Genomic DNA, 55,712 nt, shown 5'->3' with positions numbered 1-55,712 from the left:
GGCCGCGGCGCCGTCGTTGAGACCCGACGCGTTGCCGGCCGTCACCGTGCCATCCTTCCTGAAGGCGGGGCGCAGCTTGGCCAACCCCTCAAGGGTGGTGGCGGGTTTCGGATGCTCGTCCGTCCCGACGACGGTGTCGCCCTTGCGCCCCCGGACGGTGACCGGCACGATCTCCTCGGCGAACCGGCCCGACGCCATCGCCTGCGCGGCCTTCTGCTGGGAGGCCAGCGCGAAGGCGTCCTGCGCCTCGCGGGAGATGCCGTGACGCGCCGCGACATTCTCGGCGGTCAGGCCCATGTGGTAATCGTTGAAGGCGTCCCACAGGCCGTCCTTGATCATCGTGTCGACCATTTCGGCCGCCCCCATCTTGACGCCCGAACGCAGATGCAGGGCATGGGCGGAAAGGCTCATGCTTTCCTGACCGCCGGCAACGACGATGTCGGCGTCGCCCAGCGCGATGGCCTGGGCGCCGAAGGCGACGGCCCGCAAGCCCGACCCGCAGACCTGATTGATGGTGATCGCCGTGCTTTCCTGCGGCAATCCGGCGGCCAGCGCCGTCTGACGGGCGGGATTCTGTCCCAGCCCGGCGGTGAGCACATGGCCCAGCACCACGTCCGAGACTTCGTCCGGATCGACCTTGGCGCGCGAAAGTGCGGCACCCACCGCGATGGCCCCCAGTTCAGAGGCGGCAACGGTGGCCAAGGTTCCGGCGAAGGATCCGATCGGCGTCCGGGCCGCTCCGATGATAACCACGTCCATGAGAAGTCCTCCCAATTTAAAGCACCATTTCCGGCACATGCTCCGGCACGATCAGACGGGCGGAGGTCGCGGCGATGACCTGTGCTATGGAAACGCCCGGCGCCACCTCGCGCAGCACCAGCCCTTCGGCGGTGGGCTCGATCACCGCAAGCTCGGTGACCACCAGATCGACGCGACGCAGCGCGGTGAGCGGCAGGGTGCAGCAGGGTACGATCTTGGCGGCCCCCTTGGCGGTGTGGGTCATGGCGACGATCACCCGCCGGGCGCCGGTCACCAGATCCATGGCGCCGCCCATGCCCGGCACCATCTTGCCCGGCACCATCCAGTTGGCGAGATGCCCCGCCTCGTCGACCTCAAGGCCACCCAGCACGGTGACATCGAGATGACCGCCACGGATGAGACCAAAGGAAAAGGCGCTGTCGAAGGCCGACGCTCCGGGAAGGGCGCCGATCGGGCTGCCCCCGGCATCGGTCAGATCCGCATTGACCAGACCATCGGCGGGGACCGGACACATGCCGATGATGCCGTTCTCCGACTGGAAGGAGACCGTCACCCCGGCGGGCAGGTAGCCGGCGACCATGGTCGGCAGGCCGATACCGAGATTGGCCAGCATGCCGTCCTTGAGTTCCAGGGCGACACGGCGGGCGATCAGGCTTTTGTCATCCATGGCGCTTCTCCTTGCCGACAAGATGATCGACCAGCACATGGGGGGTGACGACCATGTCCGGGGTCAGGGTACCGACCGGCACGATTTCCTGGGGTTCCACGATCACCGTGGCCGCCGCCATCGCCATCAGCGGATTGAAATTGCGGGCGGTCAACGCATAGTCGAGATTGCCGTCGTAATCGGCGTGCTTGGCGGCGATCAAGGCGAAGTCCGCCTTCAGGGCCCGCTCGACCAGATAGGTGACGCCCTCCAGTTCCAGCTTGGTCTTTCCCTCTTCGGCGGGCGTGCCGAGACCCGTCGGCGTCAGTACGCCGCCCAGGCCATAACCGCCGGAGCGCACGCGTTCGGCCAGAGACCCTTGCGGCACCAGTTCGACTGCGATGGCGCCGGCGATCATCTGACGCTGCGTTTCGGGGTTGGTGCCGATGTGGCTGGCGATCACCTTGGCGACCAGACCGGCGTCGATCAGCTTGCCGATACCGACGCCGGGACGGGCGGTATCGTTGGCGATGACGGTCAGATTGCGCCGTCCGGCGAGAACCAGGGCGTCGATCAGTCGCTCCGGGGTGCCCACCCCCATGAAGCCGCCGATCATGAGCACGGCGCCGTCCGGCACCAAGGCGGCCGCGGCCGCGGGTGTGATGATGCTTTTCATGATGGTTCCTAGAAAAAATCCCACGGGGCCGGCGGAAGGACGGTCACCTTCCGCCGGAGCGATGCGCGTGCCTTTAAGACTTCCGTCGGGAAAGCGCGTCGTCGGGGATTTCCATGTCGAGAATGGCCGAGGCCAGGCATTTTCCGTGCGCGTCGAGAGCCAGGGACCGGGTGACGCCCCCTCCCAGTGCCTGCTGCATCACGAAGTTCATGGCGCCCAGGCTGGGGATGGTGTAGCGGACCACCTCGCCCTTGACGATGCCCGAGAAGTGCTGCTTCACCCGTTCCGGCGTGATCCACGCCTCCAGAACCGGGAAATTCTTCTCGTCGAAAGCGATGACGGAGATATTGGAAATATCGCCCTTGTCGCCGGTGCGCGAATGCGCGATGTCACGAAGCTTCATCTCACACCTCGAAAAATTCGACGGTCGGAGCGACCTCTTGGCGAGGCAGCAACGCCGACATCATGGCAACCACCGGCCGCGCCGACTTGGTGGCGCCGCCGCCGCCCGCCGGGCCGTTGGTATAAAGGGTCTCGACCTCGTTGCCGATGCGCACGGCCTCGGCCAAGCTGTCGGTGCGGCCGACCACGCGGATGCGGACCTCATGCGGATCGGGGGCGCCTTCGGCGATGCCGGCTCCATGGATGGAATCGACGCCGATCAGGTCGAAACGCTGTTCAGTCGTCTTCACGCCGGTCAGCTTCAGGCGCTCCTCGACGATGGCCAGCGCCAAGCGACCGCGCTTCACCGCGCCGGTTCCGGCATAGGACATCTGCCCTTCGCCGATGAAGCCGTCCTTGTATCCCACCGAAACCTTCAATGTGTCGGGCCGCTTGCGGCCGCCGACTCCGCTGACCCTGACCCGGTCGAAGGCTTCCTCGGTGACGGTGATGTTCGAGAAATCGGCGATCACGTCGGGCGTGTAATAGGCCTTGGGATCGTGAATTTCGTAGAGAAGCTGTTCCTTGCAGGTGGCCGTGGTCACCCGTCCGCCCGAACCGGCGACCTTGGTGATCAGCGTCGAGCCGTCCTCGCCCACTTCGGCGATGGGGAAGCCCAGACGGGCCAGGTTGGCGACATCCTTGACGTCGGGATCGGCGAAATAACCGCCGGTGACCTGTCCGGCGCACTCCAGCAGATGGCCGACGGCGGTTCCCTTGCCGAGCTTTTCCCAATCGTCCATCGCCCAGCCGAACTCGTGGATCAGGGGGGCCAGGAACAATGCCGGATCGGCGACGCGGCCGGTGATCACCACGTCGGCGCCGCCCTTCAGCGCCTCGACGATCGGCGCCACCCCCAGATAGGCGTTGGCCGAGACCAGCTTATCCTTCATTTCCGAGACCGAACGGCCGGTTTCGGTGATGGGATGATCGCCGCGCAGAAGCGCCTCCAGGACGTCATCGCCATAGACCGCGGCGATCCGCAGCTTTTCCAGCCCCAGGGAGCGGGCGACCTCGGCGATCTTGGCGGCACCGGCGGCCGGATTGGCCGCGCCCATGTTGGTGATGATCCGGATGCCCTTGGCTTTGGCCTGGGCCAGAACGGCCCGCATCCGGGCTTCCAGCAGGGCGTCGAAACCGGCACCGGGATTGACCAGCTTCGCCTGCTGGCCGATGGCGATGGTGCGTTCGGCCAGGCATTCGAAGCAGAGATAGGAAATATCCCCTTTCTCGACGAGTTCGACGGCTGGTTCGATGCGGTCGCCGGAATAACCGGCGCCCGATCCGATTCGAATGGTTTTCATGACACTCTTCTTTCGTACCATGGGGGGGTGTTCAGAGCGGGATGATGCCGAAGGCGACCGAGGCGATCGTCATGACGACCGAGGCTCCGAACAGATATTTGAATGCGTATTTCTGGTGGTCGCGCAGTTCGATCTGCGACAAGCCGACGACCAGGAAGGTGGCGGGAGTGAGCGGGCTGACCGGGAAGCCGGTGGTCATCTGGCCGAGAACGGCGGCCTGACCCATGGCAAGCGCGGGCACGTCGAAATTCTTGGCGACCTCGGTGATCACCGGCAGGACGCCAAAATAGAAGCTGTCCGGATCGAACAGCATGCTGAGCGGCATGGAGACGAGACCCAGGGCCACTGGCAGATGCTGGCCCATGCTGGGGGGCACGAAGGCGACGGCGGCGGTGGCCAGGGCCTTCAGCATGCCGGTGCCGGACATGATGCCGGTGAAGCAGCCGGCGGCCAGCAGAATCGAAGCCATCATCAGGGCCGCCTTGGCATGGGCGTCGATGCGCTTCTTCTGATCGTTGACCTGCGGATAATTGATCATCAGCGCCAGCACGGTGCCCAGCATGAACATGACGACCGGGTCGACCCAACCGGCGATCATGATGGTCATGATGACGACGGTCAGCAAAAGATTGGGAACGAACATCTTCGGACGCCGCAGTTCCTGTTCGGCGGCGGAAAGCTCACGCTTCAGGGCCGGCGCGTCGGCGATCTCGGCCAATCCGAGACGGCGCTCCTCGCGCTTGCCCAGCCAGAAGGCGATACCGAAGGAGAAGGCCCAGCCGACAACCTGAACGGGTATCAGCGGATTGAAGATGTCGGTGGTTGAAACATGCAGCGCCGCCGCGGCGCGAATGACCGGACCGGTCCAGGGCAGGAAGTTGACGCCGGCGGCCAGCGAGGCGCACAGCGCCAGGATGCGCTTGTCCATGCCCAGCCGCTCATAAAGCGGCAACATCGCCGGAATGGTCACCAGGAAGGTCACCGCGCCCGACCCGTCAAGATGGACGAGGCCGGCCAGCAGCATGGTTCCGCAGGTGATGCGGGCGGGGCGCAGACCGACGCGCTTCAGGATGGCGTTGATGATCGGATCGAGCATGCCGGCATCGGTCATGATGCCGAAATAGAGAATGGCGAAGACGAACATGCCGGCGGTCGGAGCGATGGCGGCGATGCCCTTGATGACGAACTTGCCGGTCTCCAGGCCGAAGCCGCCGAGCAAGGCGCCGGCGATGGGAATGAGGATCAGCGCCACCAGGGGCGAGATCCAGTTTCGCAGGATGGCGACCAGCATGACGCCGATCACCAGGAGACCCAATATAGCCAACATGAAAGAAATCCTCCCACACGGTTGCGTTGTGCTTTTTTGTTCTTTCGTGAAAGCCTCGCCGTTTTCGATTAATGCGTCAAAAATATATAATTGATAAGTTCATTCACATTTCACATAAATCAAGCTATCGTCCTGCCCGTCATCGGGTTCCGGAAGGCTTCGCATGCGCATCAATGTTACCCCGCAACAGCTCTCGGCCTTTCTCAAGGTGGCCGAAACCGGAAGTTTCAGCGAGGCCGCGTTGCGTCTGTCGGTTTCGCAGCCGGCATTGAGCCGCACCATCCGCATGGTCGAGGAGACATTGGGCGCGCGCCTGTTCGACCGCGACACCCGCAACGTCGCCCTGACGCCGGCCGGCCATGAATTGAAGCCGATCGCCCTGCGAATCGTGCGCGAGTTCGACAACAGTTTCAGCGAGCTTTCCCGTTTCATCACCGGACGGCGCGGCCGCGTCACCATCGCCACCTTGCCCTCGATGGCCGCCGTCCTGCTGCCCGGCGCCATCGTGCGTTTCCGCGAAACCCGGCCCGATGTCGATTTCCAGATTATCGACGCCCACTCCATGTCGGTGGAGGACGACATCGCCGAGGGATTGGCCGAAATAGGCCTGACGGCGCGCCCCAATCCCGACCGCGACCTGGTCTATCACCCCTTGCTCAGCGACGAATTCGGACTGGTCTGCCGGCGTGACGATCCCCTGGCGGCGGGAGAGAGCGTGGGGTGGGACGTTTTCGCCGACCGGCGCTTCATCGCCATGTCCAGCGGGTCGAGCGTGCGCGCCATCACCGACGCCGCCTTCCTGCAGCAGGGAATGGCGGTGGCGCCCTTGTTCGAATGCGGCTTTCTGGCCACCGCGCGGGCCCTGGTCGACGCCCGCCTCGGCATCACCGCCCTGCCCGGCCTGACCGTGCCCTTGATGGCGGAATCGGGATTGGTCTGGCGTCCGCTGGTGCCGGCCTTCCGCCGGTCCTTAGGCGTGGTCCGCCGGGCAGGCGCCTCGCTCTCGCCGGCCACGCTCGATTTCATCGCCCTGCTGCGCCAGGAAGTCCGCCGCCGCGAGCAGGACCGCGCAAACGCCGGCGCCATCCAGAGCGAGGGCGAGGCGGTGGAGGCCTGAGAGACGGGTGGAAAGGAATCCCTCCACCGGCAGTGACGTCCATAGGCGTTCGGATAAGAAAAAAATCTCCCCTCTCCCGCAAAGCGGGCGAGGGCTTATCCGAACGCCTATAGGTGTCCCTGCCAGAGCTACTTTCCCGACCGGGAAGCCGTGGTCAGCGCCGCCGTTCCAGAACGACGAAACCGTATGCCGGATCGCCCGGATGCTCCTCGCGGCTCACTTCCCGCCAGGACGCCGGATCGGGCATCGGGAAGAAGACGTCGCCCTCGTAATCCCGGTGCACCTCGGTCAAATAAAGACGATCGGCCTGGTCCAGCGCGGCGTTGAACAGCTCGGCCCCGCCGATCACCATGATCTCGCCGCCGGCCGCCAACGCCCCGGCCATGTCCAAAGCCTGCTCGAGGGAATGGGCGATGTGGACGCCCTCGGCCGTCCAGGCCGGATCGCGGGTCACCACGATATTCGGCCGGCCGGGCAGCGGCCGGCCGATCGACTGATGGGTCTTGCGCCCCATCACCAGCGGCTTGCCCATGGTCACCCGCTTGAAATAGCGAAGATCCTCGGGGTTATGCCAGGGAAGCTGGTTGTCCCGGCCGATCACGCCATTGGCCGCCGCGGCGACGATCAGCGACAGCATCAGACGGCCACCGGCGCGGCGATATGGGGATCGGGATCATAGCCTTCCAGGGTGAAGTCCTCGTAGCGGAAGGCGAACAGATCCTTGACTTCGGGATTGAGGCGCATGACCGGCAAGGGCTTAGGCGTGCGCGACAATTGCAGATCGGCCTGCTCCAGATGATTGGCATAAAGATGGGCGTCGCCGAAGGTGTGGACGAATTCGCCGGGCTGCAATCCGCTCACCTGGGCAATCATCATGGTAAGCAGGGCGTAGGAGGCGATGTTGAAGGGCACCCCTAAGAAGATGTCGGCCGAGCGTTGATAGAGCTGGCAGGACAGCCGCCCCTCGGCCACATAGAACTGGAACAGGCAATGGCAGGGCGGCAGAGCCATGCGATCGACGTCCGCCGGGTTCCACGCCGAGACGATCAGCCGCCGGGAATCGGGATTCTTGCGGATCTGCGCGAGCAGATTGCCGATCTGGTCGATGGCGCCGCCGTCGGGCGTCGGCCAGGACCGCCACTGATATCCGTAGACGGGACCCAGATTTCCCTCGGCGTCGGCCCATTCGTCCCAGATGAACACCTTGTTGGCATGCAGATAGGCGACGTTGGTGTCGCCCTTCAGGAACCACAGCAGTTCGTGAATGATCGAACGCAGATGCAGCTTCTTGGTGGTCACCACCGGGAAACCGTCCGACAGATCGAACCGCATCTGCCAGCCGAACACGCTATGGGTTCCGGTGCCGGTGCGATCCTGCTTGAAGACGCCCTTTTCCCGCACATGGCGCATCAGATCGAGATATTGCCTCACCGTCCCCTCCTCAAAGCCGGCGCAGGATGAGGGAGGTATTGATCCCTCCGAAGGCGAAATTATTCGACATCAGATGGTCCACCTCCAGGCGTCGCGGCTCTTGCATGACATAATCCAGTTCGCCGCAGCGTTCGTCCAGATGAACGAGGTTGGCGGTCGGACAAAACCAGCCGTCGCGCATCATCTCGATGGACAGCCACGCCTCGATGGCGCCGCAAGCCCCGAGGCTGTGCCCGAAATATCCCTTCAACGAATGAATGGGCGCGGTGGCGCCCATGACCAGGTTCGTCGCCTTGGTCTCGGCGATATCGCCCCATTCGGTGGCGGTGCCGTGCCCGGAGACGAAACCCACGGCCGAGGCCGGCAGACCGGCGTCGTCCAGGGCCAGCCGCAAGGCTCCGGCCATGGTTTCGGCCTGCGGCTGAGTGACGTGGTTGCCGTCCGAATTGCAGCCGAAGCCGACGACTTCCGCGTAGATATGGGCGCCACGGGCGCGGGCGTGCTCGTATTCCTCGAGAATCAGGGAGCCCGCCCCCTCGCCGATGACCAATCCGTCGCGATCCCGGTCATAGGGACGCGGCGTCGTGGCCGGCGTGTCGTTTTTCGTGCTGGTGGCGTAGAGGGTATCGAACACGGCCGAATCGGTGATGTCCAATTCCTCGGCGCCGCCGGCGATCATCACGTCGGCCTTGCCGTAGCGAATCGATTCGAAGGCGTAGCCGATGGCCTGGCTGCCCGAGGTGCAGGCGCTCGACGTCGGAATGATGCGGCCGGTGATGCCGAAAAACAGACCGATATTGACCACCGCCGTGTGGCTCATCATCTGGATGTAACTGGTGGCGTTCAAATGGCGTGAGGCGCCGTCCTTTTTCAGTTCGTAGAATCCCAGCACCGCATCCGGAGTTCCGAAGGACGAGCCATAGGCGACCCCGGTCCGACCGCCGGTCAATACCGGATCCCCCAGCAGGCCGGCATGCCGCAGGGCCCGCTCGGTGGCATAGACGGCCATCTGCGACACCCGTCCCATGGTCCGGGTTTTCTTGCGCGGATAGCGTTCCGCCACCGAAAAACCGGGAACGGGTGCGGCGAGACGGGTATTTATCTCGGTAAACCGCGCCCATTCCTCCATGAAACGGATGCCGGTGCGCCCCTGTTCGAAAGCGCTCCGGATGACCGGCCAGTCCTCGCCCAGGGCGGTCAGTCCGGCCATGCCGGTGACGACGACGCGGCGCATCAGATCATCCCTCCATTCACCGAGATCACCTGCCGCGTGATGTATCCCGCCTCGTCGGAACACAGGAAGGCCACCGCCGCGGCCACCTCCTCGGGTTGGCCGACCCGGCGCAGCGGCACCATCCTGGCGATTTCATCGAGCGGCAGATCCTTGATCATTTGAGTTTCGATGATGCCGGGCGCCACGCAATTGACGGTGATGGCGCGCTTGGCCAGTTCGATGGCCAGGGCCTTGGTGGCACCGATGATGCCGGCCTTCGAGGCGCTGTAATTCACCTGTCCGCGATTTCCGGCCAATCCCGAAACGGAGGACAGGCTGACGATGCGACCGCCGCGCCGCGCCGACACCATCGGCATGACGACGGGGTGCAAGACATTATAAAAACCGTCGAGATTGGTCCCCAACACGCGATCCCAATCCTCGCCCTCCATGGCGGGAAAAGCCGCGTCGCGGGTGATGCCGGCGTTCAATACCGCACCGTAGAAAGCGCCATGTCGCGCGATCTCGTCTTCGAGAACCGCGCGGCAGGCGGCACGATCGGCGATATCGAAGGACAAGATGCGGGCGGTGCCGCCGGCCTCGCGGATTGCGGCGGCCACGGCTTCGGCCCCCGCTTGATCGGAACCGTAGTGAACCGCGACATGAAAACCATCGCGGGCCAGTCTCAAGGCGACGGCGCGACCGATACCCTTGCTGGCGCCGGTGACCAGGATCGTTCTGTCCAAAACCCGCTACTCCATGGATTGGTCGGATGTCGATGGCGCTTCGCCATCGGGTTGATAGAGGGTCAACCGCGCGGTGGCGACGGGAGCATCGGCAACCGCGATCCGGCAGTCGAAAACCGCCATCCCCTCTTCGCGAAACGCCAGATCGACGGAAATCACCGGCCGTTCCCCCAAGGCGAACCAGGAGCGCATCGACTGGTAACGTCGGGTGCCAAGCAGAAAGCCCAAGCGGATCGGACGGTCGGCGGCCCTGGCCTCCAGGCCGGCGAAAATGCCGCAGGTCTGGGCCATCCATTCGATGCCGACATGGGCGGGCACGCCCAGATCGGGCTCGAAAAACGCTGTCCCGGCATGAATGGTCAGGGATGCCTTCGCCATGGCCTCGCCATAGTCCAGCACCTCGTCCAGCAACACCATCGGCGGACGGTGCGGTAGGAGATCGCCGGGCGAAGGAAAGGCGCCGCCCATCAGGCCCGCCCCAGAACCAGGGAAACGTTGCTGCCGCCGAACCCGAAGGAATTGCTGAGCATGGCCGAGCGCCCCCGTTCAACCAGCGGAGTGCCCGGAGCGATCAGATTGAGCCGGGGCAAGGCGTCGTCGAAGCAGCCGTCCCACAGATGGGGCGGCAGCAATCCGGCATTGGTTTCCGGATTGAGGGTAAGCCATAGGAACGCGGCCTCGACGCCGCCGGTCGCCCCCAGCATATGTCCGGTCATGCCCTTGGTCGAACTGCAGGGCGTCGACGCCGGGAACAGCGCCGCCATGGCGCGGCTCTCCATGGCGTCGTTGAGCGGTGTCGCCGTGCCGTGCAGATTGACATAGGCGATGTCGGCGGGAGTCAGGCCGGCGTCGGACAGCGCCATCGCCATGGCCGCCCGCGCGCCTTCGCCTTCGGGATCGGGCGCGGTGACGTGATGGGCATCCGAACTTTCGCCCACCCCCAGCAACTCCACCGGACCGGGCTCGGCGGAAAGCAGAAAAGCGGCGGCCCCCTCCCCGATGGTGATGCCGTCGCGATGGGCGCTGAAGGGATTGCAACGGCTTTTTGACAGCGCCTCCAACGAATGGAAGCCGTTCAAGGTCATCCGGCAGAGCGAATCCGCCCCGCCCACCACGGCGGCGTCGACCAGCCCGGACCGGATCAACCGGCGGGCGGAGGCGAAAACCTTGCCGCTCGACGAGCAGGCGGTGGCCACCGTATAGGCAGGCCCCTCCAGTCCCAGGGCGCGCGCGGCGAAAACGGCCAGGGTACCGGGTTCCTGCTGCCGGTAATGGTAGCTTCCGGGCCATACGCCGCCACTCCGGTAGGCGGACAGAGCAATCTCGCCCTCGGCGATGCCCGAGGTGCTGCTGCCCAACACCACCGCTATCCTGTGGACGCCGTAACGGGCGGCGCAGGCCTCCACCGCCGGACGGATCTCGGCCAGCGCCGCCCACATCATCCGGTTGTTGCGGCAGTCATAGGCCGCCGCGACCGGAGGCGGTGGCGGAAACTCTCCGTCGATCGCGCCAACCTGGACGCTCCGCTCCGGAATCGAGACCGCGTCTTCGCGAAAGGCATGGGACGCCCCGGAGAACAAGGCCCGGGCAACGGCGGACCGACCCCGGCCCAAGGGACAGACGACGCCGCAATCGTTCAGGTAAAGCCTCATGGCCACACCCTCACCGCCGGAACATCGAATCCGGCCGACGCATCGGAAGCCGTCGCGGCGCCGCCGCAAACGGCCCTCGCCGACGGGAAGACAACAGAAACCACCGCGCGGACGACCAAATACCCAACCTTTCGATCCAAGATGCCGGCGGACAATACACCAAAAAGCCCTACCGGAAAGTAACCAGATAACCCTTGCGCGTACCGCGTCACCGGCGGTCAGCCGAGGGCTGGTTGAAGGTGCGCCCAATGTTCCGCGCGCGGTCGCCCCAAAGGACGATTATTGAAAAACATACGATTTCTTTATGGGCGACCCCGTTAAAGATTGGCATACCTTTTCCGTGGATAATCCACAGGCTTTTATTTCTTCTGGTAGGGGATGAGCCCCCCTTGTCTCGCAGGGAGTATTGAGAATGATTTTAAAGATGGCGAGGAACATCATCGTTGCCGGCGGCTTGGCCTTGGTCGTGGTGGGCTGCTCCCGCCAGCAACCGGTCTACAACGTCGTCAGCCATCCCATTCCCGCGGCCGTCACGCAGATCTCCCTGCCCGACATGCAGAGGGCGATCGTTCTGGCCGGAACGGATCGGGGCTGGACCCTTGTCCCCGTGGAGCCCGGACATCTGAAAGGACATATCGATCACAATGGGCACAGCGCCGACATCGAAGTCCTGTTCACCACCGGCAATTATTCCATCAGCTATGTAACCAGCGCCAATCTTCTGGCGACGAGCGATGGGCTGATTCACACCACCTATAACAAATGGATTCACCAGTTCGAGTCCGACATCGACCGCCAGATCATCAGGCTGGCCCTTTCTTAAGGGCTTGCCGCGAAACAATCGCTCCAGCCCTTAAGATTCAGATGACGCCGCGCTCAGGGGCGCGTCTCGACCGTCTGAATATCCAGCGAGTATCCCCAGGCGAGATTGCTGTAATGCAACCGCCCTGTCCAAGGAGAGTCTCCCGAGACCGGTTGATAATCGGCTCGCATGACTTCCCGTCCTCCGGCCAGGATCGACCGGCTGCGGGGGCCGCTCTCCAGGGTTGCCCCCGCTCTTACCAACATCGCGCGAACGACGTCTTCGGGCCAGTAAAGCAAAACGATATCCACCAGGATATTTTCCGGCCGCATGGAGTTCGGCACCCAGGGAGCGGCAGAATATTCGACGCCGCCGGGTGTCCAGGTGATGCGCAACAGTTCACGGCCCATCGGATCCAGTCCGACCATGAGGAAACGCTCGGGCGTGGCACTCAGGCGCCCTTCGAAGGGGTAGGACTGCTCGCCATAATGGGCAATGAGCATCTGGCTTGCCTCGACGCGCCGGCCCAGATCGTTGAGCCGAGGCAAGGTCAGCGACAGATCGGGCGCGACCTTGACCGGCGCCACGGGCGCCGGCTCGCTGGCGCAAGCAGCCAGGATTGACATGAGCGCGGCGCCAATGATCGCTCGAATACTCAACTCAACACCCCTTCATTTTGGAATAACGTGACCGGACAATACACGAATTCGAGCGATGAAAAAGTATTCGAGAGACTCCTCCGGCAGAAAATCTCGGACCCCGGAAACTACGGTTTGAGATTTCCCGCTTTCATGCGAAAAGACATCTTCTCTATTACCGGTTTTAAAATTTCCAGACCACAAGCGAAACCATGAAACGTGAATTATTGAGATCGTTCATCGCGGCGATCGTCATTTCGCTGACACTGAACGCCTGTGGCACCTTGTCGACCTGGGAGGCGGAGCCGCCGAAAGAGCGGATCGAACCCGATCTCTCAAACCTTCCGCAGGAAGTGGAGTCCCTCGCCGGCCCTTTGACCCGTCAGGGCCAGACACCCGGCTTGATCGTCGGTCTTCTGCTACCCGATGGGTCCTGCCGGTTTTTCGGTTATGGCAGTACCACATCCGGCGGAGGCGAAACACCCGGCCCGGACACCCTGTTCGCCGTCGGATCCCTCAGCAAGGGTTTTCTGGGCGGAATCACGGCGACGCTGGTGCAGGAGAAGCGGCTGTCCTGGTCCGACACCCTGCCGGCGCTCCTGCCGCCGGGAACGCCGCTCAGTTCCGATGCCGCCCGGATTTCCCTGGAGCAGCTCGCCACCCACACCTCGGGCCTGCCGCGTCAGCCCGCCACCCTCAGGACGCTGGCCTACTTCGTCGAATATCTGTTCACCGGCGACAATTTCTACCGCCATCTCGACCGCGACACCGTCCTGGACTATCTCTCGGACTTTTCCGCGCCGTCCGATCCGAACCCGCAATATTCGAATATCGGCTACGGCATCCTGGGCGACGTCGTCGAACGGAGAACGGGCCAGACGCTCGACGAACTGCTGGCCCAACGCATCACGGGGCCGCTGGGCCTGCCCCATACCGGCTACGACCCCGAAAAACTGCCGGGATATGCCTCGCGGGCCATCGGGCATGCCGGAGATCAGCCGAAGTTCATCCGGCGAGGCGAGCCCGTCCCCGATTGGCGGATGACCGGCATCATGCGCGGATCGGCGGCGATTTATTCCACCGCCCGCGATCTTCTGAACTTCGCCGGAGCCCATGTCAGAAAGGATGGCTCTCCCTTGAGCAGCGCGCTGGCTGGAAATTTGCGGATCCGCTTCGCTCGGCCGCGCGAAGCGGCGGCCATCGCCTGGATTGCGGACGACGTGGGCGATACCCGCATCCTCTACCAGGTCGGCCTGATCGCCGGTTACACCAGCTATCTCGCCGTCAACGAGACCAACGGCACCGCCGTGGTCGTTCTGCAAAACGCCTTCAACTGGGATTACAGCCTCGGCCACAAACTGATGCTGCTTTTGGCAACGCCCCCAAAAATCCAGTCTGAATAAATAAAAAATCAGGCCCAAAAATCAAAAAAATTGTACCACTGACTTGGCGCCTTGAGACAATACCTCTCAAGGATATGAGCATATGACTGGCACATATCCCCCAGAATCTGCTCTCTCGATTTTCGCTGTATTTCCAACCTTCTTTCCGCAAACGTCTCGAAATACATGGAAAAGCCCGCACCCTCGCGCAGACAAAACATCAGATGGACCGGGCAATCCATCAAGGCCCCCAGAATAAACGGCCCCTGGGAGAAGGCTGCGGGATGCCCCAGAAAGGAGACCCGGCTGATCCGCGTCCGGCTGAGAACGGGAATCCGGTCTCCCGCGATGGCGATCCATTCGCCCCGTTCCACCCGCTCCTTGAGGTCGATCGCCGTTTCGGGACCGATTTCGGTGACCTGGATCGTCCGTGCCTCCACGTCCGGATGAATGGCCCGCAGGATCCGGTTGTAGTGAACGGCATGACGGGTATGGAGAAGGACGTTGAGCGGCCGCCCGAACAGCTTGGCCTGATGGGCCCGGCACATGTCGGCATTGCCGAGATGAGACACGATGAGCAGGCCGCCCCGGCCCTCGGCGGCAACTTGCCGGATGGCCTCCGCGCCCACCATACGGATGGCTCCGGTTCGCTGGGGCGCGGACCAGGCGATGACCGTGTCGAGCGCCTTTTCGGCGAATGACATGAAATGGATGAGGCCATCCCGCCATCCGGGAGGCTTTTCCCCTCGAAACGCGCGAACGCGGCCCAGAAAGTCGAGCGAGTGCCGCCGCCGCCGGCCGTCGGTGAGATAGAAGTAGGGAACGATCAGCCACAACAGGAACACGCATCCGCGCCGCCCAGCGATCCTGTAAAGCAGAAGGATCAGACGCATCCCGAGCCACGTCCCCCGCTCGGCCAATCGCGCCCAGTGACCGTCGGCCGGGCCGCCCGGTTCGTCCGCCCACGCCATCGGAGCCAGGATAAAAGCCAACAGAATGCCGAGGCTCATGGTCGAACCGAAGGCGTGCACGGCGGCGACGCCGCTCAAAGCCAGCATACCGAAGGACATCAAGGCCGTACAGGCGGCCAGGGCGACGGCCAGAAGCGTGACCTGGCGGCGCTCACCCCGGCTCTCGGCGCAGAAGACCGCATAATCCACCCCGACCGACAGCACCAGAACCAGGGCCATGGCGTCGAAAAAAGTGAAGGCGGCGCCCCCCAAAGCCCTGAGCGCCGGCGTCAGAATCACCGCCAGAAGTGGTGGCACCAGCAGACGCAACCCTCCCACGCCATGGCGCCCCATGACGAGGGGCACCATCAAAACCGCCGAGAGACCGGTCAGAAGCAACGCCCGGTACCGATATTTGCCGAGAAGGAGGGTGAAGCTTTCCGTCGGATCGACGAACCGCACATCCTCGAGACCGCCGGCCGCGCGCGCCACGCGCTCGACGTCCGCCACCCCTTCCAGGGTCACCACATGGGTCACCACGCCATTGACCCGTCCCATGTCCAGCATCGCCAGGGAGGCCAGGGGGCCGTCGCCGGAAAGGACCTGCGACGGCGTCAGCGCCGGCCCGGCCTCGTCCTGATCCGCCGTGGGCATCGGCGGCAATTCCAGCTGAAGCTGGCGAAGATGTCCCTCCAGCAACGGCTCCTCGAGGAGGCGGCGCAGCAGACGGCGATTGTCCCGCTGCCGCGCGGCGGAGGGAACATAGCGGGCCAGCGCCTGGAAATTGCGCAAGGCGCCGTCGGCCACCAGCGGACGCAACGCATCGGCCAGGGCCTCCTCCCTCTCGAGGGCGCCCTCCTCGTCGGCGGCTTCGATCACGAAGAAACGGCTGCCCGCGGTGTCGCCGATCAGACGCAGAATATGCTCCTGCTGGACGCGCAGGTCCGGCGACAGGGCCTGCATATGCCGCACGTCGTCATCGACATGGAATCGCGGCACGCCGGCCAGAGCGGCCACCCCGAGAAGAATCGCCGCGGCCCGGCGGGGACGTCGATAGCGCCGATCCTCCCACAGGGAGGCCAGTCCGGCGCCGAATGCCAGCAACCGGCGCCCATGCCGGGGAACGGCGCTGCGATCGAGAAGCGGCAGCCACAGGATCACCGTCGCCCATGCCGCCACGAGGCCCACCGCCGAGAAGATGGCGATCTGGTGCAGTCCGGGGAACGGGGCGAAAAACAAGGTCAGATAGCCGATCACGGTGGTCGCCGCGCCCAGGGTGACGCCGGCCCGCACCCGGCGCAGCCGTAGTGCCGGCGACGCCGGAGCGCCGAAAATCTCCGTGCAATATTGCAAGCTGTAGTCGACCGCCACGCCGATCAGGCTGACCCCGAACAGCAGGGCCCCCACATGCAATTCGCCGAACAGCCACAGGCTGGCCGACAAAGCCGTCATCACCCCGGTTCCGATGACCAGAAGACTGAGCCAGAGCGCCGACAAGGCGCGGAAGACCAGCAACACCAGCAAAATGGTGCCCAGGGTGGACAGGAGACCGATCTCGGAGGTCTCGGACATCGCCTGCTCGGCACCGGCCCGGGCATAGAACACCGCCCCCAGACGCAACAGTTCGACGCCCGGACGAGCCGCCCGCAGGGAACCCTCATCGAGAAGGGCGGCAAGGCGCCGCTGGACATCAAGGGCGTAAGGTCCGCCGTTCAGCTGTCCGGCCACCATCACCCAGGTCATGCCGTCCTGCTGGAGCGACATCATGCCGTCGTCGACGGCAAGGCGCGACATCGGTATGGGCAGGCTGGAGAAAAAAGCCGGCATCAGCAGGAAGGGATCCTGCCGCAGCAATCGCGCGTCGGCCATCCCGACGAAACCATAGATCTGCGACAGCGCCCGATTGGCGATATCGCCGGCCCGCCCGTCCAGCAGACGGCGCCGGTCGTCCTCGCTCAACAATCCGCGGCGATAGGGAAAGTAAAGGCGCCCCAGGGACTGCAGGCGGTTCTTGTCCAGTCCGCCGGTCGCCACGCTCACCAGCCCCTCGGCGGCAAGACGCCCGGCGATGTCGGCCGCCGCCGCCCGCGCCTTCTCCCGATCGTCGGCGCCGAACAGCAGGACAACATGTTTCGCCAGGCCGTTGGTCACCACGTCGTTGGCCCGCTGCAAGGCGGGATCCCGCTCCTCGCGCGGCAGAAGCGCCGTCAGATCGGTCTGAAAATGCAGACCCTCGGCGGCTCTCCAGACCAGGTGGGCACCGGCCAGCAGCACCACGGCCAGCCAGGCGAGAGCGAACAGCCGGCTCATCGCGAAGAGTCGAGCAGGCTCGCCTCGGCGCCCGTCAGCGAATCGCGCGACAGACTCTGGTCAAGGAAACTCAGGCGATCGAAGTCTTCGCTGTCGGCCTTGGCGAGAACCACCTCGTCCAGGAAACGCCCGCCCTTGGCGACGATGGACCGGAAGGGCATGGAGACTTGGTCGGGCGCCCGGCGCGGGACCAGCTCCATCCGCCAGTTTCCGTCGTCACCGGAACGGGTCGTGGCGAAATCGCTCTCCATCGCCCGCCAATCGCCGCCGAGAACACCGCCCAGCATATCATAGAGACGCGACAGGAACGGCAAGCGGGCCGACGGAAGCCGCATGGTCTCCGTGCCGCCGGCCGTCTGAACCAGACCCGCCGCGGTGATGACGGTGGTCACGGCGAAGGGCGTCTCGGCCTGCCAGATCAATCCGCGCCCCGGCACCAGGACGAAACGCCCCTCGGTCCGCAAAGGCGCGCCGAATCCGCTGAGATGACGTTCCTGCACGAAACGCCCCCGCAAGACCTGCCCGGGTTCCATGGTCTGGCTGGGGCCGGCGGACCATGCCGGGGACAAGGGTGCCAGGACGATCAGCAGAAGGACGAGCAAGCGGCGCATCAGAGGGCCGCCTTCACTTTTTCGGTAAACGCCGGCGGACTTTCCAGCAACATCTCGCCGGTATCGGCGCGGACCGCCACCTGGATGGTCTGCCCCTTGGTCGCGATCTGGCCGGTGGCATCGTGGATGCGGTAATCGATCTTCAGGCGGTTTTCGTACTCCACCAGGGTCGCGGTGACCACCACCTCGTCGTTGAAGCGGATCGGCCGGACATATTTGATCCGCATGTCGACGACCGGCCAGACATAGCCGCTGGCCTCCATTTCCGGGTAATTGTAGCCGATACGGTCGAGAAGGGCGCAGCGGGCCTGTTCCAGGAAACGGGCGTAATTGCCATGCCAGACGACCTGCATGGGATCGAGATCGTAAAACTGGGCCTTAATCACCACTTCGGCGGAAATCATGATACCTCTTCGGGAAATTGCGGACGGTGGGCCAGGATGGAGGGCAGGCGGATCAGCATGGTCAGCACCAGCCGGCTGTGCATCACGCTGATCCGCCAATTATCGCGCAGCAGATCGAAATTCGAAATATTGCCGGGCGGATAGGTCACCCGCACCGGCAGGCCCAGAACCGGCGTTCCCTCCCAGAACAGCCGAACCATGATTTCGGTGTCGAAGTCCATGCGGCGGCCCACCTTATGGCGCCCGAGCAAGGCATGCACGGCCGCCAGCGGATAGACGCGGAAACCGCACATGCTGTCGGAAATCCGCAAGGAAAGCGTCTCGACCCAGACCCAGACATGGGTAACCCAGCGCCCGATCCTGCGTCCCGGGGGAATCGACGCGTCGTACCGCGGCAGGCCGGTCACCAGGGCCTGGGGATGCCGTCCGGCCAGGGCCAGCAGGCCGGGCACGGCGTCCAGATCATGCTGACCGTCGGCATCGATCTGAAGCGCATGGGTGAATCCCGCCTCCCAGGCCAGCCGAAAGGCCTCGACCACCGCCACGCCCTTGCCCCGGTTGACCGCCAGGCGATGAACGCGCACCCCGTCTTCCGGCGCGTGCAGGCGGGCGATGGCGCTCCGCGCCGGCTCCGCGCTGCCGTCATCGACGATGAAAACCGGCAGGCCGGCGGACCGAAGACCCCCGATCACGCCGGCGAGGGCGGTCCAATGATTGTGGCTGGGAACGACGGCGCAAATTTTCATCGTCTCATCCCAAACGCACCCGGCCCGTCGAGGCGACCACCTCGCCGACACGGTATTCCAGGTCCAGGCGGCGACCGGCATCCAGGCGAAGCGACAAGATCACATCCGCCTCGGGCAGGATCGCATGACGGAACTTTATCTGAAAGTCCCGGCCCACCGCCGGCTCCAAACCGAAATACCGTTCGGCCAGGCGAAGCGCCCAATCGAGCTGAAGCACGCCGGGCAGGATGGGGTGGCCGGGGAAATGCCCGTCGAACGCGGCCGCCCCGGCGGACAGCCGAAAGGCGAGAACGACCGAGCTCTCATCGGGGCGCTGACACGAGACGATGTCCGGAATGGTCATCCCCGATCTCCGAACAGGGCCTGGATATCGGCCCGGCGCCGCTTGCCCATATCCGCATCCGGCAAAGCGGGGACGAAACGCCACATCCGGGGCATGCCGGCGGGCTCCTGAGTATCGGACAAGTCGCGGCGCAGCAGCCGGCCGAAACGGAACGATCCCAGCTGAGCCAGGCGTTCGGCGCCGGCCGGGCTGGGAACGACCGCGGCGGCCAGACGCGCCGGATCCCCCGGCAGCAGGGCGACGGCGGCGGCGGCGACCCAGGGCAGACGCAGCAGCGCCTGTTCGACATCCTTGAGATCGATCCGCTTGCCTTCGATCTTGACGATCCGATCCATCCGTCCCTGAAAACGAAAGCCGCCGGGAACGGGGGCGACCTGATCGCCGGTCGCCACCCAACCGCTCCCCATGTGAGGGGCCCTCAGCGAAAGCCGGCCATCGGCCTCGGTCCGCATTTCGACACCGGGCAACAAAGACCAGTCCTCGTCCCCCCTTTCCTGCCGGCGCGTCGCGATCACGCCGGTTTCCGTGCTGCCGAAGATTTCCGTCGGCAGAGGTCCGAGAATGGCGGCGGACTGCCGCGCCGCGACGGCCGACAGTGGCGCGCCGGCCGACATGACGCAGGCCGGCCTGCGAGCCGGCGGCACCGGCGCGAGACCGCCCGTGCGACCGAGATGCGCGGGACTGGACACCACCACCGCGCCGGCGGGAAGGACCGCCAGCAGCGTCTCCCACAATTCGTGAGTTTCGGCAGTGAACGGACGTCCCACGGCCAATGGCAACAAAATCCGGAAGGTCAGGCCGTAGAGATGCTGATGGCTGACCGTGGACAGGACCGGGCCGTCGCCGGCCGGCCACAGAGACTCGAGGACGTGGAGTTCCTGCTCCATCATGCCCAGGGATTTGACGACGCATTTCGCTTCGCCCGTGGAACCGGACGTGAAGAAGTGCAGGAGGGGTTCCCCGGTGGGGAGGGAATCGAGGTCGGCACCGGCCCCGCCGGCCCGCTCCAGCAGATCGTCGCCGATCAGACGATCGAAGCGATCCGACAACGCGGCCAGCAGGCCCGGTTGCCCGTTGGGCGGCAAGATGACTTTGGCGCCGGCATGCAAAAGCCCGAACAGCCCCACCGCGAAAACGTAGCTGTCCCGGCAGAACAGAGCGGCCCGGGGACAGCCGGAAAAGGCATGCGCCACCCTCGCCACATCCGCGCGGAACTCGGCGAAATCGACGGGATTTCCGCCGCGCAAGGCGACCGGCCGGGAGCCGGTACCGGGGCCGGTGAAGAGGGCTGCCAGCGGACCGACGATCATGTCCCGGCCCGTCCCCTGACCATCCGCCGGACCAGCAGCTCGCCCAGGAACAGCGAGCCCATGGCGAGATAGGATAAAAGGCCGTTCCAAAGCGTCCAGAGGGCCAACGACCCACAAAGAGCGGTCGCCGCCGAGATCCCCGCATTGGCAACCAGGAAAACGATCCAGACCACCGTCAATTTACGGGTGTAGGCCACACCCTCGGGCGGCAGATCGGGCTCTGTCATCCGGGCGAAGCGCTCGATCACCGTGGGGGGATGGCGCATCGAGACGGCGAAGACGCCGGCCACGCTCAGGCTGACCAGGACCGGATAGGCCCGCGCCGCCAATCCCGGGGCCACCATGGACAAAAGGATCAGGCCGGCGGCGGCGGTGAGCAGAGCCGCCGTCCAGGTCCTGGAACGGACGACACGGCGCAGGCCGACCAGCCGCAAGGCGATCAACCCCAGGCCGAGACACACCAGGAACAGGGGGGGTATCCGGGAAAAGCTCGAATAGACAATCAGGGGATAGGCCAGCCCGCCCAGAACCGCAAGAACCAACCAGGGATTTCTAGGGCCTGTCGTCATTTACCGCTCTTCCGGTATTTTGGTTTGGCGATTCAATCAAAAGACGTCATGCCCGGCCTTGAGCCGGGCATCCACGCCCCCGAACAAGTCTCCGCCGTTCGCTCCCACCACGTGGATAGCCGTGTCGAGCACGGCCATGACGGTTTTTGGGGCCATCAGCACGATATCCCGGCAACTGACGACACGCCCTAGGCCGGAAGGTCATGCGTCTTCAGCAGTCTTTCCAGGCAGTCGACCACGTCGCCGACGGTCCGGACCGCCTTGAACTCCTCGGGCTTCACCCGCCGGCCGGTATATTCCTGCAACTTCACCACCAGATCGACGGCGTCGATGCTGTCCAGATCCAATTCCTCGAACAGCTTGGCGTCCGGCGTGATCTTCCCCGGTTCGATTTCAAAGAGTTCAACCAGATATTCGGTCAATTTCTGGTAAAGCTCGTCGCGGGAAGCCATCACTGCGCTCCCTGCTGCAGACCGATGAAGCGGGACAGGCTGCGCACATTGGCGAAATAGGCCCTCACCTCGTCGCTGACCGTTTCCAGCTTGATCCCGAAACGCTGGCGGATCGCCACGCCGAGTTCCAGGGCATCGATGGAATCGAGCCCCAGCCCCTCGCCGAACAACGGTTCCTCGCTGTTGATGTCCTCGGGCGTGATGTCTTCGAGTTTCAGGGACTCGATGATCATCTTCTTCACTTCATATTCGATGTCAGACATATCCAAGCTTTTCTGCGAAGTAAGTTTCAACGAACCGAACCAGATGCCGCGCCGCCAGACTGCGGCATTGGTGGTCGAGATAGGTGCTCGCGTCCAATACCTCGTCAACGACGAGGCGGAACGAGGGTTTGTGAGGGGGAATGCGCCACCACGGCTCGCCCTTGATCAAGGTGGGCGGATCGCAGGTGATGACGACGAGTTGGATGGACGCCCCCGTCAGCGTGGCCAGATTGGCGAAACCGCGGCGCATCTGCGGAGGGACTCCCGGCAGGCTGCGGGTGCCTTCCGGAAAGATGATCAGGCTGTTTCCCTGATCCAGGGCCGTCTTGCAGGCGGCCACCAGGGTTTCGGGATCCAGGTCGTTGCGGATATAGCCGGCGCGGCGCACCAGCGGCCCCAGGAGTTTATGGTCCCACAGTTGATGCTTGACGATGCACTGGGCTTTCGGAATGAAGGCCATCAAGATGACCACGTCGAGCAACGAAGGGTGGTTGGCCACCACCAGTCGCCCGCCGGGTGCCGCCAACTTGTCGAGCCCCTCGGTCTGCAGAGTCAAAAGACCCAGATGCCGCAGCATCCAGATGTAATGCCGGAACAGGCGGTGGACGATCATTTGCGCGCGCCGGCGCTTCCGTCCCGGCAGCAGGGAAAGAAGCGGCAACACCGTCACCGCCAGCAAACCGCCCCCAAAAAAGATGAAAGCGAACGCGCTGCCGGTGGCGAACAGCCGCCATGAGTAGTCGAGCCTGCGCATCATCGGGTCCAACGCCACAGATGGCGTTCCCCCGGACTTGCCGCCGATGGCGCCCTATCCAACAGAAAACGCAGGAAGTCCTCGGCCGGCGTCCTGGAAACCGGCATATCGGCCGGACGCGCCGAGAGGGTGAGCCCGATGGAGGAACCACCGCCGGCAGCCAGCGTCAGAGCCACGGCGAGAGGGGCGCCATCCTCGTCGAAATCGGAAAACGGCGACGGCAGCTGTTCGTCGTAATAGACGAACAGCACCGGCTCGTCCGGCTTTTCAGCCAGACAGGCGGCGGCCTCCAGCAGACCGCAGCCGAAACTGTCGCGGCCGGCGGCGATCGCCGTATGTCCATGGTGGTTGGACCGTGCGATGGAAAGCAATCCGGCCAGGGCATGATGAACCGAAAGAGTGAAGTCGGCGGGCAAGACCGGCTCTCCCGCCGCCAGACTGTCCATAATCGAGAGCGTGCGAGGAAACTCGCCATGGCGAGAGGCGAATACCAGTCTCGCCGAGGCGGATTGCGGCATGCTCCAGGCGGCGCGCAACGCCTGCTGTCCCAGAGCGCCGACACGGCGGCGCAAAAGCATGGGCACGGGCGCCGAACCGTCGGCCGGACCCGGGCCCGTGTCCGAGCCTGTTCCAGCCCAGAGACGCCACGCCTCCGCCGTCGGCCGTTCCGGCGACCAAGCTTGCCAATTCACGACATGGAAAAAAATTGGTGCCATGGAATCGTTGCCGCCATTCCGCGACGCCCCAGCTTCGCCGCGGAGCGAAGACGCAGGCGCCTTCACCATGTTCCCCACACTAGACCTCAATCAGACCCTCTATCGGCGCCGCACCCCGGCCCCCCCATCCGATATAACGCAGAAGTTATCATAAACATGGGGACGAAAGGGAGATGATTGTTTTCATCACCGGCTCAATCCGCGAGAGGAAAAAGTCCACCGAAACAGGTGGTTCCAGCCCAAAATATATTTTCAATTATTTTAAAAATTTACAGGGCCCCGAATATCGAACCGTCTCGGTGATCAGGTGTCGTCAGCCGCATCCCGTGAGGCCGGAGGATCGGCCGCACAGAACATGTTACAATAATATGACATAAGAGGCACTTTTTTTGAGAAAAATGAATCATGGTTATTTGAAATATCACTATCCATTCATCTCCTTCGGATATATTTCATCCGAATTAACCAAAATTACAGAGAGGTGGGCGGTGCAACTCTTCCACCGCGACGGCATCGTGGTCGGCACGGCGGCCCCATCCTTGACCCTTTCCCCGCAACGCCTGAGCATCGGACTTCTGTATCTGACGGCCTATCTGGCCGTCGACTGGCTCGCCGGCTTTCATCCTCACGAGATGCTGGGCATTCCGCCATGGAATCCGCGGCCGGCCATCGCCTTGGCGTTACTGTTGCTGGGCGGATTCTCCTGGATGCCCTGGCTGGTGGCCGGCGCCCTGGCCACGGTCCTTCTGCCGAAAACCGGAACCGCCGGCGCGGTTCCCGGCTGCCTGACGGCCCTGACCGAAGCCTGCATTTACAGCGGAGCGGCATGGTTGCTGAAACGCCGGCTGCGCGTCGACCCGGATCTCGGCGGCTTCGACGATGTCTTTCGTTTCATCGGCGTCATCGCCGCCGCCGCCGCCCTGATGGCCATGACCTATGTCTTTGCCCTATGGATGTCGGCCCAGGTTCCGGCCGGGCAACTGCCGGCGGCAGTATTTCACTATTGGGTGGCGGACATGGTGGGCGGCCTGGTCATGGGTCCCTTCCTGCTGGTGAATCGCCAAACCCTGCATCACCCGGAGCGGCTGAAGGCGTTACTGTCATGGGAGTGCCTGGCGCTGGCGGCGTTTGTCGGCGGCATTCTCTACATCATTTTTCCGCGGACCGTCGGCTCGCGCTTCTATCCCATGTTCATCCCCCTGGTCTGGATCGCCGCGCGTTACGGCCTGAGCGGAGCCGCCAGCGTCCTGTTGCCCATCCAGGCGGCGTTCGCCGGCTGCATCGCCATTCTGGACCTCGCTCCGAACCAGATCGTCAAACTGCAAATCCTGATGCTGTCCCTCGCCGCCACCGGATTGCTGCTGGGAGCCGTCATTTCCGAACGGGAACGGGCCAGGCGCTCGGTCATCCAGGGCCAGGCGCGCCTGAAGGCGATCATCGACATGGCTCCCGACGGCATGGCGCTGGTCGACGAGGAGGGCCGCATCGAAATGATCAACCGGCAGTTCGAAGCCCTTTCGGCGACGCCGGCCACCGCCATTCTCGGCAGACCGCTCGAATCGGTGCTGTCGCTGCCCGCCCTGGCCGGCGACGGCGAACGGACGCTGCACCGTACCGACGGGACGCAGGTCCCCGTGGAGACCTCGACCTCGACCATCGAAATCGGCGAGCGCCTCACACAAGTCGTGGCCGTGCGCGATATCAGCGCCCGCCGCCGCGCCGCCGTCCGCCTGGGCCAGCGCCGGGCCGAACTGGAATCGGCGTCCCGCAGCAACCTGACCGAGGAATTGGCGGCCGCCCTCGCCCACGAGCTGAATCAGCCGCTGGCCGCCGTCATCACCTATACCGGTGCCTGCCAGCGGACCCTGGCTGGCACAGACATTCCGCCGCGTGCCCGCGAACAATTGTCCAAGGCCGCCGCCCAGGCCGAACGGGCCGGCCATGTGCTGCGGCGGCTGCGCGAATTCTTCCGCAACGCGACGGTCGAGGCCGAGACGGTCGCCGTGACCGACCTGATCGGGGAGGTCCTGCTGCTGCTGGCCGACGAGGCGGCGCGGCGCGAAGCCGAATTCGACCTGTCGGTGCCCCCGGAATTGACGGCGCGCATCGACCGGCTGCAGGTCGAGCAGGTCCTGATCAATCTGCTGCGCAACAGCATGGATGCGATGGACGCTCTCGACGATGAAGACCGCCGGGTGCGGATCACGGCGCAACCGGCCGGCGACGGCATGATCGCGATTTCGGTGGCTGACAACGGTCCGGGGATATCGCAGGAGGTGACGGAAGACCTCTTCCGCCCCTTCGCGACGACGCGGCGCAACGGCATGGGACTGGGACTTTCCATCAGCCGTTCGCTGATCCAGGCCAACGGAGGACGGCTCTGGCTCGCCACGCCGCAGGACACGCGGGGAGCGACGCTCACGTTCACCGTTCCGGCGGCGGGAGCGTGACTATGGACGGAACGCCGCCGACCGTCTTCATCGTCGACGATGACGAAGCCGTCCGCGACGGTCTTGGCGAACTGTTGCGGGCCGAGGGGATCGCCGCGCGCCCCTTCGACTCGGCCGAGGACTTTCTGGCGGCAAAGGTCGAACGCGACGCCGGCTGCCTGATCGTCGATATCCATATGCCGGGCCTCACCGGCCTTGCCCTTCAACGCGACCTGAGCGAACGCGGCGTCCGGCTTCCGGTCATCGTCATCACCGGGCAGGGCGACGTCCCGAAGGCGGTGGAGGCCCTCAAAGCCGGCGCCGTCGATTTCATCGAAAAGCCGTTCAGCGCCGAGACCTTGCTGAAGGCGGTCCACGAAGCGCTGAACCGCGAGGATCATCTGCGGCGCACTCGGAACAGGCTGAGCGAAACCCGATCCTGCCTGGAACTATTGACCGCGCGCGAGCGGGAAGTGATGGAGTTGATGGTCGCCGGCCATCCCAACAAGATCATCGGCATCCACCTGAACATCAGCACGCGCACCGTGGAAAACCATCGCGCCAAGGTGATGGAGAAGATGCGCTGCGATAATCTGTCGGCGCTCATCCATCTGATCTTGCGAATGACGCAGTCCGCGGACGAGGATGCGTGGCGTCCGGGGTGAATCCCGCTCGCCGGCCCAAGCAACACCGAACATTGTTCGGGATCAGGACGCCAGGAGCAGATCCCGGTCCGCCGCCAGGCAATATCCGACACCGCGCACGGTCCGCAGCATCTTGCCGTCGAAAGGTCCATCGATACGCCGGCGCAGCCGGGACGCCAAGGCGTCCACCGCATTGTCGCCGACGCCAAGATCGCCGGCCCACAAGGACTCGATGATCGCGCTGCGCGGCAGCGGGCATCCCGCGTCGCGGGCCAGCAGCACCAAAAGCTGGAATTCCCGCTGGGAGAGCAAAATGTCGTGCCCACGGCGACGGACGCGGCGGCGGCAAAGATCGACGGTCAACTCGCCGATCTGATAGCTGTCCTGGAACCGCCCCAGACGCAACCGCAGAAACGCCATCACGCGACTCATCACCAGGGCGGCCGGAGCATCCCTCTCAATGACGTCGTCGGCCCCCAGGGACAGGCCCCGCCCCCGCTCGGCGGCGGAAAAATCGCCGAGCACCAGAACCAGTTCGGCCTCGACGGCCCGGCGCAACTCGGCGATCCGCGCCCGGGTCGACCGGTCGACGCCGTCGCATTCGATGATCGCGATCTCATAGCCCTGTCCGGCCGGGGAGACGCCATGATCCACCTGCCAGCCGCGCTCCTGGAAAATCCGCTCGACGCGAAGCAGATGTGGCGTCCGATCGCCCCAAAGATATGCCCGCATGCTCCAGCGCCCTCCGCAACCCGCCATCCACCGAGATCAGGACACCAGCATAGAAAACCCTCCACGAGGAGGATATCCGGGCGACTACCTAGACCTGTAAACGACGGCCGTCGCCTCCGGTTCCGTCGCAGAGCAAAAGCCCTTCCCCCCTCGCGGATTCACACATCTTTGCTTTTTCGGCGGAGAAAAATCAGTCGTTTGCCAGCCAAAAACGAAGCAATCCGACGAGTGGCACCGGCGTCCCCGCCCATATGCGCTAGCATAAGCCCTCGCCCGCTTTGCGGGAGAGGGGACGAGCGAAGCGAGTTGGGTGAGGGGAGTTACGCGCGGGAGCGCGGAAAAAGTGTGCAGAAACAAGCAAGTCTTTATGTCGCGCCGACGCTAAGCCCCCCTCACCCGCGGACAAGCGGGAGAGAGGGGGGCGCATCCCGCATCTTGCTGGATCCGTGGCGCCATTATCGGGAACACAGATGAACAAGATGAACACGGATGGGCACAGATAAAGAAAAAGCTCATCTGTGCTTATCTGTGTTCATCCCGTTCATCTGTGTTTCTCTGGAAAGGCGTTGGGAGACAGTGTTCTCCATCTGGTTTTCGCTTCGGATCTTGCCCGCCCTCCCGCTGACGCGGGAGAGGGCTTAAGCTAGCGCATATGGGCACGGAGGCCGGTGCCACTGTTCTATTCACAGCAGGCAAAGCACTGATAAAAAAATACAAAATTTACGATATGTGAATGCCGCAGCCCCTTGCGGGCGAGGGAAAAAACTATGAAGCCCGGCCTTTTTCCCCTCTTCCGCCTCGCAAGTCGGACGGCCGATGGCGCGACGCGACCACACCGTCGGATGAGAAAAGATATCCCATCCCCGGAACCGTCCGCAGAAAGGCGCCGGCACCGACGGCGGCCAGCACGCTCCGCACGCCATGCATGGTCACCGCCAATCTTTGCGGCGAGGAAGAGCGTCCGGGCCAGAACCGCCGCAGCAGGTCATGGGCGTCGCAGGGATGACCGGCCTGGCGGGCCAGGTAGAGAAGAATGTCGAATTCGATCGGCCGCAGGGGCAGTTCCATCCCTTCGTAACGCGCCCGTCTGGCCAGGGGATCGAATTCGAAACCGGCGGGCCGGACCCGTCCGGCCAAAGCCAGCAAATGACGCATCCACAGCGAGAGAACGGCGGGGGCGGCATCCGCCGGCAGGCAAAGGCTGACCCCCGCCTCCAACAGCGCGATCTCCTCCTCCCTCGATGCCGGCGTCAGACAGATGACCGGCCGGTCGCCGGGCATGGCCGGCGCCAACAGGGTGGAAATGGATGCCGGCCGGTCCGCCAGCAACACGGCCGCGTCGAAGCGGCCTTCCCTGATCGCCGCCCCCAGGAACCGGCCAAGACTCAAACGAACGACGAAACCATCGCGACGAAAGTGTTCCGGATAATCACCGATAATTTTTTCACCGGAAAAACCAAGAAGGAGCGTCGCAGTCACGTTATTGAAACAGTCATTAATGAGAAAACTTCATAAGCAAGGTGACCACACCGTTATGTCACGGCCATCATCAAACAACCATTCTTGGAAAAGATTGTCATAAAAACTTAAAACCCACACTTCATGGCAACAAGTATTTCAAAACACATGTTTTTCCCAAATCGATTAAATTTTCGTCAGGTTGCCGTCAAGACGTCCCCCAAGCCCACGGGTACACCGGCCCCATTCATCGGTTATGGCCAGAAGTTGGGGGGTTAAGGTTATGACGAAGCCGAAAGTTCTGCGGGTGGTCCAGGCGGCCCTGTTGGGGGCCTGCGCGGCATCCACCGGCATCACCGCCGAAGCCGCCGAAAACCTCGATCTCGGCACGGTGCAGGCGACGTCGGACGCCGCGCGCGGTGTCGGTTCCAGCAGTGACGCCGAAATCGAAACGGCGCCCTATCAGGCTCCCAGCAGGACGCCTCTCGAAGTGGGCCAGCCCACTTCGCTGGTCAGCCAGCACTTCATCGAAAACAGCGTGCCTTCCAGCGGCAACTACGACGACGCGATCAAATTCACGCCCAGCCTTTCCAATGTCGAACCGAACGGGCCCGGTCTGCAGGAAAGCAAGATCATCACCATCCGCGGTTTCCAGGACGGCCAATACAACATCATCTTCGACGGCATTCCCTGGCTTGGCTCGCCCACCGACTTCCACCATCAGTCGGCGGTCTATTTCACCCAGCATGATATCGGCTCGGTCGAAGTCGATCGCGGCCCGGGATCGGCCTCGACCATCGGCGTCGCCACCTTCGGCGGCACCGTCTCGCTGAAATCGCGCGACCCGGAAGAACTGCCGACGATCAACACCTACAGCAGCTTCGGCAGCTTCAACACGGCCATCTGGGGCACCGAGGTGGACTCGGGCAGCGTCAAGGCCGCCAACGGCGCGGCCATCATCGCCGATTTCTCCCATGAGACGTCGGACGGCTACCTGACCAACGCCAGCAGCCGGCGGGCCAACGGCTATATGAAGGTGGTCAGCCCGCTCAACACCAACACGGCCTTGACCGTCGTCGGCATGTACAACGACACCTTCCAGCATATCCCGACCGGCTCGACGGCGGCCCAGATCGCCCAGTACGGCGCCGATCACGGCCTGTCGACCAACGCCCGCGACCAGGGCTACTACGCCACCAACTACGGCACCTACAACACCGATTTCGAATATATCGGACTGGTGTCCGACCTGGGCGACGGCTGGGGGATCGACAACAAACTCTATACCAACTCCTTCTACAAGGTCGGCTACCAGGGCAAGGATGTGAACGGAGCGGCGGCCGGGACCCAGGGATCGAGCTATCTGTGCTCGAAATCCCTGGGCGCCGCCGTCTGCGGCTACACGCCCACCAAGTCCTATTACCTGAACGGCGTTCTGACCACCTTGAACAACGACGTTCCCGGCAAGGTCTCCGAGCAGAAATACCGGTCCTATGGCGATATCTTCCGCTTGTCCAAGGACGTCGGCGCCTCGCAGCTGAAAACCGGCATCTGGTTCGACCGCGCCACCAACAACTATTCCAGCTACAACGTCGACTGGAGCAAGGGCGGAACCACCTACACCACGAGCGCGACGGGCTCGGCCTATTCCTATCTGATGCAGGACTGGCTCAACACCGCCGAGCCCTACGTCGAGATGGACTGGAAGCCGATTCCCGGCCTGACCATCACCCCGGGCGTGAAATACGCCGTGGTCCGCCGCACGGTCGACGCCACCATCGACAAGAACACCGGCCTGCCGGCCAACGAGGGGCACACCTGGATGTCGGTGCTGCCGGCCATTCAGGCCAATTATGTCCTGCAGCCCGGCTGGACGACCTATGCCCAGGTCGCCAAGGGCTTCGAGGCGCCGCCGCTCGACGCCCTTTACACCAATGGCAAGGCGGCGTCCGTCGATTCCACCAAGACGTGGAACTTCCAGGTGGGAACGGCCTGGCAGACCGACCGGCTGGCGCTGTCCGGCGATGTCTACTACATCGATTTCACCAACTACTTCTTCGAAACCACCGACGCCACCACCAAGAACACCGTCTTCACCGAGGCCGGCGGAGCCATCTATCAAGGCGTCGAGGTCGAAGGCACCTATTATCTCGGCCACAGCGTCAGCGCCTACGCCAACGGCTCGCTCAACAGCGCCAAATACACCCGGACCGGCACCTACGTCGCCCAGGCCCCCAAGGAGACCGCCGCCCTGGGCCTGATCTACAACGACAAGAGGGGCTTCTACGGTTCGCTGATCGGCAAGTTCGTCGGCCCGCAGTTCGGGCAGAACGCCACGACCACCGACCTCGCCGACCAATATGCCATCGGTTCCTACATGTATGCCGACCTCGCCGTCGGCTACACGCTGAAGGCCGAACAAGGGGTGCCCGCCTTCCTGCGGGAAATCGGCCTCAGCCTGAAAGTCACCAATCTGTTCGACAACCACAGCATCGTCGGGTTGGCGGGAACCACCTCCGATTCCTCGGCCAACACGGTGCCCCTGTGGTGGACCAATCCGGGCCGGGGCTTCTTCGGTTCCGTCTCGGTCAAATTCTGACGAGGGGGCGGCGGGAAAACGCCGCCCCCTCCCCCCTCCCCGACATCAGCGCATGGAGAATCCGCTCATGACGACCGCCTATCTGCTTCATCTCGCCACCGAATCGGGCGGCATTCTCTACATCATGGCTTTTCTGCTGACCGTGGCGCTCGGCGTGATCATCGAGCGGAGCTGGTTCCTCGGCCGTCTGATCCGCAAGGGAGACATGCTGCTTGGCGAGCTGTCGCGGTTGCGCCATCTGGATCCCTCCGCCATCCGCGAGCTCAAGGACCGCGCCGTCGACGATCCACATGGAGAGATTCTGGCGGTTCCCCTCGATTTTCCTGAAATATCCGATCCGCACCGCCTGTCCGAACTGCTGGAGGAGGCCATCCTGGCCCAGGCTCCGCATATCGACCGGCGCATGTGGATGCTCGACACCATCGTCACCCTGGCTCCGCTGCTGGGCCTCCTGGGCACCATCATCGGCATGTTCAACTCCTTCGAAGTGCTGGGCAAACCGGGCAGCGCCCCCACCGAGATCACCAGCGGCATCGCCGAAGCCCTGGTGGCGACGGCCTGCGGCCTGTTCATCGCCATCGTCGGCCTGGTCTTCTTCAACGGACTGAACAATGCCGTCCGCCTGGTGATCCATCAACTCGACCGGATCAAGGTGACCCTGGTCAACCGGATGGACGCGCCCAGGCACGCCGTCCAGGCCCATGCGTCCGTCGCGTCCGCCCCGCTCCACGGCCTGACCACAGCCGCCGCGAAAGGTTGATCATGCGGTATTTCGAAAGACGCAAGGCCCGGATCGAGATCATCCCGATGATCGACATCATGTTCTTCCTGCTGGTCTTCTTCGTCATGGTGACGCTGCGCATGATCCCGGCCAACGGCATCGCCTCGCAATTGCCGCAAAGCGCCACGGCGCAGGAACTGCCCCATCCCAAGCTGGTCATCACCCTGCTGTCCGATGACGCGATGGAAATCGACCAGCGGCGCCTGTCGCCGGCCGATCTGACCGAGACGCTGCGTCGGCAACCCGAACCGGAAAAGACCACGGTCACCATCGCCGGTGCCAGGACGGTCACCTTGCAGGGATTGCTGGCGGTGATGGACGCCTGCCGTCTGGCCGGCATCACCCAGGTCGGCATCGCCGCGCAAGAGGCGCATTGACATGACGGCACGCGCCGAGCGCCGGCCGTCGCGGCGGATGCCCCTGCCCCTGGCTTTCGCCATCGCCGTGGCGATCGAGGTCATGATCTTCAGCATCGTCACCGGACGGCCGCAAAAGCCGGCCGCGCTGACACCCCAGCCGACGGTCGTCATGCAGGTCAATCACGTCGATCTTCCCGAACCGGCGCCGGTCCCCGTGCCGGTGCCAAGGGATCCGCCGCCGACGCCTGCCCCCGCCCCGCCGAAGGCCGTGGCGCCGAAGCCCGCCCCGCCCAAACCGGCACGGGCGATAGCGGTCCCGCGAGCCGAGCCGGCCGCGGCGGCCGAGACCGTCTCCGCCCCTCCGCAGCCGATCGAAAGCGTGACGCCGGCCCCCGCCGCCCGGGAACCCGCCGCCCAGGCCGCCGCGACGGCGACCCCGGCCCAGCAGCAGGAGGCGGTCCGGTTTGAAACCTTGCTGCGGGCGGCCGTCCAGGCGGCGGCCAAATTTCCGGCGGCGGCCAAGGCCATGGGCCGGCAGGGCCGGGTCCGCGTCGGGTTCGATTTCGAGGACGGCCGCGTCAGCGCCATCCATATCGTCGAATCCGGAAGCTTCCCGCCTTTCGACACGGCGGCGGCGGCGGCCGTGGAAGAAGCCGACTATCCCCCGGCTCCGGCCCATTTGCGGCATCAGACGCTGCATCTGACGGTCTGGGTCGAATTTCTCAAGAAGGGCTACTGACCCCATCCGGGTCGCCAGCCCTCAAAAGACACCAAAGATCAGGAAGGATTTCGTCATGACCAGGAAAACCAAGATTCTCGGCATCCTGCTGGCCGGGCTTGCCGTCGCCGCGACTCCCGCCCGGGCGGCTCCCGATCTCCGGCTTGAAAAAGTGGTCATCCTGATCCGGCACGGTATTCGCTCCCCGACCAAGAACACCGAGGAACTGTCGAGATACGCCGCCGAAACATGGCCGTCCTGGACCGTCGGGCCCGGCGAACTGACCGCGCATGGCGCCCGCGTAACCGCCCGAATGGGCGCTTACCTGCGCCAACGCTACGCGGCGGCGGGATTGCTTCCCGCCCGGGGCTGCCCCGACCGCCGCTCGCTCCTCTTCCGGGCCGACAGCGCCGACCAGCGGACTCGCGCCAGTGGAGACGCCCTCGCCGGCGGGGCGGCCCCCGGCTGCGGCCTGTCGGCCGAGCATGCGCCGGCGGGAACCGAAGATCCGCTTTTCTCATCGAACCGCCGGCAGCTTTGCGCGATCGACGCCGAACGGGCCAAAGCCGAGATCCTGGCGCGAAGCGGCGGCGATCTCGACCGGCCGGGACCCGATTACGACAAGGCCCGCCAAGCCTTGCAGCAGGTTCTGTTCCCCGACGCCACCCAGGCGTCCTGCACCGGCCAAGATGGCGCGAAATGCTTCATGGTGACGGCGGCCAACAGCTTGCGCGCCACCAACGGCAACATCCGGATGGAAGGCCCCCTGGCCATCGGCGCTACCATCAGCGAAAGCATCCTGCTCGAATATGCCGAGGGATTTCCGGCGGGAGCGGTCGGCTGGGGCCGCGCGGCCTCGCCCGAAATCCTGGCGGCGATCATGCCCCTGCACGATCTTTACGCCGACCTGATGCGGCGCACGCCCCACATCGCGTCGCGCCACAGCGCCCTGCTGGTCCGGCGGATCGCCGATCTGCTTGCCGAAACCCCACGGGCCGGGCAGCCCCGCATGGCCACCTTCGTCGGACATGACACCAATCTTTCCAACCTCGCCGGATTGCTCGACGTCGACTGGACGTTGCCCGACCAGCCCGATAAGACCGCCCCCGATACCGCCATGGCCTTCGAGGTCTGGCGCGACGGGGCCAAGGGCGAGCGTTATGTCCGTCTCGTCGTCCATTATCAAACGCTGGAGGAATTGCGTCACCGCACCGACGATCTCCATGCGGGACGGTTGGCGGAATCGTTGATCATTCCCGTCGCCGGCTGCGACGGTCCGCAGGGGCTTTGCCGTTTGAGCGCCTTCACCAACCGCCTGACCGGAAGAATTGACCCCGGCTGCCTCTCCGCATCGTCGGACGGCGAATAAACACACCTATCCAGTATAATTAATGCATTTGAATTGATGTTTCGCGTATTATACAATAATAACACATTATTTATATGTTTATTTTATCGCCGGCACACGAGCCCCGTCATTTCGTCAGGCCGGCGGGAGTCGCAAGGGGATACCGACGCCGTGACCGAGCAACCGGGCATAAACTCTCTTCCCTTCGTCGACATTTCCCGTTTCACCGCCAAGGGACCGGAGCGCGGCGAGTTTCTGAACGCGTTTCGTCGAATCCTTCACGATCACGGCTTTTTTTATCTTACCGGTCACGGGGTCGCCCCACAGCTCATCGACGATGTGCTGATGGGCGCCAGACGTTTCTTCGCCCTGCCGGACGCCGAGAAGCTGACCATCGATATGATCCATTCGCCTCACTTCCGCGGCTACACCCGCCCGGGATGGGAATACACGCGGGGAGAACGCGATTGGCGGGAACAACTCGACGTCAACAGCGAAACAGAAGCCGTCCCCCTCTCTCCAGATGACCCGCCGTGGCGCCGGTTATCGGGACCGAACCAATGGCCCTCGGCGCTCCCGGAACTGCGGCCATTGCTCCTCGCCTATCAGGCCGAAGCGACGCGGGTGGCCATCACCGTGCTCAGAGCCATCGCGGCTGCCCTCGGCCAGGACGACGACGTCTTCCGGGAGGTCTACGAGCCATTGCCCACCCAGTTGCTCAAGCTGATCCGCTATCCGGGCCGCCAGGAGACGACGAGCGCTCAAGGCGTCGGCCCCCACAAGGATGGCGGCCTGGTGACCATCCTGCTCCAGGACACCGTCGAAGGACTGCGCGTCCGTACCGAAGAGGGCGTCTGGCTCAATGCTCCGCCCATTCCCGGAACCTTCGTCGTCAATACCGGCGAGTTGCTGGAAATGGCCACCAATGGATTCGTCCGTGCCGACATCCATGACGTGATATCGCCCCCCGCCGGTTCCGAGCGGTTCTCGGTGGCATTCTTCCTGGGCGCCCGCCTCGACGCGACAATCCCGCTCGTCGAACTGCCCGAACCCTTGCGGGCGAAATGCCGGGGACTTACCGCAGACCCATTGAATCCGCTGTTCCGCGAGGTCGGCCGCAACGTGTTGAAAGGCCGGCTCCGCTCCCATCCCGACGTCGCCCGGCGCCATCACGCCGACTTGCTGTCCCTCGACGAGCAGAACCGTCAGACCTCCGCGTCCGCCTATTAATCCCTCCGGCGACGAAACCCGCAAGAAAGACCACGTCATGACCGCCACCATCAAAGCGCCCCCCTATTCCGCCACATTGGCGCTCCATGGAGGCACCTTCCGTTCAGACCCGGCGAGTGGGGCCGTCGCGGTTCCGATCTACCAAAGCACCTCTTATCAATTCCGCGATACGGCGGAGGCGGAACGGCTGTTCGCGCTCCGACAGGTCGGCTACACCTATACCCGCACGAGCAACCCGACCCGCGACATCGTTGAACGCCGGCTCGCCGCCCTGGAAGGCGGCGCCGGCGCGCTGATCGTCGCCTCCGGGGTCTCGGCCCGACTCTACGCCCTGCTCAACCTGGCCCAGGCCGGCGACAACATCGTCCTTTCCCGCGATATCGCCGGCGCCGACGTCCTGGCCGAGCAATTGACCCGCTTCCGGATCGAACCGCGATGGGCGGCATCTCCGGATGCCGAGGGATTTCTCCGGGCGACGGATGGGAACACCAGGGTCTATTTTGCCGAAACGCTGCCCTTGCGCGACCTCGTCCTGTTTCCGATCCGGGATGTGGCCCGTGCCGCCGATAGAGCCGGAATTCCCCTCATCATCGACAATTCGGCCTTGCCGATCCTGGTACGCCCCATCGAGTCGGGGGCAGCGATCGTCATCTATCGGACGGCGGGCCCCCTGGTGGGACATTCCACGGTATCGCCCGGTGTTTTAATCGACGCCGGCACCTTTGCCTGGACCGACCATGCCGGACGCTTCCCCGCCCTGACCGCTCCCGACGATAGTTACCACGGCGAGATATGGACCGAGGTGGCGGCGCGCTTCAAGGTACCGCTCGCCTATCTGATGCGCGCCCGCATGCGCCTGCTCCGGGATTTCGGCGATACCGTCTCGCCCTTCGACGTCTTCATGCTGGCCCAGGGCGTGGAGACCCTGCCCCTGCGCATGCGGACACATACGGAAAATGCCTTCCGGGCAGCGGAAATCCTCAAAAAACGCACCGATGTCGGGACGATCTGCTATCCGGGCGTCGGCAGCCTGCTTTCGTTCCTGCCGACCGGCGGCATCAGCCGTGCCCGCAGGTTTCTGGACGCCCTTGAAATGATCCGCCCATCCGGCGAACCGGGATCGATACGCAGCGCGGCGAGCCTTTCCGCCGAATCGCCCGATGGAACCATCCTTCTGTCGATCGGGCTTGAACATCCCGAGGACGTCGGCTCCGATTTGAAACAGGCGCTGGACCGCTCGGCGGCGTAACCGGACCGTCTGCCTGGCCAAAAGATCTGCCCCCGTTGTTTTCCCGGTCCGAGTTCTCAGATGACCGACGAATAACGAATAAAGGGAGGCGGCAAGGATGACATCTTTGGCAAAGCGAATGGCGTCCTACGGACGCTATCATCGCGACCGGCGCAACCGGCTCACCCACTTCGTCGGGGTGCCCCTGATCATTTTCGCCCTTCTGATCGCCATGTCGCTGGCCCGCCTCACCATCGGCGGAATGACGCTGACGGCGGCCGAGATCTTCATCGCCGGCGCGCTTGCCTACTATCTCGCGCTCGATGCCGCCCTCGCCCTGGCTCTGGCGGCGGTCATCCTGCCCATGCTGTGGATGGCCGACCGCTTGGCCGCACGCGACGGCGAAATGGCGCTTATCATATCCGCCGGCCTTCTCCTGGGCGGCTGGGCCTTCCAATTGCTCGGCCATCGGATTGAAGGCAATCGGCCGGCGCTGCTCGACAACATCTTCCAGATTTTCGCCGCGCCGATTTTCCTGGCCGGCGAGGCGGCTTTCCACCTGGGCTACCGGAGCGAGCTTCGCCGCGAGGTCGAACGGCGGATCGCCTCCGGCGATTTCACGGGAGACCAGCCACGATAAACACCCACAAAAAAAACATGGTTATTTTGCTTCAATGACGATTCCTCTTCTGGCAGAATACCCGGCAACGCTCTATATTGATTGCGCCGGCTGGCCGGCTACGGCGCGACACGCCATATTGAATTGAGCGCTGCGGACCAGGCGCCTCCACATTCGATCATCGCCGGACACTGTCCGGAGGACGGCGGAAAGGGGGCGAGGCTGGATCGGCGCGCGCGGTGCGGGGGGTACCGGGCAACAGAAGCTCCTCACTCGTCGAAAGGCGAGAGCAAGTCTTAAGGATGTCCTGGAAAAATGGCGAAAACGGTTCTCAGATACGACAAAATGGTGGAAGACGCCCTGCGCGGCGTTCTGCGCGATTCCCTGATCGCCAGTCAGGATGGCCTTCCAGGCGACCATCATTTCTACATCACCTTCCGTACTCGGCATCCGGGCGTCGACATCAGCGAGCATATCCGGGGCCGCTACCCGGATGAGATGACCATCGTCCTGCAGCATCAGTATTGGGGGCTGGAAGTGACCCCCGAATGGTTCGAGGTAACCCTGTCCTTCAATCGGGTGAATGAGCGCCTGCACATTCCCTTCGCCGCCGTGACCGCCTTTGCCGATCCATCCGCGAAATTCGGATTGCAGTTCCAGGCCGACACCAGCATCGAAACGGAAGGGCCGGAAAGCGAAAGCGAGCTTATCAGCGCCGAGCCCGAAGCCGAGGAGATCGCGCCCACTCCGGCGCCGGCACCGGCCGAAGCCGGTGGGCAGGTCATCGCATTGGACGCCTTTCGCAAGAAGTAGTTTCCCCGAGCCCCGCCGGTCCATTTCCGGAAGTCCTAATCATGCGGGGCCCGTAATCGCCTGCCCAATTGACAACCGACGGGGCTTTCCCATGACAGCAGATTTTGCGCTTTTCGCCGATATGTTCCCGCTTTCCGGGGATGACACTCCTTACACGAAGCTCTCCTCCGAACATATCGGCGTTACTTCCGTCGGCGGCAAGGAGCTGATCACGGTCGAGCCGGCGGCCCTGACCCTGCTGGCCCGCGAGGCCTTTCGCAATATTTCCCATCTGTTGCGCCCGGCCCATCTGAAGCAGTTGCGGACCATCCTCGATGATCCGGAAGCCTCGGCCAACGACAAGTTCGTCGCCCTCGACCTGCTGATGAACGCCAATATCTCGGCCGGCATGGTCCTGCCGATGTGCCAGGACACCGGCACGGCCATCGTCATGGGCAAGAAAGGCCAGAAGATCTGGACCGGCGGCGGCGACGAGGCGGCCCTGACCAAGGGCGTGGCCAGCGCCTATACGGAACTCAACCTGCGTTACAGCCAGGTTTCGCCGCTCGATATGTATGAGGAGGTCAACACCGGAAACAATCTGCCGGCCCAGATCGACCTCTACGCCACCGAAGGCGACGCCTATAAATTCCTCTTCATGGCCAAGGGCGGCGGCTCGGCCAACAAGACCTTCCTCTACCAGCAGACGAAAGCCCTGCTGAATCCCGAAGCGCTGATGAAGTTCTTCGACGCGCAGATCCGCACGCTCGGCACCGCGGCCTGCCCGCCCTACCACCTGGCCATCGCCATCGGCGGCACCTCGGCCGAGATGAACCTGAAGACGGTGAAACTGGCCTCGGCCAAATATCTCGATCATCTGCCCACCCAGGGCAGCAAATACGGCCATGCCTTCCGCGACCTGGAGATGGAAGCCAAGATCCTCGAGATGACGCAGCGCATGGGGATCGGCGCGCAGTTCGGCGGCAAATATTTCTGTCATGACGTCCGCGTCATCCGCCTGCCGCGTCACGGCGCCTCCTGCCCGGTCGGCATCGGCGTCTCCTGCTCGGCCGATCGCCAGGCCAAGGGCAAGATCACCCGCGACGGCATCTATATCGAGACTCTGGAGAAGGATCCGGCGAAATATCTGCCCGAGATCGACCACAAGCAGCTGGCCGGCGACGTCGTGCGGATCGATTTGAACCAGCCGATGGAACAGATCCGCAAGATCCTCAGCCAGTATCCGGTCAAGACCCGGGTGGCGCTTTCCGGCCCGATGATCGTCGCCCGCGACATCGCCCATGCCAAGCTGAAGGAACGCATCGACCGCGGCGAAGGCCTGCCGCAATATTTCAAGGACCATCCGGTCTATTACGCGGGTCCGGCGAAGACTCCCGAAGGCTATGCCTCGGGCTCCTTCGGCCCGACCACGGCCGGCCGCATGGACAGCTATGTCGATCTGTTCCAGAGCCACGGCGGCAGCATGGTGATGGTCGCCAAGGGCAACCGCGCCAAGGTGGTCACCGACGCCTGCAAGAAGCATAGCGGCTTCTATCTGGGATCGGTGGGCGGCGCCGCGGCGGGCCTGGCCAAGCATCACATCAAGAAGGTCGAAGTGCTGGAATATCCGGAACTCGGCATGGAAGCGGTCTGGCGCATCGAGATCCAGGACTTCCCGGCCTTCATCATCGTCGATGACAAGGGCAACGACTTCTACGCCGACCTGAACCATTAATTCGCCCGTAAAAAACCCTCCCCCGCGATTGGGGGAGGGTTTGCACGGCGGCGACGCCTCTACGAGGAAAAGCGCCTGATGAGCGGCGACATCCGCAAACGTTCGGTGGTCATCGCCGGTCACGCCACCAGCATTTCGCTGGAAGCGGAATTCTGGGACGCCTTGAAGGTCATCGCGGAAACCCGGGGCCTTTCGCTCAACGCCCTGGTGGCGGCCATCGATTCCGAACGCACCGGCAACCTGTCCAGCGCCCTGCGGCTGCATGTGCTGAAAGATCTCCGGGCCAAGGTGGAAGCCAGGGACGCCGGGTGATCAGCGCCCGAAGGACTTCAGCAGCCCCTTCACCACATCCTTGGGCTTGACGGCCTTGCCGCGGCTGACCAGCCATTGCTGGATCTCGTTGATATCGACAAAACGGCGCGGACCGTCGAGCGGCCCGGACAGCCGCATGGTGAGCGGCGGCCCGGACGGAGCGCTGGCCAGATGGAATTCGGCGCGCGCGTCCATGACATAGGCGGGCAGATTGATCTGCGCGGAGGCGTTCGCCCCGCCGCCGTCGGCGATCAACCGGACATCGTCGGTGGCGATCAGGCCGTTGCCGGCGTGAAAACTGCCGGACAGGCTGGAAAAATGACTTTGTCCGCCGGTCAGCCCGGCCTGCAGCAGGGCCAGAAGACCGGCGGGGCCGTCGAGAGCGCGCAAGCGGTCGTCAACCGCCTTCAGGTCGAAGCCGCGGATCACGCCGTCGCGGATCGAGAACTTTCCGCTGCCGGCCAGGCGGCCGATCCATTCGGCGGAGGAAAGCCCCGACGTATTCAGGGCGACGTCGGCGTCCAGACCGCCCTCGGCCACATCGATATCGGCCACCCCCAGCAGGGCGTCCCGCGCCTGGGCATGAGCAAGCGCGACCTGCAGGGCCAGCTTGCCGTCCGCTGACAGACGACCGCCGCCCGACAAGTCTCCTCCGTAGAGCTGTCCGCCCAGACGTTGCAAGCTGAGCGTCGCATTGGCGAGATCAAGTCCAATGGAAAAGCCGTTGATCCGGTTACGGCCGAAGCTCAGCGACTTGGCGTCGATCTTGATGGTGCCGTCGACGCTGTTCAGCCACGACAGATCGGAGGGATTTCTCGACCAGCGATCGGGGATCGCCCCGCTGGCCACGACGGCGCGAGGCGCGGCGCTGACCTTGTCGGTCGCCACGGCGGGAACGCCATGACGAGGTTCCTCCTTCGGGGCCGGGGGCGCCGGAAGCGCGCGCCGCTCCGGCCGGGATGACGGCAGCAGGACGTCGAGGGGGATGTCCCCGGCGCTCAGCGCGGCCTCGATGCGCGGTTTGCCGGCCAGGGCCAAGCGGATGTTGCCGCTGACGGCCAGCGGGCCGGCTTTAAGGCGCAGATCGGACAACTGCGCCCCACCGGCGTCGATCCCCGCCCTGGCATTGACGGACAATCCCCCGAGGTTGCCGGACGGCCGGTAGGCGGGGGCGAAAAGTCCGATCACCTGCAAGGCATTGCCATGGGTGATCTCCACCGTCCCGTCGAAATGGGGAGACAGAAGAGGCTGGGCGATTTTACCGGACAGCGAAACCACGCCGCCGGCCACCTCGTTACGGCTGTCGATGGAAAGCCCATCCAAGCCGCCGTCGAGCGTTCCCGACAGGGCGACGGAACCGAGCCGTCCCGCATCCACAGGTCCCGGCAGTCCCAGTTGCCGGATCAGATGATCCGGTTGCTTGCTGCGCAAGCCGTAATGCACGGCGTGCAGGACCGGGTTCCCCTCGGCCAGACCGTCCACCGCGCCATCCAGATGCATATCGGCCCCGGCCACGTCGGCGGCCGAAAGGTCGGCGACGGTCAACCGCCCCCCCTGCCAGGCGCCATCGACGCTGACCTCGCGGACGGTCGTCCCCCGGACCGTCATCTGCCCGATCCGCCCTTTGACGTTGGCATCCATTTGCCCAAGCCAGGAGAGATCGGGTAGCGTCGCGGAAACCGGCGCGCCCGTCGTCTGTCCGTCGCCGCCCGATGCCGCCGGCGGATCCTGCCGCAGGGATGGCCAATAGGCATCGAGATTGAGCGAATCGACGGCGAAGGAGGCACCCACGGCCGGCCGCTCGCCCAACCGGATCATCGCCGCCGCGTCGATTCGCGCGCCATCGAGGCGGATCTGCGTTCCATCGAGGACGATCTCTCCCGGACGAACCCGCAGCTTGCTGGCCAACCGCGCCCCGTGCAGGCGATCGGCCGGCACCGTTTTCGTATCAACCTTCAGCCAATCGAGCAGGCCGCGCAGATCGTCGCTCGCCGCCTCGAAGGATCCTTCGAAGCTGGGAACGCCGTCCGGCGAGACCAGAAAGCCGAAGAGATTGACCTCGCTGTTTCCGGGCAACGACAGGCTGGCCTGATTGATCGTCACCTCGCCATTGACCAAGGCCGCGTTCACGTGCACGCCGCGGAGCAGACCGCCATGGAAGACCGTCACCTCGGCCCCCAGGTCCACCGTTGCGGAAAAGCCGCCCGGCAGAACGATTCCGGCAGCCCGGGCCGGTTCGACGGGCGGCGATGATGGAGGGGACGAGGAAGAGGTTCCGCCGATCCCGCCGGCACCCGCATTGCGCAACCCGGCCAGCAGGGAATCGAGATCGAAGCGGCCGAACGCCAGTTTCACGTCGGCCTGCGGCGTTTCGTCGAGGGACAGGCTGGCGTTTCCGGTTCCTTCGACACCGCCCAGCGTCACGATCAGTCCGTCCAGATCGATCTCGCGGGCCGAACCCTTCACCGCCGCTTCGAGACCGACGTTTCCCAACGGAAGAGCAATGCCGTCGCCACCGGCCAGAGCGGCGGCGATGCGCGACAGATCGCCGGCCTTGAACGACAGCTTTCCGGCAAACCGGCGCTCGGCGCCGCTGCCGGACATCTGACCGCCGAGACGCAAGGCGCCGGCGCCCGCCGCGCTGGTGACGGTGAAATTGACCGGAACGGGCTGACCGCCCGACGCCGAGCCCTGAACCCCGTCGAAACCGATGTCGAGACCGGCCAGCCGAGCCGAGCCGACCAACCGCCCCCCACCGCCCGACTGGGCGATGACGCTGGCGCCGACCTTTTCGAAGCGCCATGGCGCGCGCCCGGGCGGCAGATAGGTGATGCTGCCGTTTTCGATGGTGATGCGGTCGATCGGCGCGCTTCGCGGCGCCGAAACCTCGGATGGCGCCTGAACCACCGGTGCGCCAGGTACCCCGGGGGACACCGGGGCGTCGACCGGCGCCATCAGGGGAGAGCGTGGCGGCCGGGTCAGGCGGATATCGGGCGAGACCAGGACCAGGGAGGCGATTTCCAGCCGGCCGGTCAGCAGAGGCAGCAGCCGGGGGCGTATTTCCATTTTGGGCAGACTGACGACCATATCGCCGTCCGTCCCGTCGCCGCCGCTCAGATGCACCCCTTCGGCGGCGAAGGACGGCGCCGGCAGGAAGGAGAACGACACCTTTCCGTCGATGGAAAGCCTGCGCCCCAGCGCGCCTTCCATCTTGACCGCCAAATCGTCCTTGAAACGGGTCCAATCGATCAGGGCGGGGCTCGCCACCAGGGCTCCCGACAGGACGACGATAATCCCGGCGAGAATGCCCACACCTTTCCGTGTCACGCTGCCTCCCTTTGTCGATGGATCGACAGTGTAGGATCTGTAGGCGCGGCAGGGCAACCGCCCATCCGACGGGTGACCCCGTTTTTCGCTGTCCCCCGCCGGCCGGCTATACTAAAACCAGCCCCATGTCCCGCCCACTCGAGATCCTCCGCACCGTTTTCGGCTATGACCGGTTCCGCGGCGCCCAAGCCGAAATCGTTGAACATGTGATCAATGGCGGCGACGCCCTGGTCCTGATGCCGACGGGCGGCGGAAAATCCCTCTGCTATCAGTTGCCGGCGCTGTGCCGTCCCGGGGTCGCCGTGGTGGTCTCGCCGCTGATCGCCCTGATGCAGGATCAGGTATCGGCGCTCCGGCAATTGGGCATCAAGGCGGCGGCGCTCAATTCCAGCCTTGCCTACGGTGAACAGGTGGAGATCGAGCGCCGGATGCGCGGTGGCGAGATCGACCTGATCTATGTCGCGCCCGAACGTCTGATGACCGACAGTTTCCTCACCCAGTTGGAGCGCTGCCAACTGGCCCTGTTCGCCATCGACGAAGCCCATTGCGTCAGTCAGTGGGGCCATGATTTCCGCCCGGAATATCTGAAACTGGCGGCGCTCCAGCAGCGTTTCCCCGAGGTCCCCCGCATCGCGCTGACGGCCACCGCCGACGGTCCGACCAGGAACGAGATCGTCGAGAAATTGAGTCTGGAGGACGGACGCCAGTTCGTCGCCGGCTTCGACCGTCCCAACATCCGCTACCGGGTGGCGCCGAAGGGCAGCAGTTCGCGCAATCAATTGCTGCATTTCATCCGCGGCGATCATGCAAACGACGCCGGCATCGTCTACCGCCTGTCGCGCGCCAAGGTCGATGAAACCGCGCAGTGGCTCCAGGAACAGGGGTTCAACGCCCTTCCCTATCATGCCGGCCTCGACAAATCGGTGCGCGCGGCCAATCAGGACCGCTTCCTCAAGGAGGAAGGCGTGATCATGGTCGCGACCATCGCCTTCGGCATGGGCATCGACAAACCCAACGTCCGTTTCGTCGCCCATCTCGATCTGCCGAAGAGCCTGGAGGCCTATTACCAGGAAACCGGCCGCGCCGGCCGCGACGGATTGCCGGCCGACGCCTGGATGGTCTACGGCATGCAGGACGTCGCCCGCCTGCGCCAGATGGTCGAGGGGTCCGACGCGCCCGACGCGCAGAAACGTCTGGAACACCGCAAGCTCGATGCCCTGTTGGGGTTTTGCGAAACCACCCGCTGCCGGCGCCAGGTGGTTCTGGAATATTTCGGCGACCATTGCGAGCCCTGCGGCAATTGCGACACCTGCCTGGAACCGGTGGAGAGCTTCGACGGCAGCGTCGCCGCCCAGAAGGCCCTGTCCTGCGTCTATCGCACCGGCCAGCGTTTCGGCGCCGGCCATCTGATCGACGTGCTGATGGGCGCCGAAACCGAACGCATGACCTCGCTCGGCCACGACAAACTGTCGACCTTCGGTATCGGCCGGGAGTTCGGCAAGGAGGAATGGCGCTCGATCTTCCGCCAGCTGGTCGCCGCCGGCCTGCTGCGCGTCGATGTCGCCGGCCATGGCGGACTGGCCTTGACCGAATCCTGCCGCGCCGTGCTGCGCGGCGAGAAGACCATTTCACTGCGCCGCGACGCGGTGGCGAAAAAGACGGCGTCGAGAGGCCGGCGCGGCGCGGAAACGCTGGCCGCCCCCGGCGACGAAGCCCTGTTCCAGGCGCTGCGCACGCTCCGCCTCGAACTGGCCCGCGAACAGGGCGTCCCGCCCTATGTCATCTTCCACGACACCACGCTGCTCGACATGGCCCGCGAACGTCCCGGCGGCCTGGACGAGTTGTCGCAACTGTCCGGCGTCGGACAGGCCAAGCTCGACAAATACGGCGAATCCTTCCTGGAAGTGATCAGCCTGTTCGAAGGCTAAGGGCTTGTCGCGAAATTATCGCTCCAAACCCTAAGATTCCATATGACACCTGCGCTCCGCTACGGCGGGCTCAAACGCCGCTCCGGCTTGAGGGCCTGTTGATTCGATAATTTATGAACAGGCCCTAAGGGGGAATTCATCATAATTATTCGTCATGGCCGGACTTGATCCGGCCATCCACGTGCCCGCCTCCAATGAGGTCGGTCGCTCCGCGCAATCATCGATTGCCGGGTCAAGCCCGGCAATGACGGTTTTTAGTTCTGATCGCCACTCGAATAGAAGCGAAGCGCGGTCCGTGCCGGACAGCCGTGGATCAAGCCCGGTGATGACGAATAATTAAAACAACCGAATACGCGGATCGCGCCTGACCATGGCAACCGTTTATCAGACAGCGCTTCCCTGTCGCTCCATGATGGCCGCGAAAAAGCCGTCGGTATTGTTGCTAGCCGGCGACAGACGCAGATAGGGACCGTCGCAGGGGCATTCGCCGCCGATGGTGGCGGCCCAGATTTCGCCCACCGGCAGCAGGCGGTAATCCTCATGCCGGGCCAGGAACGCCTCGGCCTGACGCTCGTCCTCCTCGGCCAGCAGGGAACAGGTGGCATAGACCAGCCGTCCGCCTGGACGCACCAGCCGCTGCGCGCTGTCCAGGATCTTGCCCTGCAATTCGACCAGATGGTCGATGCCTTCCGGCGTCAGCCGCCATTTGGCGTCGGGATTGCGCCGCCAGGTTCCGGTTCCCGAACAAGGCGCGTCGACCAGCACCCGATCGAAACTGCCGCCATGGCGTTTCACCCATTTGTCGGATTCGCTCTCCAGGATCCGCCGGGTGACATTGTGCGCGCCGGCGCGGCGCAGACGCAGGGTCGCCTGTTCGGCGCGGCGCTGATTGACGTCGCAGGCGATGAGGCGCCCCTTGTTCTGCATGGCGGCCGCCAGCGCCAGGGTCTTGCCGCCGGCCCCGGCGCAAAAATCGACCACCGCTTGCCCGGCCCGCGCGTCGGTCAGCAGGGCGAGAAGTTGCGAGCCTTCGTCCTGCACCTCGACCAATCCGTCACGGAAGGCGCCCTGCGCCGTCAGCGCAAGACGGGCCGGCAGACGCAATCCCAATGGCGAAAACGGAGTCGGCTGCGCCTGCAGCCCTTCGGCGGCCAGCGCGGCCAGCGCCGCCTCGCGGTCGCCCTTCAGCGTGTTGACCCTGAGATCCACCGGGGCCTCGTCGCGCAGCGCCCCCATCTCGGCGGCCAGCGTCTCGCCGAACGCCTGAGCGAGACGTGGTTCGATCCATTCGGGATATTCACCCCGGACCCAGGCCGGCATGTCGTGGTGGAACAGATCCCGCCCGCTCAATTGCTGCAGCAGCGCCCAATCCTGCGGCGACAGCGGTTCCAGCCCACGGGCTCCGCCGGTGCAAAGCTTCCCCACCTCCTCTGGTGTCGTGCGGTCGGCCAGCACGAGATCGGCCAGCAGACGACGGCGGGGCGAAGGCTCGACCCGGCATTCCGTCAGGATCCAGTCGATGCGCGCCCTGCGCCGCAAAATTCCCCACAGCCGGTCCGAGACGGCCCGCCGATCCTTGGCCCCGATATAACGCCGGGCCCGCAGGAAAGCCCCGGCGACCAGATCGGCCGGACGGGCTTGGTGGGCGATCTCCTCCAGCAATTCGACGACGGTGGCGAGGCGGCCTTCGGGGGTCATGGACGAGGTGCTCCGAAAAAGAGGTATGTACCGGGATCATACCGGCGAGTCACCTCGGTGGCTCGCTGGCATCAGACGGTGACTTGCCGGCGATCAAGCTTGCAGATGCGCGTTCTTAAGGGGTTTCGACGGCCCTGGCAACCAAATGGGGCCAAGGCATTGCATCGGGCGGATCGTCCCCTTTATTTGGAAGATACGCCGGATGTTCCGGCGACGTCCCCGACAAAAAGATGTGCCGGTTCCGCCGCACCCGCCCTTCCCCCACCAGGAGCCCCCCGATGAGCATGGCCAAACTCTTTACCCCGATCAGTCTCGGTTCTCTTGAACTGGACAATCGGATCGTCATCGCGCCGATGTGCCAATACTCGGCCGAAAACGGCTGCATGACCGATTGGCATCTCATGCATCTCGGCACTCTCTCGCAGTCCGGCGCCTCCTTGCTCACCATCGAGGCCACCGCCGTAGCCCCCGAGGGACGCATCACCTTTGCCGATGTCGGCCTTTATTCGGACGAGACCGAGGCCGCCATGGCGCGGACGCTCCAAGGCGTGCGGCGCTGGTCGAGCATGCCCATCGCCTTGCAACTGGGGCACGCCGGCAGGAAGGCGTCCACCAACCTGCCCTGGCTGGGCGGCGCGCAACTCCCACCCGGCCATGCAAACGGCTGGCAGACCGTCGCTCCCTCGGCGGCCCCCTTCGCCGAGGGCGAGGCGCCACCGGCGGCGCTCGATCAGGCCGGCCTCGAGCGGATTCGCGACGCTTTCGCCAATGCCGCCCGGCGTGCCGGAAGGCTCGGTCTTGACGCGGTGCAGATCCACGCCGCGCACGGCTATCTGCTGCATCAGTTCCTGTCGCCCTTGTCCAACCGGCGAACCGACGACTACGGCGGATCTCTGGAAAACCGCCTGCGCTTCCCGCTTGAGATCTTCGACGCGGTCCGGGCGGCCTTCCCGGCCGAACGGCCGGTGACGGTGCGGGTTTCCGGAACCGATTGGGCCGAGGGTGGCTGGAATGTCGAGGAAACCATCGCCTTTGCCAAGGCCCTGGAAACCCGTGGCAGCAACGCCATTCACGTCTCCAGCGCCGGCTTGACGCCCGCGCAGAAAATTCCGGTCGGCGCCAGCTATCAGGTCCCGCTGGCCCGCGCCGTCAAGGCCGCGACATCAATGCCGGTGGTCGCCGTCGGCCTGATCACCGACTATGAACAGGCGGAAGCCATCGTCGGCACCGGCGACGCCGATCTGATCGCCCTGGCCCGCGGCATCCTTTACGACCCCCGCTGGCCCTGGCACGCCGCCGCCCATTTCGGCGACCGGGTCAAGGCCTCCAATCAGTATCTGCGCTGCCAACCGCGCCAGCTTCGCCACCTTTTCGATCTCGGCAAGGAAGAGTAAGGCCGGGTGACCGAACGAATGCCTGTGGCGCCTCGGCCGAATCGGCGGACCGCTCTTTCGGGCGACGCCTTGGTGCCTTGGTGTCTTGGTGCCTTGGTGGTTCACCTTTCCTCTCGATCATCGCTTCGCCTCCGAAAGCGGCACCTTGTTTAACGATCAGTGCACCATGGCGGTCATGAAGTCGGCCAGGGGCATGTCCAGCCGCCGGATGTTCTGGCGCTCCATGAAACGGGCCTCGTTGCGTGTCGGCTCTTCGGGCAGAACCGCCCAATGCAGGTCCGACGAGCGCTTCATGATCTGGCCGGCGAAGGAGCGTTCCAACTGATTGGCGAAGCGGCAGCCGAGAAACAGGAAATTCCGCCCCCGCCGCAACTCCTGCACCGGTTGCGGAATCGGCGTCTGGATATCGATCTCGGTCAGGACCTCGACGAAATCGGAATCGGAGACCAGGAAGTTCCCCGCCGGCCCGATGGAGCCGAAGGGCTGATAGAGCAGGGTTTGCCAATCGTCCGGCAGGGTTTCGGCGGTGGAGCCCGCCGTCTTGGCGCCGTCCGCGTCGAAATAGTGCACCCACTGGCCGAAATGCTCCGCCTGGCTGACGCCCTGGACCGATCCCCAGTCCCGGCGGCCGGCCAACGCCTTTTGCGGCAGATCGTCGTACCAGGCATGGACCAGCAGAGGCAATCCGGGAAGCGATGCCAGATAGCGATGCAACGCCGTCGGCGGCGCATCTGACCGGAAGGCTTCCGTCATCGCCGCCGTCACCGTCTTCCTGTGCTTGAAATTCTCGATGAACTGAGCGGCGGCGGTCAGATTGTTGCGGATCTTGTGAGGAACGCTGGCCCTGGCCGTCAGATGGCCGACCAGGGCCAGCGGCGAGGCGGGCAGATCGGAAGGCGTGTCGGCCAAACCGAGCACACCGGGTCCGAGATAGGGAATGATCCGGCCTTCGCCGAGGGAGGAAAGGATTTGCTCAAGCATGCGAGAGAACTCCTCTGCGATTCCGGACGGAAAGGCTCACGTCCGGTCACCCGACTGCGGGGCGGCCAGCGCGGTCCGGGGCAGGCGGAAAACGCCTCGCCCACCCGACAGCGCCTGATAGCCCCCAAGGGATTGCGGGTCAGATCCCCGAGGAAAAGCCCAGCAGTTCCACCGTGGCGTTCTCCGCGCCCAATTTCGCCTGACAGGCCAATCGGGACTTCGAACCGACGCCGACGATGCTGTCCAACCGCTCGTTCTCTTCGCGCTGAATCCTCGACAACGACTTGCGCCCGTCGTGGATGAAGACGTGGCATCCCCCGCACTGGCCCTTGCCGTCGCACTTGCCCAGACTTTTCTCTCCGGCGGCCAGGATGGCCTCCAGGATCGTTGCGCCTTCCGCCACGCTGACGCTTTTGCCCGAGGGATTGACCGTGACCAATGGCATTTTCAGTCTCCTTTTCCGTTAATCCTGAACACTGTTCATCCGTTACAAATAGATCGCGCTTCCAGCCCCGACATTGATCGAGGCGTCCTTCATGGTCTCGACGATGAAGGAGATCCGCTCCTCGCCGAGATGGGTGTGGAACGGCAGGGCGACGGCGCGATCGGCGACCTTTTCGGTGACGAAGAGATTGCCGCGCCGATAGCCGCGATCCAGGTAGTGGCGCTGCAGATGCAGGGGATGGCAATAGGCGGCGGCCTCGATGCCGGCGGTCTGCAGATCGTCGATGATGGCGTCGCGGCTCGAAGGCGAGAAGCGGGTTCCCAGATGGACGATGTAGAGGAACCAGTGAACCTCGTCGACCTCGGGCGCGATATAGGGATCCTTGATCCCTTCGAAGGACTGGATGTGCTGATAATACCAGCGTTCCACCTGCTTGCGGCGCTCCAGAATACGATCGAGCCGGGCAAGCTGGACGAGCCCCAGGGCAGCGGCCAGATCGCTCATGCCGGCATGAAAATGCGGGGTGGCGCCCAACACCACCGAAAACCGTTCATCGGGGCGCCGGCCGCGCAGGCGCTTCAGTCCGGCGGCGAGATCGCCGTCGTCGGTCACCACCATGCCGCCGACGCCGCAGACCAGCGGTCCCGGCTGTGAAAAATCGAACACCGAGCAGTCGCCGAAACTGCCGACGGGCGCCCCCCGGTAGGTCGAGCCGATGGCTTCGCTCGAATCTTCGATCAGCCGGACCCCCCGTCTGTCGGCCAAATCGCGCAACGGCCCCCAGGCGGCCGGATGACCGTTGGTGTTGCCGGCGATGATGGCCCTGGTTCGCGGCGTCATCCGCGCTTCGGCCTTCTCGGGCGACAGGGTTCCGGCCCAGTAGTCGATATCGGCGAACACGGGCGAAGCCCCGACATGGGCGATGGCATGCGCCGCCTCGCGCCAGGAATAGGCCGGCGCCACCACGTCGTCGCCGGCCCCGATGCCGCACGCCTTCAGGACCAGGGTCATGCCGATGCCGCCGCTGGCCACCGCCACGGCATATTTTCGCCCGAGGAAACGGGCGAAAGCGGCTTCGAAGGCCTCCACCGCCGGACCGCCGGACACTGTCGGCGAAACCAGCGCTTCGCGGACGGTATCAAGTTCCGCCTGGGTGATGTCCGGGTCGGACAGGGAGGTGAGAGGCTCGCTCATTTCGGCACCTTGTTGGCCACCAGGACGATGCCGGTGGCGCAGGCCGGATCCCCCGTCAACTGCCAGCAATGGTCCCGTCCGTCGACCAGATGCAGATCGAATTTCGGGAAGGAGCGGAAGGCCTCCTCGACCCCGATGTCCGACGGATCGCAGCGGGTCAATGACAGACCGGGAAACCGCCGGCGAACCTCGGAGGCCAATTCCATCGCCGTGGAGGCCGCCCCGAACAATGCCTCCAGATCCCTGACATCCTGTTCCTGCAAAGCCATGGCATCCGCTCCTTAAATTCCTGGCGCGGCGGGCAAAAGCCCCCGCGCCCGCCTAAAACCTATCGTTAGTTACCGCTCTCGCGGCAGCTTTCGACCAAAAGGCGTCATGCCCGGCCTTGAGCCGGGCATCCACGGCCCCGAACAAGTCTCCGTCGTTCGCTCCCACCACGTGGATGGCCTTGTCGAGCACGGCCATGACGGTTTTTGGGGCCATCAGCACGATACCCGCTCACTGACGACAGCCTGCTAAAGCACCGCGGCGATCTCGTCTTCCAGGCATCCGACGACCCGGTCCTTGTGGAACTCCACCATGTAGATGAAAGTATTGGTCTCCACATGCGTGCCCACCTGGACGATCTCGCCGGTATCGCCCTGGCGCACCAGGATCTCCTCGGCGGCGACATCGGGATAGGAGCCGTCGTTGCACAGGTCGGCCACGGCCTGAACCGGCTGGCCCCATTGGAATTTCGGTTCGGCGAGATCAATCATGTCGCTCTCCCTTGTTGTCGCTGAGCTCTCCGGATTCGAGTTCCTTGCGCTTCATGCCGACACGATTGCCGCTGCCGAGGAATTCGACGCCGTAGATGTAGAACTGCTGAAGAAAGGTGCCGATGCTGACGACGTAACCCTCGTCGCCCTTGTTCACCAGAATCTCGCCGATGTCCTTGCCCCGGAAGGTGCCGTCGTTGCGCACCGTGCGGCGGGCCCGGACCTTTTCGCCATAATCGAAGAAGGGCGGATCGTTGATTTCGACCACGTCGCTGTCACGGCTGATATTGGTCATCAGGCAATCTCCCCATTCGTGCCGTGGTCGAAGGACGGCGCCGGCGTCACCCCGGCCAGCCGCGCCTCGACCAGTTCGCGGACCAGCGGATCGGGATCGTTTTTCAACATCGGCAGCAACCGCGCGTCGACGCGTTCCGCCACCTCGTGGCGCACCCGCCAATCGTCGTCGCCGCTCAAGGCGATCAATTGCTCGGGCGCAAGCCGCCGGGCGGCCTCCAGACGAATGTCGGCGTCGCGGTCGGTGGCCAGCCGCGGAAGCCAGACCGGATCGATGCGCCGGACGACGATACGGCGGACCTCGACCTCGGGATCGTTGATCATCAGCGGCAGCATTTCCGGCATCACCCGCTTGGCCACGGTCAGCCGCACATAATAGTCGGGATCCTCCATCATCGGGACCAGTTCGCCCCCTTCCAGCAGCGACGCCACCCGGATGCGCACCTCGCGATGCGGATCCGTGCTCATGCGCAGCAGATAGCGGCGCGGCAGCCGCTTGACGGCATACCAGCGCACCGTCTCGTCGGGATCGTCGAGCAGGCGGGGCAGACGGAAAATATCCGCCGACTTGGCGGCGATCGCCCGCACCTCGAAGAAGGGGTGATCGAGATAGCCGTTGGCGAGGGAGGGATTCCAATCGAAAAAGCGGTCGATGCGCCGGGCGTAGCGGTCCCGCACGCAGGCGTGCCCCAGGCGACATCCTCCGGCGTCCAGCAAATCATGGTGCGGACAGGCGGCGCAATCCACCGCCTCGCCCCGCCAATCCAGGGTTTCCTCGATGTCAGTCGTCATCGGCGTCCTCCCGGTGGGCCAGGACTTCCAGCAAGACCTTGGCGCCCACCTTGTCGGTGGGATCGAGGGCGAGCAGCTTGGTAACGGCCAGGGCCCCCTCGGTAAAGGCGCCCAGCCGCAGTTGGAGATAGGCATAGGCCTTCAGCGTGAAGAGGTAGAAGCGGGGCAGCATGGCGTCGTAATCGCCGAAATCCGCCTGACCGGGGACGACGGCACGCCAGTCGGCGGCGATTCGCAACTCCCCGGCCACCCTGGCCAGGCACCGCTCGGCGACGGTCAGCGCCTCGGCCAGCCGGCCCTTGTAGAAATAAAAGCGGTAGAAGCCGATGAGGACGGCGAGGTGATCGGGGGCGAGCGCCTCGGCCCGCGCCAGATGATCCAGGGCTTCCGCGTCCCGCTGATAGGCCAGGCCGGCCAGCCGGAGCTGCCGCTCGGCGACCTCCGGCAGATCGGCCCCCAGCAGGGCCGCCGCCGCCGCCAAACCGTCATCCGTCACCTGATCGTCCGCCATCGCCGCCATCCCGGTCTCTCCTAATTCTGGATCGCCGGCTCGGCCTTGGCCGCGTCGCGGCTGGAACAGCCGCAGCTGTTCTTCGGATCGGTAATGACAAAACCGGTCTGGGTCGGAGTGTCGGCGAAGTCGATCGTCGTGCCGTCCAACAGGATACGGCTTTCCGCCGGCAGGAACAGCGTGATGTCGTTGACCGTCCAGACGGCGTCTCCGGAACGCGGCGACGCCTCGACTTCGAATTCCGAGGACAAACCGGAGCAGCCGCCCGGGCTGACCACCAGACGAAAACCGTTCTCGGGATTGCCGCTCATGCGCAGCATGCGGCGGATGAAGCGTTCGGCGGCGGGGGTGATGGTGGCGTTCATGGGCGTCTCCTCAAGTCAGGGCCGAGTGGCGGGGAAGGGCCGGATCGACGACGCAGGTGTTGTCGACCGGGCAAACCGCCGCGCATTGCGGACTGTCGTAATGACCGATGCATTCGGTGCATTTGGCGGGATCGATGACGAAAATTCCGGCCTTTTCCGCAATGGCCGTATTCGGACATTCCGCCTCGCAGGCGGAACAGGAGGTGCATTGCGAGGCGACGATCTTGTAAGGCATTCCTTTCTCCCGGCGGCAAGATCCGGGACGGACGATCCGCCCCGGATAACAGTGTTCAGGCTGAAATGAACGCCCCCTGGCGGATGTCGGCGTCGCCGCGTGCGACATGGGTGACCTCGCCGTCGCGAACGCGGTCCAGATACTCCTTGTAGTAGCTGATGGCCGACTGCTCGATATATTCGAGGGCATACCGATCGACCGGCTCGATTCCGGCTTCCGCCAGGCTGTCTTTCGGACAATGGCCGATCTTGGCGACGAACACCGCCGTGCAGTCGTTCAGCGCGCGGATGATCGTCTCGATGCTGTCCTCTTCGCCATAGCCGCCCTGGCAGTAAAGATCGACCCGGCGATGGCCGACGAACTTGGCGCCGTCGGTGCCGACCTCGTAGACCTGGAATTCCTTGGCATGGCCGAAATGCTCGTTGATGCGCCCGCCGCCCTTGGTCGCCACGGCGATCAGAATCTTGATGTCGCTCCGTTCGCCGGCAAGGGTGGCCAGTTCGAGGTTCTTCGCCGCCACCGTCGCCTGGCGCTCCTGCTCGACCTTCTGCTGATAGGCCTTGCGGGTTTCGGAGTCGTATTTCACGTCCATCGTCATGATCTTTTCGGTGGTGAATTCCGCCGAGCGGTCCTCGCCCAACAGACCGACGGCATCGGCGCGGCACTGCCGGCAATGGCGCATCATATTCATCTCGCCCTCGCAGGAATCCTGCAGCGCCTTCAATTCCTGCGCCGTCGGGCCGCGCTGTCCGTTCAGGCCGAAGACCGTGCCATGTTCGGGCGCCGAAATCAGCGGCATGATGTTGTGCAGGAAGGCGCCACGGGATTTGACCGCCTTGTTCACCTCGACCAGATGGGCGTCGTTGACGCCGGGAATCATCACCGAGTTGACCTTGCAGAGGATGCCGCGCTCGGTCAGCATCTCCAGGCCCTGCAACTGGCGCTCGGTCAGGATCTTCGCCGCGTCGCGGCCGGTGTAGCGCTTGTGGTTGAAGAACACCCAGGGATAGATCTCGGCGCCGATGTCGGGATCAACCATGTTGATGGTGATGGTGACGTGATCGACGTTGAAGGCCTTGATGGTGTCGACGTGATCGGGCAAGGCCAATCCATTGGTCGACAGACACAATTTGATGTCCGGCGCGGTTTCCGAGATCAGTTGGAAGGTTTTAAAGGTCTTTTCCGGATTGGCCAGGGGATCGCCCGGACCGGCGATGCCCAGCACGGTCATCTGCGGAATGGTG

General features: G+C 64.4%; 57 protein-coding genes (2 of these 57 cut by a window edge). 18 read left to right on the top strand and 39 right to left on the bottom strand.

The window, feature by feature from the left end:
- The 6 genes from CWS72_RS10965 to CWS72_RS10940 form a co-directional block, all read right to left on the bottom strand.
- Nucleotides 1-759, bottom strand: the 5' portion of a protein-coding gene (locus CWS72_RS10965) for an acetyl-CoA C-acetyltransferase (protein WP_241911678.1). It extends 414 nt beyond the left edge of the window; 759 of the gene's 1,173 nt are visible here — the first part of the coding sequence; the start codon lies at nt 757-759; its stop codon lies beyond the left edge, outside the window.
- 16 nt (nt 760-775) lie between these two features.
- Nucleotides 776-1,426 (bottom strand): 3-oxoacid CoA-transferase subunit B, encoded by a 651-nt coding sequence (locus CWS72_RS10960; protein WP_101250647.1) that lies wholly within the window; start codon nt 1,424-1,426, stop codon nt 776-778.
- Nucleotides 1,419-2,081, bottom strand: a complete 663-nt coding sequence (locus CWS72_RS10955; RefSeq protein WP_101250646.1) for a 3-oxoacid CoA-transferase subunit A — start codon at nt 2,079-2,081, stop codon at nt 1,419-1,421. Before CWS72_RS10955 ends, CWS72_RS10960 begins: the two co-directional genes overlap by 8 nt.
- Nucleotides 2,082-2,154: 73 nt before the next feature.
- Complete coding sequence (locus CWS72_RS10950; RefSeq protein WP_101250645.1) at nt 2,155-2,484, bottom strand: AtuA-related protein; 330 nt, start codon at nt 2,482-2,484, stop codon at nt 2,155-2,157.
- A 1-nt stretch (nt 2,485) separates the two neighbouring features.
- Nucleotides 2,486-3,826 (bottom strand): acyclic terpene utilization AtuA family protein, encoded by a 1,341-nt coding sequence (locus CWS72_RS10945; protein WP_101250673.1) that lies wholly within the window; start codon nt 3,824-3,826, stop codon nt 2,486-2,488.
- Between the two features lie 31 nt (nt 3,827-3,857).
- Nucleotides 3,858-5,153 (bottom strand): CitMHS family transporter, encoded by a 1,296-nt coding sequence (locus CWS72_RS10940; RefSeq protein ID WP_101250644.1) that lies wholly within the window; start codon nt 5,151-5,153, stop codon nt 3,858-3,860.
- A 163-nt stretch (nt 5,154-5,316) separates the two neighbouring features.
- Here CWS72_RS10940 and CWS72_RS10935 point away from each other — a divergent pair, with 163 nt between their 5' ends.
- Nucleotides 5,317-6,270: a LysR family transcriptional regulator gene (locus CWS72_RS10935; RefSeq protein WP_101250643.1), complete on the top strand. Its 954-nt coding sequence runs from the start codon at nt 5,317-5,319 to the stop codon at nt 6,268-6,270.
- Nucleotides 6,271-6,424: 154 nt separating this feature from the next.
- Here the strand turns inward: CWS72_RS10935 and CWS72_RS10930 are convergent, their stop codons facing one another.
- Genes CWS72_RS10930 through CWS72_RS10905 form a run of 6 tightly spaced genes read right to left on the bottom strand, consistent with a single transcriptional unit; the run spans nt 6,425 to nt 11,312 of the window.
- Nucleotides 6,425-6,907: a dihydrofolate reductase gene (locus tag CWS72_RS10930; protein ID WP_101250642.1), complete on the bottom strand. Its 483-nt coding sequence runs from the start codon at nt 6,905-6,907 to the stop codon at nt 6,425-6,427.
- Entirely contained in the window at nt 6,907-7,701 is a 795-nt protein-coding gene (locus tag CWS72_RS10925; protein WP_101250641.1) for a thymidylate synthase, read from the bottom strand. The genes CWS72_RS10930 and CWS72_RS10925 overlap by 1 nt, the downstream gene beginning before the upstream one ends.
- A 10-nt stretch (nt 7,702-7,711) precedes the next feature.
- The gene (locus tag CWS72_RS10920) at nt 7,712-8,935 is read right to left on the bottom strand and encodes a beta-ketoacyl-ACP synthase (RefSeq protein ID WP_101250640.1); all 1,224 of its coding nucleotides are present in this window, start codon (nt 8,933-8,935) and stop codon (nt 7,712-7,714) included.
- Nucleotides 8,935-9,660, bottom strand: a complete 726-nt coding sequence (locus CWS72_RS10915; RefSeq protein WP_101250639.1) for a 3-ketoacyl-ACP reductase FabG2 — start codon at nt 9,658-9,660, stop codon at nt 8,935-8,937. Before CWS72_RS10915 ends, CWS72_RS10920 begins: the two co-directional genes overlap by 1 nt.
- 6 nt (nt 9,661-9,666) lie before the next feature.
- A complete protein-coding gene (locus CWS72_RS10910) occupies nt 9,667-10,128 on the bottom strand; it encodes a hotdog family protein (protein ID WP_101250638.1) in 462 nt (153 codons plus the stop codon).
- On the bottom strand, nt 10,128-11,312 hold the full coding sequence (locus CWS72_RS10905; protein WP_101250637.1) for a beta-ketoacyl-[acyl-carrier-protein] synthase family protein: 1,185 nt from the start codon (nt 11,310-11,312) through the stop codon (nt 10,128-10,130). The genes CWS72_RS10910 and CWS72_RS10905 overlap by 1 nt, the downstream gene beginning before the upstream one ends.
- Before the next feature lie 412 nt (nt 11,313-11,724).
- Here CWS72_RS10905 and CWS72_RS10900 point away from each other — a divergent pair, with 412 nt between their 5' ends.
- A complete protein-coding gene (locus CWS72_RS10900) occupies nt 11,725-12,135 on the top strand; it encodes a hypothetical protein (protein ID WP_101250636.1) in 411 nt (136 codons plus the stop codon).
- Nucleotides 12,136-12,188: 53 nt separating this feature from the next.
- Here CWS72_RS10900 and CWS72_RS10895 read toward each other — a convergent pair whose 3' ends face one another.
- Nucleotides 12,189-12,740: a DUF3261 domain-containing protein gene (locus tag CWS72_RS10895; RefSeq protein ID WP_101250635.1), complete on the bottom strand. Its 552-nt coding sequence runs from the start codon at nt 12,738-12,740 to the stop codon at nt 12,189-12,191.
- A gap of 224 nt (nt 12,741-12,964) precedes the next feature.
- On the opposite strand from CWS72_RS10895, the gene CWS72_RS10890 reads away from it, so the two are divergent.
- On the top strand, nt 12,965-14,155 hold the full coding sequence (locus CWS72_RS10890; protein WP_101250634.1) for a serine hydrolase domain-containing protein: 1,191 nt from the start codon (nt 12,965-12,967) through the stop codon (nt 14,153-14,155).
- Nucleotides 14,156-14,163: 8 nt separating this feature from the next.
- On the opposite strand, the gene CWS72_RS10885 is transcribed toward CWS72_RS10890, so the two are convergent.
- The 11 genes from CWS72_RS10885 to CWS72_RS10835 form a co-directional block, all read right to left on the bottom strand.
- The gene (locus CWS72_RS10885) at nt 14,164-17,394 is read right to left on the bottom strand and encodes a hypothetical protein (protein WP_101250633.1); all 3,231 of its coding nucleotides are present in this window, start codon (nt 17,392-17,394) and stop codon (nt 14,164-14,166) included.
- The gene (locus CWS72_RS10880) at nt 17,391-18,005 is read right to left on the bottom strand and encodes a LolA-related protein (RefSeq protein ID WP_101250632.1); all 615 of its coding nucleotides are present in this window, start codon (nt 18,003-18,005) and stop codon (nt 17,391-17,393) included. The genes CWS72_RS10885 and CWS72_RS10880 overlap by 4 nt, the downstream gene beginning before the upstream one ends.
- Nucleotides 18,005-18,409: an acyl-CoA thioesterase gene (locus CWS72_RS10875; protein ID WP_101250631.1), complete on the bottom strand. Its 405-nt coding sequence runs from the start codon at nt 18,407-18,409 to the stop codon at nt 18,005-18,007. Before CWS72_RS10875 ends, CWS72_RS10880 begins: the two co-directional genes overlap by 1 nt.
- A complete protein-coding gene (locus CWS72_RS10870; protein ID WP_101250630.1) occupies nt 18,406-19,155 on the bottom strand; it encodes a glycosyltransferase family 2 protein in 750 nt (249 codons plus the stop codon). Before CWS72_RS10870 ends, CWS72_RS10875 begins: the two co-directional genes overlap by 4 nt.
- A 4-nt stretch (nt 19,156-19,159) precedes the next feature.
- Nucleotides 19,160-19,498 (bottom strand): ApeI family dehydratase, encoded by a 339-nt coding sequence (locus CWS72_RS10865; RefSeq protein ID WP_101250629.1) that lies wholly within the window; start codon nt 19,496-19,498, stop codon nt 19,160-19,162.
- Complete coding sequence (locus tag CWS72_RS10860; RefSeq protein ID WP_101250628.1) at nt 19,495-20,808, bottom strand: AMP-binding protein; 1,314 nt, start codon at nt 20,806-20,808, stop codon at nt 19,495-19,497. The genes CWS72_RS10865 and CWS72_RS10860 overlap by 4 nt, the downstream gene beginning before the upstream one ends.
- A complete protein-coding gene (locus CWS72_RS10855; RefSeq protein ID WP_101250627.1) occupies nt 20,805-21,377 on the bottom strand; it encodes a COG4648 family protein in 573 nt (190 codons plus the stop codon). The genes CWS72_RS10860 and CWS72_RS10855 overlap by 4 nt, the downstream gene beginning before the upstream one ends.
- Nucleotides 21,378-21,565: 188 nt before the next feature.
- A complete protein-coding gene (locus CWS72_RS10850; protein WP_101250626.1) occupies nt 21,566-21,829 on the bottom strand; it encodes an acyl carrier protein in 264 nt (87 codons plus the stop codon).
- The gene (locus tag CWS72_RS10845; protein ID WP_101250625.1) at nt 21,829-22,092 is read right to left on the bottom strand and encodes a phosphopantetheine-binding protein; all 264 of its coding nucleotides are present in this window, start codon (nt 22,090-22,092) and stop codon (nt 21,829-21,831) included. Before CWS72_RS10845 ends, CWS72_RS10850 begins: the two co-directional genes overlap by 1 nt.
- Nucleotides 22,085-22,849: a lysophospholipid acyltransferase family protein gene (locus CWS72_RS10840; RefSeq protein WP_101250624.1), complete on the bottom strand. Its 765-nt coding sequence runs from the start codon at nt 22,847-22,849 to the stop codon at nt 22,085-22,087. Before CWS72_RS10840 ends, CWS72_RS10845 begins: the two co-directional genes overlap by 8 nt.
- Complete coding sequence (locus CWS72_RS10835; RefSeq protein ID WP_420824060.1) at nt 22,846-23,430, bottom strand: beta-ketoacyl synthase chain length factor; 585 nt, start codon at nt 23,428-23,430, stop codon at nt 22,846-22,848. Before CWS72_RS10835 ends, CWS72_RS10840 begins: the two co-directional genes overlap by 4 nt.
- A gap of 620 nt (nt 23,431-24,050) precedes the next feature.
- On the opposite strand from CWS72_RS10835, the gene CWS72_RS10830 reads away from it, so the two are divergent.
- Both CWS72_RS10830 and CWS72_RS10825 read left to right on the top strand, forming a co-directional pair.
- Complete coding sequence (locus CWS72_RS10830; protein WP_158240594.1) at nt 24,051-26,012, top strand: ATP-binding protein; 1,962 nt, start codon at nt 24,051-24,053, stop codon at nt 26,010-26,012.
- A 2-nt stretch (nt 26,013-26,014) separates the two neighbouring features.
- Nucleotides 26,015-26,656, top strand: a complete 642-nt coding sequence (locus tag CWS72_RS10825; protein WP_101250621.1) for a response regulator transcription factor — start codon at nt 26,015-26,017, stop codon at nt 26,654-26,656.
- Nucleotides 26,657-26,698: 42 nt separating this feature from the next.
- On the opposite strand, the gene CWS72_RS10820 is transcribed toward CWS72_RS10825, so the two are convergent.
- Nucleotides 26,699-27,367 carry a response regulator transcription factor gene (locus tag CWS72_RS10820; protein WP_158240593.1) on the bottom strand — a complete coding sequence of 223 codons (669 nt, stop codon included), beginning with the start codon at nt 27,365-27,367 and terminating at the stop codon, nt 26,699-26,701.
- Nucleotides 27,368-28,132: 765 nt separating this feature from the next.
- Nucleotides 28,133-28,846 carry a winged helix-turn-helix domain-containing protein gene (locus CWS72_RS10815; protein WP_101250619.1) on the bottom strand — a complete coding sequence of 238 codons (714 nt, stop codon included), beginning with the start codon at nt 28,844-28,846 and terminating at the stop codon, nt 28,133-28,135.
- 262 nt (nt 28,847-29,108) lie between these two features.
- Here CWS72_RS10815 and CWS72_RS10810 point away from each other — a divergent pair, with 262 nt between their 5' ends.
- The 11 genes from CWS72_RS10810 (at nt 29,109) to CWS72_RS10760 (ending at nt 40,546) form a co-directional block, all read left to right on the top strand.
- Nucleotides 29,109-31,424 (top strand): TonB-dependent receptor, encoded by a 2,316-nt coding sequence (locus CWS72_RS10810; protein ID WP_158240592.1) that lies wholly within the window; start codon nt 29,109-29,111, stop codon nt 31,422-31,424.
- A gap of 67 nt (nt 31,425-31,491) precedes the next feature.
- Nucleotides 31,492-32,184, top strand: coding sequence for a MotA/TolQ/ExbB proton channel family protein (locus CWS72_RS10805; RefSeq protein ID WP_146002707.1), 693 nt, complete (start codon nt 31,492-31,494; stop codon nt 32,182-32,184).
- Nucleotides 32,185-32,186: 2 nt separating this feature from the next.
- Nucleotides 32,187-32,582 carry an ExbD/TolR family protein gene (locus CWS72_RS10800; protein ID WP_101250616.1) on the top strand — a complete coding sequence of 132 codons (396 nt, stop codon included), beginning with the start codon at nt 32,187-32,189 and terminating at the stop codon, nt 32,580-32,582.
- Nucleotide 32,583: 1 nt separating this feature from the next.
- A complete protein-coding gene (locus CWS72_RS10795) occupies nt 32,584-33,303 on the top strand; it encodes a TonB family protein (RefSeq protein ID WP_101250615.1) in 720 nt (239 codons plus the stop codon).
- Between the two features lie 55 nt (nt 33,304-33,358).
- Nucleotides 33,359-34,651 carry a histidine-type phosphatase gene (locus CWS72_RS10790; RefSeq protein ID WP_101250614.1) on the top strand — a complete coding sequence of 431 codons (1,293 nt, stop codon included), beginning with the start codon at nt 33,359-33,361 and terminating at the stop codon, nt 34,649-34,651.
- Between the two features lie 150 nt (nt 34,652-34,801).
- The gene (locus CWS72_RS10785; RefSeq protein ID WP_241911677.1) at nt 34,802-35,860 is read left to right on the top strand and encodes an isopenicillin N synthase family dioxygenase; all 1,059 of its coding nucleotides are present in this window, start codon (nt 34,802-34,804) and stop codon (nt 35,858-35,860) included.
- 37 nt (nt 35,861-35,897) lie between these two features.
- Nucleotides 35,898-37,109, top strand: coding sequence for a PLP-dependent transferase (locus CWS72_RS10780; protein WP_101250612.1), 1,212 nt, complete (start codon nt 35,898-35,900; stop codon nt 37,107-37,109).
- A 97-nt stretch (nt 37,110-37,206) separates the two neighbouring features.
- Nucleotides 37,207-37,728, top strand: coding sequence for an Mpo1 family 2-hydroxy fatty acid dioxygenase (locus CWS72_RS10775; protein ID WP_101250611.1), 522 nt, complete (start codon nt 37,207-37,209; stop codon nt 37,726-37,728).
- Between the two features lie 294 nt (nt 37,729-38,022).
- On the top strand, nt 38,023-38,520 hold the full coding sequence (locus tag CWS72_RS10770; RefSeq protein ID WP_101250610.1) for an SspB family protein: 498 nt from the start codon (nt 38,023-38,025) through the stop codon (nt 38,518-38,520).
- 91 nt (nt 38,521-38,611) lie between these two features.
- Nucleotides 38,612-40,234 (top strand): fumarate hydratase, encoded by a 1,623-nt coding sequence (locus CWS72_RS10765; protein WP_101250609.1) that lies wholly within the window; start codon nt 38,612-38,614, stop codon nt 40,232-40,234.
- 78 nt (nt 40,235-40,312) lie between these two features.
- On the top strand, nt 40,313-40,546 hold the full coding sequence (locus tag CWS72_RS10760; RefSeq protein WP_101250608.1) for a ribbon-helix-helix domain-containing protein: 234 nt from the start codon (nt 40,313-40,315) through the stop codon (nt 40,544-40,546).
- Here CWS72_RS10760 and CWS72_RS10755 read toward each other — a convergent pair whose 3' ends face one another.
- Nucleotides 40,547-43,873: an AsmA family protein gene (locus CWS72_RS10755; protein WP_158240591.1), complete on the bottom strand. Its 3,327-nt coding sequence runs from the start codon at nt 43,871-43,873 to the stop codon at nt 40,547-40,549.
- A 125-nt stretch (nt 43,874-43,998) separates the two neighbouring features.
- Here CWS72_RS10755 and recQ point away from each other — a divergent pair, with 125 nt between their 5' ends.
- On the top strand, nt 43,999-45,801 hold the full coding sequence (recQ, locus tag CWS72_RS10750; RefSeq protein WP_101250606.1) for a DNA helicase RecQ: 1,803 nt from the start codon (nt 43,999-44,001) through the stop codon (nt 45,799-45,801).
- Between the two features lie 384 nt (nt 45,802-46,185).
- Here the strand turns inward: recQ and CWS72_RS10745 are convergent, their stop codons facing one another.
- Nucleotides 46,186-47,499: an RsmB/NOP family class I SAM-dependent RNA methyltransferase gene (locus CWS72_RS10745; protein ID WP_101250605.1), complete on the bottom strand. Its 1,314-nt coding sequence runs from the start codon at nt 47,497-47,499 to the stop codon at nt 46,186-46,188.
- 278 nt (nt 47,500-47,777) lie between these two features.
- On the opposite strand from CWS72_RS10745, the gene CWS72_RS10740 reads away from it, so the two are divergent.
- Nucleotides 47,778-48,893 carry an NADH:flavin oxidoreductase/NADH oxidase gene (locus CWS72_RS10740; RefSeq protein WP_101250604.1) on the top strand — a complete coding sequence of 372 codons (1,116 nt, stop codon included), beginning with the start codon at nt 47,778-47,780 and terminating at the stop codon, nt 48,891-48,893.
- A gap of 156 nt (nt 48,894-49,049) precedes the next feature.
- Here the strand turns inward: CWS72_RS10740 and CWS72_RS10735 are convergent, their stop codons facing one another.
- The 11 genes from CWS72_RS10735 to nifB form a co-directional block, all read right to left on the bottom strand.
- A complete protein-coding gene (locus tag CWS72_RS10735; RefSeq protein ID WP_101250603.1) occupies nt 49,050-49,874 on the bottom strand; it encodes an SIR2 family NAD-dependent protein deacylase in 825 nt (274 codons plus the stop codon).
- Between the two features lie 139 nt (nt 49,875-50,013).
- The gene (locus CWS72_RS10730) at nt 50,014-50,319 is read right to left on the bottom strand and encodes a 2Fe-2S iron-sulfur cluster-binding protein (RefSeq protein WP_101250602.1); all 306 of its coding nucleotides are present in this window, start codon (nt 50,317-50,319) and stop codon (nt 50,014-50,016) included.
- A gap of 42 nt (nt 50,320-50,361) precedes the next feature.
- Nucleotides 50,362-51,513 carry a DegT/DnrJ/EryC1/StrS family aminotransferase gene (locus tag CWS72_RS10725; RefSeq protein WP_101250601.1) on the bottom strand — a complete coding sequence of 384 codons (1,152 nt, stop codon included), beginning with the start codon at nt 51,511-51,513 and terminating at the stop codon, nt 50,362-50,364.
- Nucleotides 51,510-51,782, bottom strand: a complete 273-nt coding sequence (locus tag CWS72_RS10720) for a hypothetical protein (protein ID WP_101250600.1) — start codon at nt 51,780-51,782, stop codon at nt 51,510-51,512. Before CWS72_RS10720 ends, CWS72_RS10725 begins: the two co-directional genes overlap by 4 nt.
- A gap of 246 nt (nt 51,783-52,028) precedes the next feature.
- A complete protein-coding gene (locus CWS72_RS10715) occupies nt 52,029-52,271 on the bottom strand; it encodes a nitrogen fixation protein NifZ (protein WP_101250599.1) in 243 nt (80 codons plus the stop codon).
- Nucleotides 52,264-52,566, bottom strand: a complete 303-nt coding sequence (locus CWS72_RS10710) for a nitrogen fixation protein NifZ (RefSeq protein WP_101250598.1) — start codon at nt 52,564-52,566, stop codon at nt 52,264-52,266. Before CWS72_RS10710 ends, CWS72_RS10715 begins: the two co-directional genes overlap by 8 nt.
- Nucleotides 52,566-53,357 carry a 4Fe4S-binding leucine-rich repeat protein gene (locus tag CWS72_RS10705; RefSeq protein WP_101250597.1) on the bottom strand — a complete coding sequence of 264 codons (792 nt, stop codon included), beginning with the start codon at nt 53,355-53,357 and terminating at the stop codon, nt 52,566-52,568. Before CWS72_RS10705 ends, CWS72_RS10710 begins: the two co-directional genes overlap by 1 nt.
- Nucleotides 53,347-53,877 carry a hypothetical protein gene (locus CWS72_RS10700; protein WP_101250596.1) on the bottom strand — a complete coding sequence of 177 codons (531 nt, stop codon included), beginning with the start codon at nt 53,875-53,877 and terminating at the stop codon, nt 53,347-53,349. Before CWS72_RS10700 ends, CWS72_RS10705 begins: the two co-directional genes overlap by 11 nt.
- An 11-nt stretch (nt 53,878-53,888) precedes the next feature.
- Complete coding sequence (locus tag CWS72_RS10695; RefSeq protein WP_101250595.1) at nt 53,889-54,233, bottom strand: HesB/IscA family protein; 345 nt, start codon at nt 54,231-54,233, stop codon at nt 53,889-53,891.
- 10 nt (nt 54,234-54,243) lie between these two features.
- A complete protein-coding gene (locus CWS72_RS10690; RefSeq protein ID WP_101250594.1) occupies nt 54,244-54,468 on the bottom strand; it encodes a 4Fe-4S dicluster domain-containing protein in 225 nt (74 codons plus the stop codon).
- A 55-nt stretch (nt 54,469-54,523) separates the two neighbouring features.
- Nucleotides 54,524-55,712, bottom strand: the 3' portion of a protein-coding gene (gene nifB, locus CWS72_RS10685) for a nitrogenase cofactor biosynthesis protein NifB (protein ID WP_199175638.1). 308 nt of this gene lie beyond the right edge of the window; only the last 1,189 of its 1,497 coding nucleotides appear in the window; its start codon lies beyond the right edge, outside the window; the stop codon is at nt 54,524-54,526.

Origin of the sequence: Telmatospirillum siberiense (assembly GCF_002845745.1) — a bacterium.
In the GTDB taxonomy this organism is placed as follows: Bacteria; Pseudomonadota; Alphaproteobacteria; order Rhodospirillales; family Magnetospirillaceae; genus Telmatospirillum; species Telmatospirillum siberiense.
Note: the sequence above shows the minus strand (reverse complement) of the source record. Positions and strands in the feature narration are given on the sequence as shown.

What these genes read in the sequence shown, in the direction of transcription:
- CWS72_RS10890 (WP_101250634.1), top strand. Translation starts at nt 12,965, where the DNA reads ATGAAACGTGAATTATTGAGATCGTTCATCGCGGCGATCGTCATTTCG.
- CWS72_RS10775 (WP_101250611.1), top strand. Translation starts at nt 37,207, where the DNA reads ATGACATCTTTGGCAAAGCGAATGGCGTCCTACGGACGCTATCATCGC.
- CWS72_RS10930 (WP_101250642.1), bottom strand. Translation starts at nt 6,907, where the DNA reads ATGCTGTCGCTGATCGTCGCCGCGGCGGCCAATGGCGTGATCGGCCGG.
- CWS72_RS10865 (WP_101250629.1), bottom strand. Translation starts at nt 19,498, where the DNA reads ATGACCATTCCGGACATCGTCTCGTGTCAGCGCCCCGATGAGAGCTCG.
- CWS72_RS10730 (WP_101250602.1), bottom strand. Translation starts at nt 50,319, where the DNA reads ATGCCATTGGTCACGGTCAATCCCTCGGGCAAAAGCGTCAGCGTGGCG.
- CWS72_RS10705 (WP_101250597.1), bottom strand. Translation starts at nt 53,357, where the DNA reads ATGACGACTGACATCGAGGAAACCCTGGATTGGCGGGGCGAGGCGGTG.
- CWS72_RS10880 (WP_101250632.1), bottom strand. Translation starts at nt 18,005, where the DNA reads ATGCGCCGCTTGCTCGTCCTTCTGCTGATCGTCCTGGCACCCTTGTCC.
- CWS72_RS10745 (WP_101250605.1), bottom strand. Translation starts at nt 47,499, where the DNA reads ATGACCCCCGAAGGCCGCCTCGCCACCGTCGTCGAATTGCTGGAGGAG.
- CWS72_RS10945 (WP_101250673.1), bottom strand. Translation starts at nt 3,826, where the DNA reads ATGAAAACCATTCGAATCGGATCGGGCGCCGGTTATTCCGGCGACCGC.
- CWS72_RS10960 (WP_101250647.1), bottom strand. Translation starts at nt 1,426, where the DNA reads ATGGATGACAAAAGCCTGATCGCCCGCCGTGTCGCCCTGGAACTCAAG.
- CWS72_RS10700 (WP_101250596.1), bottom strand. Translation starts at nt 53,877, where the DNA reads ATGGCGGCGATGGCGGACGATCAGGTGACGGATGACGGTTTGGCGGCG.
- CWS72_RS10800 (WP_101250616.1), top strand. Translation starts at nt 32,187, where the DNA reads ATGCGGTATTTCGAAAGACGCAAGGCCCGGATCGAGATCATCCCGATG.
- CWS72_RS10740 (WP_101250604.1), top strand. Translation starts at nt 47,778, where the DNA reads ATGAGCATGGCCAAACTCTTTACCCCGATCAGTCTCGGTTCTCTTGAA.
- CWS72_RS10820 (WP_158240593.1), bottom strand. Translation starts at nt 27,367, where the DNA reads ATGCGGGCATATCTTTGGGGCGATCGGACGCCACATCTGCTTCGCGTC.
- CWS72_RS10885 (WP_101250633.1), bottom strand. Translation starts at nt 17,394, where the DNA reads ATGAGCCGGCTGTTCGCTCTCGCCTGGCTGGCCGTGGTGCTGCTGGCC.
- CWS72_RS10720 (WP_101250600.1), bottom strand. Translation starts at nt 51,782, where the DNA reads ATGGCTTTGCAGGAACAGGATGTCAGGGATCTGGAGGCATTGTTCGGG.
- CWS72_RS10695 (WP_101250595.1), bottom strand. Translation starts at nt 54,233, where the DNA reads ATGAACGCCACCATCACCCCCGCCGCCGAACGCTTCATCCGCCGCATG.
- recQ (WP_101250606.1), top strand. Translation starts at nt 43,999, where the DNA reads ATGTCCCGCCCACTCGAGATCCTCCGCACCGTTTTCGGCTATGACCGG.
- CWS72_RS10710 (WP_101250598.1), bottom strand. Translation starts at nt 52,566, where the DNA reads ATGACCAATATCAGCCGTGACAGCGACGTGGTCGAAATCAACGATCCG.
- CWS72_RS10840 (WP_101250624.1), bottom strand. Translation starts at nt 22,849, where the DNA reads ATGATGCGCAGGCTCGACTACTCATGGCGGCTGTTCGCCACCGGCAGC.
- CWS72_RS10905 (WP_101250637.1), bottom strand. Translation starts at nt 11,312, where the DNA reads ATGAGGCTTTACCTGAACGATTGCGGCGTCGTCTGTCCCTTGGGCCGG.
- CWS72_RS10760 (WP_101250608.1), top strand. Translation starts at nt 40,313, where the DNA reads ATGAGCGGCGACATCCGCAAACGTTCGGTGGTCATCGCCGGTCACGCC.
- CWS72_RS10920 (WP_101250640.1), bottom strand. Translation starts at nt 8,935, where the DNA reads ATGCGCCGCGTCGTCGTCACCGGCATGGCCGGACTGACCGCCCTGGGC.
- CWS72_RS10795 (WP_101250615.1), top strand. Translation starts at nt 32,584, where the DNA reads ATGACGGCACGCGCCGAGCGCCGGCCGTCGCGGCGGATGCCCCTGCCC.
- CWS72_RS10810 (WP_158240592.1), top strand. Translation starts at nt 29,109, where the DNA reads ATGACGAAGCCGAAAGTTCTGCGGGTGGTCCAGGCGGCCCTGTTGGGG.
- CWS72_RS10935 (WP_101250643.1), top strand. Translation starts at nt 5,317, where the DNA reads ATGCGCATCAATGTTACCCCGCAACAGCTCTCGGCCTTTCTCAAGGTG.
- CWS72_RS10950 (WP_101250645.1), bottom strand. Translation starts at nt 2,484, where the DNA reads ATGAAGCTTCGTGACATCGCGCATTCGCGCACCGGCGACAAGGGCGAT.
- CWS72_RS10735 (WP_101250603.1), bottom strand. Translation starts at nt 49,874, where the DNA reads ATGCTTGAGCAAATCCTTTCCTCCCTCGGCGAAGGCCGGATCATTCCC.
- CWS72_RS10855 (WP_101250627.1), bottom strand. Translation starts at nt 21,377, where the DNA reads ATGACGACAGGCCCTAGAAATCCCTGGTTGGTTCTTGCGGTTCTGGGC.
- CWS72_RS10940 (WP_101250644.1), bottom strand. Translation starts at nt 5,153, where the DNA reads ATGTTGGCTATATTGGGTCTCCTGGTGATCGGCGTCATGCTGGTCGCC.
- CWS72_RS10910 (WP_101250638.1), bottom strand. Translation starts at nt 10,128, where the DNA reads ATGGGCGGCGCCTTTCCTTCGCCCGGCGATCTCCTACCGCACCGTCCG.
- CWS72_RS10805 (WP_146002707.1), top strand. Translation starts at nt 31,492, where the DNA reads ATGACGACCGCCTATCTGCTTCATCTCGCCACCGAATCGGGCGGCATT.
- CWS72_RS10845 (WP_101250625.1), bottom strand. Translation starts at nt 22,092, where the DNA reads ATGTCTGACATCGAATATGAAGTGAAGAAGATGATCATCGAGTCCCTG.
- CWS72_RS10725 (WP_101250601.1), bottom strand. Translation starts at nt 51,513, where the DNA reads ATGAGCGAGCCTCTCACCTCCCTGTCCGACCCGGACATCACCCAGGCG.
- CWS72_RS10955 (WP_101250646.1), bottom strand. Translation starts at nt 2,081, where the DNA reads ATGAAAAGCATCATCACACCCGCGGCCGCGGCCGCCTTGGTGCCGGAC.
- CWS72_RS10860 (WP_101250628.1), bottom strand. Translation starts at nt 20,808, where the DNA reads ATGATCGTCGGTCCGCTGGCAGCCCTCTTCACCGGCCCCGGTACCGGC.
- CWS72_RS10770 (WP_101250610.1), top strand. Translation starts at nt 38,023, where the DNA reads ATGGCGAAAACGGTTCTCAGATACGACAAAATGGTGGAAGACGCCCTG.
- CWS72_RS10875 (WP_101250631.1), bottom strand. Translation starts at nt 18,409, where the DNA reads ATGATTTCCGCCGAAGTGGTGATTAAGGCCCAGTTTTACGATCTCGAT.
- CWS72_RS10900 (WP_101250636.1), top strand. Translation starts at nt 11,725, where the DNA reads ATGATTTTAAAGATGGCGAGGAACATCATCGTTGCCGGCGGCTTGGCC.
- CWS72_RS10870 (WP_101250630.1), bottom strand. Translation starts at nt 19,155, where the DNA reads ATGAAAATTTGCGCCGTCGTTCCCAGCCACAATCATTGGACCGCCCTC.
- CWS72_RS10715 (WP_101250599.1), bottom strand. Translation starts at nt 52,271, where the DNA reads ATGATTGATCTCGCCGAACCGAAATTCCAATGGGGCCAGCCGGTTCAG.
- CWS72_RS10825 (WP_101250621.1), top strand. Translation starts at nt 26,015, where the DNA reads ATGGACGGAACGCCGCCGACCGTCTTCATCGTCGACGATGACGAAGCC.
- CWS72_RS10850 (WP_101250626.1), bottom strand. Translation starts at nt 21,829, where the DNA reads ATGGCTTCCCGCGACGAGCTTTACCAGAAATTGACCGAATATCTGGTT.
- CWS72_RS10895 (WP_101250635.1), bottom strand. Translation starts at nt 12,740, where the DNA reads ATGTCAATCCTGGCTGCTTGCGCCAGCGAGCCGGCGCCCGTGGCGCCG.
- CWS72_RS10780 (WP_101250612.1), top strand. Translation starts at nt 35,898, where the DNA reads ATGACCGCCACCATCAAAGCGCCCCCCTATTCCGCCACATTGGCGCTC.
- CWS72_RS10690 (WP_101250594.1), bottom strand. Translation starts at nt 54,468, where the DNA reads ATGCCTTACAAGATCGTCGCCTCGCAATGCACCTCCTGTTCCGCCTGC.
- CWS72_RS10790 (WP_101250614.1), top strand. Translation starts at nt 33,359, where the DNA reads ATGACCAGGAAAACCAAGATTCTCGGCATCCTGCTGGCCGGGCTTGCC.
- CWS72_RS10765 (WP_101250609.1), top strand. Translation starts at nt 38,612, where the DNA reads ATGACAGCAGATTTTGCGCTTTTCGCCGATATGTTCCCGCTTTCCGGG.